The sequence below is a fragment of the Streptococcus phocae genome (assembly GCF_001302265.1).
GTDB lineage: Bacteria > Bacillota > Bacilli > Lactobacillales > Streptococcaceae > Streptococcus > Streptococcus phocae.
This window is the reverse complement of record NZ_LHQM01000010.1, coordinates 171956-229626: the sequence shown is the minus strand read 5'-3', so window position 1 is coordinate 229626 and position 57671 is coordinate 171956. Positions and strand designations below refer to the sequence as shown.

Here is a 57671-nt window from a genome sequence, read left to right as displayed (position 1 = left end):
GCATTTTAGTTCCGTTCACGTCACCTGGTGCATAGATGCCTGGAATTGAGGTCTCTTGATAGTCATTAACTTTGATGCGGTTACGCTCCATCTCAAGGTTAAGGTTTTCAAGTCCATTCATTTGTGGCACACGACCAATTGAAAGCAGAGCTTTTTCGGCAACAATTTCTTCGCCGTTGTTCAACTTCAATGTTAATTGATTGTTAGCCTCAACAATTTCAGAAACACCAACTGATGTTTTGATTTTCATGCCTTTCTTAGAAAGGATTTTTTGAAGCTCTAGAGACACTTCTTTGTCCATCGCTGGGATGATACGGTCTGCCATCTCAATCACGGTCACATCAACACCATAAGATGCCCAAACAAGACCAAGCTCAATACCAACAACACCACCACCCATAACAGCTAGTGATTTTGGCATTTCTTTCAAATCTAGGATGTCGTCTGATGTCAAGACAAGTTTAGACTCAATTCCTGGGATATTAATGCGAGAAACTTTCGAACCTGTCGCCAAAATGACGTTACGTCCTTTAATGGTTTGTGAGCCGATGGTAACCGTTTTGTCTGGATTTACTTGACCAAGACCGTTAAAGATGGTTACTTTATTAGCTTTCAATAGGCCTTGAACACCACCTGTCAAGGTTTTGACAACAGTATTTTTAAAGGCAACGGTTTTATCCATATCAATAGTGTAATTGGTTGATGCTAGATTGATTCCTCGCCCTGCTGCAATCTTAAGGCCATCTAAGATTTCAGCATTTTTGAGGTAGGTTTTTGTAGGAATACATCCAACGTTCAAGCAAGTACCACCAAATTCAGATTTTTCAACAATGGCGATTTTTCCACCAAGTTGAGCACCGCGAATCGCTGCGTAATAGCCCGCTGGGCCTCCACCAACAACGACCATGTCATACTCGTCGTCAGCTAATGCCGCTTTAGGAGCTTTTGCTGCTTCTGTTGCAGGTGCTTTTGGCACTTCTAGTCCGGCAGCTTCTAGGTCTTCTGTTGTTCTAGCAACATCAACGTCCGAAGCGGCTTTTGAGCCTTCTTGGACAACTTCGCCTTCGGCACCAATATAGCCGATTACTTCTGTGACAGGTACGGTTTCGCCTGCTTGACGCGTGATTTTTATCAAGACACCTGAGTCTTCTGCTTCTAATTCCATATTGGTTTTATCTGACATGATTTCAAGAAGAATATCACCTTCATTGACGGTGTCACCTTCTTGTTTTTTCCACTCGATGATTTCGCCTTCTTGCATATCAACACCGAGTTTAGGCATAATAATTTCGACAGCCATTTTTGATTCCTTTCATTGCTTCATGCATTTTTAACCTGTTTGCATTGACTAACTCTAGTCAACTGGTCATCAAATCAATAATTCAAATGGGTTTTCCATTAATTTCTTGAGGTCAACCATGAACTTAGCACCATTCATGCCATCAACAAGACGGTGATCAATGGTTAAGCACAAGGACATAATTGGACGGACTTTGATTTCTCCATCAACAACCGTTGGGGTTTGAATCGTTGCACCAACACCTAGGATAGCTGAGTTAGGCTGGTTGATAATTGGGTTAAAGGTTTTAGTGCCAAACATTCCAAGGTTGGTAATTGAGAAAGTTGACCCTGACATTTCTGCTGACTTCAATTTACCTGCTTGTGCTTTTTTAATAACGTCTTTTGAGGCTAGTACAAAGTCTGAGAGGCTCATTTCGTCTGCTCCATGAACCACTGGTACAATCAAGCCATCGTCTAGACCAACAGCAATTCCTAGGTTAACAAAATGGTGCAACTCAATGTCGTTAGCGTCATTGATAAGCGAAGCATTCATGTAACGGTGCTCTGGTTTCATCAATGTTTTGACAACAGCCATACCAATCAAATCAGTAAAACTGACTTTCAATCCGGTTTTTGCCATGATTGGGTCGATTAACTTCTTGCGTAGGGCAATCATTTCAGTCATGTCAATATCGTAATTCAAGGTAAAGGTTGGCGCTGTTAGGTATGAATGCGTCATGCCTTTAGAGATCGCCTTACGCATCGCAGACATTTTAATGATTTCAACACCTTCTGGCAATGCTTTTTCTGGTGCTTCTTGCACTGGGCTTGCTTGCGCTGCAGGTTCTTGGGCACCAAGGCTAGCAAGGATGTCTTCTTTCATGACTTTGCCCTTGTATCCTGTGCCTGTAATGCTTGCTAAATCAATTCCTTTATCAGCTGCTATTTTACGAGCTAATGGCGAAGCCTTCGGCTGAACACCCTTGAAGTTTTCAACATCATCACGGTGCACACGACCTTTAGGACCTGTACCTGGGACTTGTCCCAAATCAATCCCCATTTCTGCGGCTAACTTACGAGCGGCAGGAGTCGCACGAACCTTGCCTCCTGTTCCTTGAGGAATAGCAGTTTCAGCAACTTTAGGGTCTGTGGTTTCAACGTCTTCTTTTGGCGCAACTGCTGGGCCTGCATCGGCAGACGAAGGAACTGGAATCTCTGTTGTTTTTTCACTTGAAGCAAGGGTGTCAACAGACTCTCCTTCAGCTCCAAGATACCCAATCACTTCTGTGACAGGAACTGTGTCACCAGCTTGGCGCACAATTTTTAATAGTATTCCTGAATCTTCTGCTTCTAGTTCCATATTGGTTTTATCCGACATGATTTCAAGAAGAATATCACCTTCATTGACGGTGTCACCTTCTTGTTTTTTCCACTCGATAATTTCGCCTTCTTGCATATCAACACCGAGCTTTGGCATAATAATTTCGACAGCCATAATCTTCCTTTCGTTTCATTTCACACCATACTTAGACAAAGATTTGCTTCAGCTGGCGTCGTTAAAAAACTGCTCAAGGGACACTCAAGGTAATGAATGAAGCTCCTGTCTGGAGCTTCGCTCATCTTGTTGGTGTTAGTTCCCTTTTCTTGCCATCTTAACAATAGCCGCTTTGATTTTTTCGACGTCTGGTAAGATTCCTTGTTCAAGGACACGCGCATAAGGAACAGGGACATCTTCGCTAGCGAGACGCACGATTGGATGATCTAGATAGTCAAAGGCTTCGCTTTCAGTGATCATTGTTGCGATTTCACCAATAAAGCCACCTGTCTTGTAAGCATCGTTAACAAGCATGAGCTTACCAGTTTTCTTAACCGAATCAATAATCATTTCTTTGTCAAGAGGAATCAATGTTCTTGGGTCGACAACCTCAACGCTAATGCCGTCAGCAGCAACTTCTTCTGCTGCTTGCAAGACGCGCTCTAGCATACGACCGTAAGATACAATCGTTAAATCTGTTCCTTCACGTTTGATGTCACCTTTTCCAAGAGGAATGTAAAAGTCTGGATCTTGGTTAACTTCTTCTTTTTTACCGTAAAGTGCTTTAGGTTCCATAAAGAGAACAATGTTGTTGTCGCGAATAGCTGATTTCAAAAGCCCTTTCGCATCGTTAGCATTTCCTGGTGCAACAACCTTGATTCCTGGAATATGGGTTAGCCAAGCTTCTAGCGATTGTGAATGCTGCGCTGCTGAACCAATTCCTGAACCAGATGCGGCACGGAAGGTAACAGGGGTAATCAAGCCACCACCAAACATGTAGTTATTTTTAGCACCATTATTCACAATAGCATCCATCATGATGGTCAAGAAATCCATAAAGGTTACGTCAACAATTGGACGAAGCCCTGTGATGGCTGACCCGATAGCTGCTCCTGAAATCGCTGCTTCTGAAATTGGGGTGTCTTTTACGCGTTTAGGACCAAATTCTTCAAGCATCCCAACAGATGTCCCGAAGTCTCCTCCGTATACTCCAACGTCTTCACCCATTAGGTAAATGTTCTCATCCTTGCGCATTTCTTCAGTCATGGCAAGATTGATAGCTTCACGCAAAGCCATTAATTTTGTTTCTGTCATTATTTTCTCCTAGTTTTTACAAAATAGAAAGGTCATTCTCTCAAAAGCTACTATAAACTTCAAACTTTCTAGCTCTGAGGTGTCACGATTGCCTAGCCTTAGTCTACCCAAACGTCTTCGAACGCGACTGATAAGTCTGGATCTGGACTATTTTGAGCAAATTCATAGGCATCATCAACTTCTTTTTTGACTTGTTCTTGAATGCTATCAAGCTCTTCATGCGTTGCAATGCCTTCGGCAGTCAAGTAGTCACGGTATTTGATCATTGGATCTTTTTCTTTCCATGAATTGACTTCTTCTTTTGTGCGGTATTTACCAGCATCAGCTGTCGAGTGACCAAACCAACGGTATGACTCAACCTCAACAATTGCTGGGCCGTTGCCACCACGCACATGCTTAACAGCCTTGTCCATTGTTTCATAAACAGCCATCAAGTCATTCCCATCTTCACAGTAGTATCCTGGAATACCGTACGCTTCTGCACGTGTGTATAAGTGTGGGGTATTCGTTGCATTTTTAATGCTCATTGAGATACCGTAACGGTTATTGATGATAAAGAAAATAACTGGTAATTTCCAGGTCGCTGCCATATTGACAGACTCATGGAAAGAGCCTTCATTTGTTGCCCCATCACCTGAGAAAGCCACAACGATGTTGTTGGTTCCCTTGTATTGTTGAGTCAACGCAGCTCCTACCGCTAAGGCATAACCACCACCAACGATTCCGTTAGTTCCGTAGTTACCTTTTTCAAAGTCGGCCAAATGCATTGAGCCACCGCGTCCTTTTGAGACACCAGTTGCTTTTCCAGCTAATTCAGCCATCATTTTGTTTAAATCCATGTCTTTGGCGATGGATTGACCGTGACCGCGGTGATTTGAAAAGATAATGTCATCATAAGTCAGATGAGCAACTGCACCAACGTTAGCTGCTTCTTCACCAACTGAGAAGTGGGTCATCCCTTGTACAAATCCACGACGGACAAGTTTGTTAATACGTGAATCAAATTCACGAATACGCTCCATTTTAAGGAACATATCTAAATGTTGTTCTCTAGAAACTGTTACCATTTTTGCCTCCATATTATCATATTACACCCTAATGATAAAACTTTTTTTCACAATTTGCAAGAATTTAAATCGCTTTCTTTCCTAATCTAGCGCTTTTCTTAAAAAGTTAAAGTTTGTGAAATCACTAACTTTAACTGTACTATTATTTTTATTTATGATATATAACAGATAAGAGCGAGAGGAATTCCTCTCGCTCTTATCTGTTATAGGGTTACTGTTCCAATTGCTCTGCAATTTCTTCCCACTGCGTTAGCAAGGTTTCTTGTTCTTGATCAAGCTCTTCTAATTGATGTTGCCAGTTAATCAATTTTTCTGTATCATTGGACGTCACCATTTGCTCCTGAATATCGGCTATCAGTTCCGTGATATCTTCTAGTCTTACTTCAATTTCTTCAAAGCGTCTGGTTAAGCGACGCAATTCTTTTTGATTGGCTTTTTGCTGCTGGTAGTCGTTGGTATCCTTAGCAAACTCCGTCTCCTGCTGAGATTCTGCTGCTTCTATCCGCGCAAGTTCTTCGAGCTCTGCTTTTTTAGCGATGTAATAATCGTAATCACCCAAATAAAGGGTTGCCCCTTTTTCAGTAATCTCAACGACCTTGGTAGCCACTCGATTAATGAAGTAGCGGTCATGACTGACAAATAAAAGGGTCCCGTCAAAATCAATCAAAGCATTTTCTAGCACTTCTTTGCTATCAATGTCCAGATGGTTGGTCGGCTCGTCCAAAATCAGAAAATTATTATTTTCTAACGATAGCTTTGCGAGCAACAAGCGGGCTTTTTCCCCACCTGATAACATCGAGACAGCTTTTTTGACATCGTCTCCTGAGAACAAAAAGGCGCCCAAGCGATTTCTAATTTCTAGTTCAGCTGTTGTTGAAAAGTCATTCCAAATTTCTTCTAAGACGGTGTTGGTTGGCGTGAGAGCAGACTGTGTCTGGTCATAATAACCCAGCTCAACATTAGCGCCATGCTTAATGCTGCCACTAAGAACTGGAAGTTGTCCGATAATGGATTTCATGAGTGTGGTTTTACCAATGCCGTTAGGACCGACCACTGCAATGGCATCAAGCTTGTTAATCTCTAAACTGATGTCTTGTGACAGGACGTTGGTACCGTATCCAATAGCCAGGTCATCTAGTTTCATCACCACATTGCCTGATGGCTTTCCAGCATGAAATGTCATGTTGGCTGATTTTTTATGAGCAGTTGGTTTATCCAGCCTTTGGATTTTTTCAAGCTGTTTGCGCCTAGCTTGAGCACGCTTGGTGGTCGAAGCACGCACGATATTTTTTTGAACAAAATCTTCCAGCTTTGCAATTTCTTTTTGTTGCTTTTCAAATTGCTTTTCCTCTGATGCTAATTTTTCAGCTTTGAGGTCAATAAAACGAGAATAATTCCCCACATAACGGTCTAAACCATTAGTCGTTAAATCAAGGGTGACGGTTGCTACCTTGTCCAAAAAATAGCGGTCATGGCTGACGATAATCAAGGCTCCCTGATAATTGGCCAAGTAATTTTCCAACCAAGCGATGGTATCTATGTCTAAATGGTTAGTCGGCTCGTCTAACACCAATAATTCGGGACGTTCCAACAGCATTTTTGCTAGGGCTAAATGAGTGTTTTGACCCCCAGATAGCTCTGAGATAGCCATATCCCACATGCTTTCATCAAATTTAAAGCCGTTTAAAATCGCTTTGATATCTGATTCATAGGTAAAACCATTTTGCAATCGGAAGCGCTCTGACAATTTGTCATACTCTGCCATTAATTGTTCCAAATCTGACCCTGAGAGATTTGCCATGTCCATTTCCATTTGACGCAAACGCTGCTCATCAGCTCGCAAATCATCGAATACTTTGAGCATTTCTTGGTAGATGGTTTTGTCAGACTCAAATCGGCTATCCTGCGCCAGGTAAGATAAGGTTAACTCCTTTTTCTTATTAATCTCACCGTTAGTTGGGGTTTCTTCACCCACTAAAATTTTTAATAACGTGGATTTGCCTGCACCATTTGGACCGACTAAAGCAATACGGTCTCGTTCATCAACTTGTATCGATATGTTTTGAAAAAGAACATCTCCTGAAAAAGAGCGTTCGATTTTATTTCCTTGTAATATAATCATGTTTCCATTGTAGCAAAAAATACCCTTTTCGGGTACTCTTTAAATGCATCTTCTGACCAAAAATCGCTTTAGCCCAAAGCTCTAGGAGGCTAAGACGGCAACCTATTAACAAGGGCATTGGTAACGTTAGAAATCTGATTCGCCAGTGGCGAGTCACTGTGGTTGGCATAATAAATTAAACCAAACAACACAATCGCAAGAACCAGAATCGTCTGCACAACTCCCCAAATGGAGCGCCAAACAATCCTTATTAACAGTCTGGGTAACCATAATATAAGGTTAAGTACTATTTTCATCTTGTCTCTCCTTTGAAAGGGTCTAATTTTTATGACAATCTTTCTTCTTTGTGGTAATTAATCGGTAGCCAGTCTAGTAATCTATCAAGCTGTTGATTCCAGTAATACCATTCGTGTTTTCCGTGGTCCTTCTCGTAATCAATCTCTAAGCCCAGGGCTCGCAATTCGGCAACAGCTGTCTCGTTAGCCTCAAATAAAAAGTCCTCATAACCGCACCACGCATAAAACCGAGTCTTTCCATCGCATTCAGGTACCATGCTGGTGAGGTAGTGTTGAGACAGGTTTTTTGACTGCAAATCTCCAAAAATCCCCTGCCAGTAGGCTAATTGATTGGGATCTTCAAACAAAGTAGCATCTGGCGATAGCTTTAAGGCCCCTGAAAAAGAAGCTGCACGAGAAAAACGATTACTCTTTAAAGCCCATTTGAAGGCGCCGTAGCCCCCCATAGACAAGCCAGCCACAAAGGTTTTGTCACGCTTGGTTGTCATATTAGGGAAGAAAGAGGCTAAAACCTGTGGAAGTTCTTCTGCTAGCGCCGTGTAATAATCTAGCCCGTAAGTGGTATTGGTATACCAGCCTAAATCAGTCGACGGCATGACTACGATAAGATTGGTATGACGAAGTAGTCTTTCAATGTTGGTCCGTTTTTGCCAGGAATTTTCATTACCACCCATGCCATGTAGCAAGTACAAGACAGGGATATCTTGGTCTCCTTGATCTTCTGTGTTTAATTCGGACTGATCTGGGTAAATCACATTGACTTGTCGTTCCATAGACAAGACTTGTGAATGGTATTCAATCGTAATTGTTGCCATAGGTACTCCTTTTCACATTGGACTTAAATTAGGGCATAATGCCAAAAAGAGGCTTGTTCCCAAGCCTCCTAACTGTTTTGGTTTAACGAACTTCCATAACAACTGGAAGAATTGCTGGACGACGTTTGGTTTGATCAAATAGGAATTTTGACAATTCGTCTCTGACTGAGCCTTTTAATTCGCCCCAGTCAAAATTATCTTTTTGGAGGTAATTCTCAACTGTGGTATTGACAATTTCTGCGCTATCTCGTAGGATATCTCTGCTTTTTTTCACATAGACAAAGCCACGGGTATTTACTTTAGCTTTTGAGATGACTCTTTTTTCTTTTTTAGAAACGGTAATCACGACAATGAAAATGCCGTCTTCAGATAGTACCTTACGGTCTCGCAAAACGATATTTCCAACATCGCCAATGGCATTACCATCAATCATGATATCACTTGCTGGCACGCCACCTTCATGCAGAAAACCATTTTCATTGAGTACCATAACATCTCCACGTTTCATGAGGTAGATATGATCTGCTTCAATTCCAATTTCTTGTGCTAACTTAGCATGAGCTGCAAGGTCTCGGTACTCCCCTTGAACTGGGAAAAGATTTTTAGGTTTCATAAGATTGATTAGCAACTGCAAATCGCGCCCATTAGCATGCCCAGAGACTTTTAAATTTTGAGTAATGACATTCACGGTGCCACCTGCTTTGTAAATCAGGTTTTCAACTCGAGCCACCATGGCCTCTTTGGCTGTACTTGGTGTTGTTACGATATAAACCAAGTCACCTTTTTTAATTTGAACATAACGATGACGTCCTGCGGCCATTTTTTGTAGGCTGTTGATTGGCTCACCCATGCGGCCGGCTTCCAAAATAATCAACTCATGGTCTTCAAACTTAGCCATGTCTTTAGGTTTTATCAACAAGTTCTCATCTGATATGGTCAGTTTTTTCAAACGCAGAGCTGTTCTGACAATGTTTTCGACATCAGTGCCAGTCAATACCACACGACGCCCATTAGCTGCTGCAGAGTCAAACACTTGTTGGATACGAACCAAATTAGAAGCAACGGCCGCAACGATAATGCGTCCTTCAGCGTCTGAGATAACGCTATCCATCTCTTCGCCGACTTCAGATTCGCTCGCAATTTGATCATTACTTGTCGCATTTGCTGAGTCTGCTAGCAAGGCTAGGACACCTTCTTTTCCAATCTCAGCCAAGCGCAACAAGTCAGTCTGATAAAATTCACGCGCAGTCTGATCAAATTTAAAGTCTCCTGTGTAGACAATGTTTCCTTGGTCAGTTCCAATAACAACGCCCAAGCTCTCAGGAATAGAATGCGTGGTTTTAAAGAAGGACACTAAGCCATCTTTAAACTCAATTTCGGTATCGCTGTCAACCACATGGAAATTATCAAAGTTTTTTGTATTATTGTTCGTCTTCACAAACAATTTTGCCAGTTCAATCGTCAGCTCTGATCCAAATACCGGAGCCGGCACTTCTGCCAAGAGCTGAGGCAGGGCACCAATAGAATCCGCATGCCCATGGCTGACAAAAATCCCCTGAACCTTATCCTTGTTTTCAATCACATAATCTAAATTAGGAATGACAAAGTCAACTCCTAATTGTTCATTTTCTGGGTATTTTAGCCCAGCGTCTAAAATAAAAATAGACTCATTGATTTCTATCAGATAGAAATTTTTACCATATTCACGAACGCCTCCTAGGGCGATAATTTTTATATCACTCATGATACTCCTCTTAGTTTTTTTATTACAAACGGTCCTTACTAAGTAAGTCGAATTACTGCACTGTAGCTTTGCTACACTCCATTATAGTATACCATATTTTGCCTGGTATTTCTCCAAAATGTCCCTAGCTTTTGTCGTTTAGGAACTCGACAAGCAAACAAAAACACCGATTCTATAAGGAATCCGCGCTTTTGTTTTAATTAGTCAAATAATTGATAATAATCTGTGATGGTCAATTTAGCTTTATCGGATTTGTTGAGGTCTTTGATGATTTTCCCATTTTTCATCACTAACAACCGATTTCCATAACGAAGGGCATCCTCCATGTGATGCGTGATCATCAAGGCTGTTAAGCGATCTTTGGTCACAAAGTCATCTGTCAAAGCCATCAGCGAAGAACTAGTTTTTGGATCCAAAGCAGCCGTATGCTCATCTAGCAACAGAAGCTCAGGACGTTTTAAGGTTGCCATTAACAAACTAAGTGCCTGTCTTTGCCCTCCAGACAAAAGCCCTGTCGGGGTATCGATATGGTGTTCGAGTCCGTTGCCTGTTAGTTCAAGAAGCTTGGCAAAATGTGACTTGTGACTCATCAAACGGCGAGAGGTAAACCCTCTTTTTTGACCTCTTTGCTGGGCAATCAAAAGATTCTCAGCTACCGTCATGCGTGGAGCGGTGCCCATTTTAGGATCTTGAAACACACGAGACAGGTAAACAGCTCTTTTTTCGGCAGATAACATGGTCACATCATGCCCCAAAATCGTGAGCTTCCCGCTGGTTAGTGGTATGGTTCCAGCAATAACGTTGAAAAGAGTTGATTTTCCTGCACCATTACCACCTAAAATCGTTAGAAAATCATGTTCATAGATGTCTAGTGACACGTCATCTAAGATGGTTTTAACAGTGTTCATGCCATTGTTAACTGTTACCGTAGCATGTTTTAATTCTATAATTTTAGTCATCGTGATAAAGTCACCCCCTTTAGAAATTTCTGTTTCAAGACGGGAACCATCAAACAAATAGCTAATACCATAGCACTAAAGAGCTTGAGATAGTTCGTGTCAAAGCCAAGGGCAATCACTCCAGCAATCAAGAATTGATACAAGATCGATCCTACCACAATCGCAATCAAACGCTCAAATAAGGTTAACCCTGTTGAAAACAAGACCTCACCCACGATGATACTGGCTAAGCCGATTACAATCACACCAATCCCCTTGGAAACATCCGCATAGCCATCTTGCTGGCTAACCAAGGCTCCCGATAAGGCAATCAAGGCATTTGAAACCACCAAGCCCATAACCTCCATACGGTCTGTGTTAATGCCAAAACTTTTGGCCATGTCCCGATTATCTCCTGTTGCAATGTAGGCTTGACCGATATCAGTATATAGGAAATAAATCAGTGCAAAAATCACTACCACAACAGCCATTAAGCCCGTTAATAAAAGATTCACATCTCCTGAAAAAGGCAAGTAATCTTGAAGACGATTAATATTGTGTAGGCCTAGATTGGCTCTGCCCATTACCATAAGCATAATGGAATTGGAAGAGGTCATCACTAAAATACCTGCTAAAAGGGTGGGGATTTTCCCTTTGGTATACAATAGCCCTGTCAACAAACCCGCTAGAGCCCCTGACAACATCCCGATTAAGGTAGCTAAAACAGGGTTTAACCCAGCATTCATGACGGTGACCGCTACCGCACCTCCAAGGGGAAATGAGCCTTCTGTGGTCATATCTGGAAAGTTTAATATCCTAAAGGTCAAATAAATGCCTAAGCCGAGAATTCCCCATAAAAGTCCTTGTGAGACTGATGATATAATCATAGTATCCGTCCTCTCTATTATTTAGTTGTTGTGTTTGAACGTTGTAAGAGCGCTTCTGAGAGGTTCAGTCCCAAATTGTTTGCCACTTGAACATTGATAAAAGGTTTGCCCTTGTCAATGATTTTGACAGGCACTTCAGAAACAGACTTGCCACCAATCAAGGCTAACACTTGTTTGGCAGTCTCCACACCCAACTGGTACTGGCTTTGAGAGATAGAGGCAAGGCTGCCTTGCTCAACCATGGTGTCAACACTTGAGTAAACAGGAATCCCTGCTGCATCTGACGCCGAAATCACTGATGAAAAAGCGCTAGCGATTGTGTTATCCTGTGGGATAAACACTGCATCAACCTTACCTAACATGACTGACATGGTGGTTGGCACTTCATTGGTAGACGGCACAGCATAATTAAGTACCTGAAATCCCTTTTCTTCAGCATGCTTTTTAAAAGCTTTGACTTGGGAAATGGAATTATCCTCACTGCTGGCATATAAGACTCCGATAGTTTTGACCTTAGGAGTCATTTCAGTGATCAAATCGACGCTTTGTTTGACGGGCACTTTATTTGATAAACCAGTCACATTTCCCTCAGGAGTTTTCAGATTGGTGACCAATTTGGCACCTACTGGATCAGAAATCGCAGACATCACAACAGGGATACTTGTTGTTGCTGCTGCCAAGCCTTGCGCTGCTGGTGTTGCAATACCAACCACGATATCGCTCCCAGAGCGAATCAACTGTTTGCTCATGGTCTGAATTTTGCTCTGATCGCCTTCGGCATTCATCAAGCTGATTGATAGTTTTTGCTCACTAGTGCTATGTCGGTTAAGCTCATCTTCGATGCCTTGCTCAATTTGGTCCAAAGCTTGGTGAGTGACCAGTTGCAAAATTCCAATTTTAATCTCTTTTTGTCCGCCTAGCGCTTGTGGCTCCTTGTCAGGTTTGGTAAAGAGCGATGCGACCACCAGTACCGTTAATACCAATAATGTTGCTATTAAACTTTTATTTTTCATTATTTTCCTTTCACATCTGGACACTGCTTGTCTGTTTAGAATATGGTAAACAAAAAAGCGCTTAGTATGACAATACTAGGCGCTTTTGAAATCCGTTGTCAGCGCATAGATCGTTTTTAGAAGTACTCTAAAAGTCGTATCTATGCCAATCCATAAACACAACTTATCTATGCCAATTTTGCCACTCTCTTAGTTGTGTTGGTGTCATTACGAACTTCCTTTCTCATCTGTGATATCCTATAATGATGCTATTATAGCAAGTTCGCTATTGAAAAGCAAGAGTCGGTGTGAGATTCACTACTAACTGACTAGTTTTTGGGTCAGTTACCGCTTTGTTGCGATTGCTCCTTAGCCCACTCATATGTTGCTATCGCCCGCAAGCGTTGGCTAGCATGGTCTACGATGGGACTTGGATAATCTCGTCCAATAAGGCAAGCGCTACTTTCTTGAATGGCTTTAGGCATTTTCCAGGGCTCATGGATAAAGGTTGTTGGCACATGACTGAGTTGAGGCAGATAGGTCTTGATAAACAGACCTTCTGGGTCAAAGCGCTTGCTTTGGGTACTGGGATTGAAAATCCTAAAGTAAGGCACCGCATCTGTTCCAGTCGAAGCTGCCCACTGCCAACCACCAATGTTACTGGCTGCGTCGTAGTCAATCAACATTTCTTGGAAATACGTCTCACCAAGGCGCCAATCAATTAACAAATCTTTGGTTAGAAATGAAGCCACAATCATGCGCAGACGGTTATGCATCCAGCCTGTTTCTTGCAATTGTTTCATGGCGGCATCAACGATGGGATACCCCGTCTCTCCTTTTTTCCAAGCCTCAAAATGACTGCTCTGATTGTCCCATTCAATCTGTGAAAAGGCTTCTTGAATGGCTTGTGTTTTTTGATTAGGGTGTTGAACATAAATCATATTGTAAAAATCACGCCAAGCCAATTCTTTGATAAAAGTAGCCTGACCTTGGCTGACAGGTGCTTCTGCAACAGCTTGGTAAACCGTTCTGATATTGATAATTCCTGAACGTAAATAAAGCGACAAGCCACTTGTGCCATCTTCTGATGGCAAATCACGTCGCTCATGATAATCCGATAGACCGTCTGCAATAAAGGCATCTAAGCGCTTTTGAGCTGCTTTTGCAGTCAATGTTAACGATTGATTCTTTTCATAATAGATAGACAGTTGGTCTAAGACCTCCATTGGCGTCTCAAGCTCTATCCAACTGCCTTGGGAGAGTTGGATAGGGATAGGTGTTTCTTTTGACAACTGTTGCCAGGCTTTAAAATAAGGAGTAAACACTTTGTAGGGCTTTCCTGCTTGGTTGGTGATTTCCTGGCTGCCATGCAAATAATGGTCTTGGAAAGCATGGACAGTAATGTGATGTTCCTTAAAAAAGCGAGCCGCCCTTTGGTCCCGTTGCCTGCCAAAACCTGACTCATCATAGTTGAAATAAATATCCGTCCAATCAGGCAATTGCTTTGCTAATGCACCAAAACAGTCCTCTAGACTGCCGTGCATGAGATGGAGCTCAATACCCTGATGGCTCAATTCTTCTTTAAATGTGAGCACGCTTTGAATAAATGCTGATTGATTTGGGGTCTGTTTTTGAACTAATTGCTCTGGATTAAAATGAAAGACGCACAAGGTTGGGGTCTGACTAGCAATGACGCGCGCCAATGCTTTTTGGTCTATCACACGTAAATCACGCCTAAACCACATTACTGATACCATCTGTTTTCCTCCGCTTAAAGAACACTAACTCTAAAGAGCAATGCCCTTGCTAATTTACTTGTTACTATTGTAACAAAAAAAGCTATCAGAGACGGGCAAAACGCTTGATTGATCTGAACACGCCAATCGCGATTCTGTCTTTTTATCTCTAAACATGTTAAACTGAGGGTGAGGTGTAAGGACTGATTCACTAAAAAAGCTGTTTAGAAAGTTAATCAATGACATTAACGATTCAAAAGAAAAAAACAGTTTTGTTTTTAACACTAGTATGGTCACTCCTTAGCCTGACATCTCTGGTAGATGCCTCTAAGACACGCACATACGAGTCCACTACTCACACCATCACGCAACACGAAAGCGAGCAATCGCCAAAGATTTTGCCACTAACTGATCAACGTCAGCTAGTGCTTGGTGAACTAGATGCCCTAGAACGAGCAACCTTCGCTCATATCCAACTTAAAGATGCACAAGAGCCTACCATTAAGCGCAAATTATTGCACCATTCACCAGCCGGCTGGCACAATTACCATGTCACAAATGCCAGAGGCACGAAAAGCTGGTTGATGAATCGTGGACATCTCATTGGGTATCAATTCAGTGGCTTAAATAATGAGGCTAAAAACTTAGCTACCATGACAGCCTACCTGAACACTGGTTTTAGCGACAGCAATCCTGAAGGAATGTTGTATTATGAAAACCGACTAGACTCATGGCTAGCACTTCACCCAAACTTTATCCTAGATTACAAAGTAACCGCCAACTATGACTCAGATAACCTCGTTCCAACCAGCGTTGACCTTCAATACGTTGGTATTGATCATAACGGGCAACTCCTAGACATTCGCTTAGGAGGCGGTCTGGAAGTCACTGATAACTACGGTGTCACTACAGTCACCTTAAACAATCAATCGCCATTAGCTGTGATCGACTACAAAACAGGACTCTTACTTGAGGAATTACTCAAACAAGAGACCCCTCCAGTTGCTGCGCCAGCCACTGACCCAGCTGTTGATACTGATACAGCACCTCAAATTGACACTAGCCGAGAGGTTCATGTCACACGAAACGGTCGCTCAAAGGTTTATTGGTACCATAAAATCAACATGCCAGCCAGCACCACTTTTGCAAACGTGGTCACTATCAGTGAAGATGAAGCTATCGCTTCAGGAAAACACCATTCTAAAAGAGAATCTCAAGACTAACAAGAACCACTACTAGCTCTTCTTAAAAAGGAGAGCTTTTTTATGACCCGTTTTGTCTACCGTGTTCGTAGGTTTCACCTCCCAATTATGGTATAATGAAAGAATTAGAAATCAGAAAGGAGAAACCATGTCTTTTGACGGCTTTTTCTTACATCACTTAACTCAGGAACTTCAAACAGCGCTTCTTAATGGACGGATTCAAAAAGTAAATCAACCCTTTGAGCGTGAATTGGTTCTCACAATTCGCAATAACAGACAAAATTACAAATTGCTTATTTCCGCACACCCTGTTTTTGGACGCCTCCAACTCACCCAAGCGGAGTTTCAAAATCCCCAAACCCCAAATACCTTCACTATGATTATGCGAAAATACCTGCAAGGCGCTATTATAGAGGCTTTTGAGCAGGTAGACAACGATCGCATTATCGAAATGACCGTGTCTAATAAAAATGAAATCGGCGATGCCATCAAGACGACGTTGATTATTGAAATCATGGGCAAGCACAGCAACATTATCCTTGTGGATCGCCATGAAAATAAAATCATCGAATCTATTAAGCATGTGGGCTTTTCTCAAAACTCCTACCGCACCATTCTTCCTGGTTCTAACTATATCGAACCTCCTAAGACCGATGCCGTTAATCCTTTTACGATATCAGATATCCAATTATTTGAGATTTTACAGACCCAAGAATTATCTGTCAAAAATTTACAAAACCAGTTTCAAGGTTTGGGCAGAGATACCGCACAAGAATTAGTACAGCTGTTGACAACGGATAAATTAAAACGGTTTAGAAACTTCTTTGCCGCACCAACCGCTCCAAACTTAACCCAAAAATCCTTTGCTCCAACGATTTTTACTGATAGTCAGAAAGACTTTGAAAACCTGTCACAGTTGCTAGACCACTTTTACCAAGACAAGGCTGAAAGAGACCGTATCAACCAGCAGGCTAGTGATTTGATTCATCGCATTCAAAATGAATTAGATAAAAACAGAAATAAATTAGCCAAGCAAGAAGCCGAACTCGAAGCAACCGATAAGGCAGAAGACTTTCGCCAAAAAGGAGAATTGTTGACAACTTATCTCAATCGTGTTCCAAACAATAAGGAAGCTGTTGAGCTTGATAATTACTATACCGGTGAGATCATTACCATCGCCTTAGATAAGGCATTAACCCCAAACCAAAATGCTCAACGCTATTTCAAAAAATACCACAAATTAAAAGAAGCTGTTAAGCATTTAAGCAAGTTAATGGAAGATACCAAGCAAGCCATTGCTTATTTTGAAAGCGTAGAATACAACCTATCACGCGCTAGCATTGACGAGATTGAAGACATCCGTGAAGAATTGATCCAATCAGGATTTATTAAAGGGCGTACCCGTGATAAACGTCATAAGCGCAAAAAACCTGAGCAATACCTTGCTTCAGACGGTAAAACCATTATTATGGTTGGGCGCAATAACCTGCAAAATGATGAACTTACCTTTAAAATGGCTAAAAGAGGAGAACTTTGGTTTCATGCCAAAGACATCCCTGGTAGCCATGTCATCATCAAAGATAACCTTAACCCTAGCGATGAGGTCAAAACAGATGCTGCTGAACTAGCTGCTTATTTTTCAAAGGCTAAGCTCTCCAATTTGGTTCAAGTCGACATGATTGAAGCCAAAAAATTACACAAACCAAGTGGTGCCAAACCTGGTTTTGTTACCTACACGGGACAAAAAACGCTTCGCGTCACTCCTACTGAGGAAAAAATCAAAGCCATGAGGCAACTTTAACACATAAAAAAAGACCAGATTGGTCTTTTTTTATGTGTCTTAGTTCTGCATTCTAGCAGCCCAAGCGTTGTCTACTTCTAATGTGTAAGCGTCTGTGTAACTTAGGCGATGTGGATTCCAAACAGTAGCTTGTGAAGTTGCACCTGCTGGTTGAGCTGCCGGACTCACCATATCGTAAGCAGTCAAACCATAAGTTTCGATAATGCTGTTTAACTTAAGGTTATAACTTGTGTCTGTGGCGTATAGTCCTGTCAAAGCTGCCGTAGCATCTTGATAAGACAAGGTGTTGGACCTTCTAGCGCCAGCATAGATGTCCGCATTTAGCAAGTTAGCGTAGTCATTTAAAGAGTCTGAAATTGTTGGGTAAGCGCGAAAGGCTTGATCAATCACATAAGGATTCCCAGCACCATCATCTTCCCAAGTTGTCATCACTACTGAAGCGCCGTTGTAGGCGCCCTTGATACCAAAAAAGTTATAGTAAGGCGCCTGGCTCAAGCCAGATTGCCCATTGCTAGATTCCAAGATGGCTTGAGCAATCATCACTGACGCATACAAGTCACGTTCATTAGCAATCATTCTAGCAGTTTCTCCGATTTGGCTAATAAAAGCTTGTCTAGGAGATTGTGAAACGGTTTCTGCTGAAACGTTTTGTTTCCGAGGAGATTGTTTAGCGGAACTATATATGCCTAAACACGCTGCTAGCGCAAAAAGACTGATAAGCATCCACTTACCTTTTTTTATCATCATTATTATATTATCCTTTATTTTTCATTGTTATAACTTTATTATAGCACAAGCTTTTCATTATTTGAGTTATCCACAGATAATTTAATCATATTGATATCTTTGTCTTTAAATCGACATATTTCTCCGCTATAACTGCTAAAAACTGTGGATAACTATTTCATAGGGCCATCAAAGTAAGTCAACTGATAGATTTCAATAAGGTCATTTAACTTATTGCCATAAGACGTATCAGTTGCATAGGTGCCTGTTAGTGCTGCAGTGGCCTGCTGATATGATGACATTGGCTGCTTGTGGGTCTGCTGATACAGAGGATCTTGTAACACATCGGCATAATCTTTAAAGCCCGCTACCATATCACCATAGGATCGAAAAGCGGCATCAATCTGATACAAATTTCCGTGTCCATCGTCTTCAAGCGTTGGTAAAATGACCGAACGTCCTTGGTGATTGCCCTTGATGCCAAAAAAATTATAGTAGGGCTTTTGACTAAGCTGAGATTGGCCATTATTAGACTCCAAAATAGCCTGTGCCAGCATGACAGAACTATAGAGCCGATGTTTTTGAGCTACAGCTTGGGCAGAATGGCTCACCTGACTGATAAAGGCCGTGGTATTACTAGTTGCATAGGGGGTTAGAGCTTTTCTCCCCATCTGCAAACTCCATAAGGTCAAGAGAGCATTTCCCACCAATAACCAAACGACCAGGTTGTTGGAAGGTGATTGAGTGTTTCGTGTCCTTTTTTTCTTCTTCAAAAGATGGCTTCCTTTACGATTGTTATTCATTTTAGTATATCAAAAAAACTAAAACCTTACAGATTTTAGTTTTTTAACGATATTATGTTAATGATTTTTTACGTAAAGCACCAAAAAGGATTCCTGACACAAGTGCTCCTATGGCCACAAAAACAAGATAAAAGAGCGGGTTGCTTGTCAAGGCAATGACGAAAATCCCGCCGTGAGGAGCCATTAATTTGATTCCTGAAAATCCAACCAAAGCACCTGTTAGTGCCGAACCAGCGATAAAGCTTGGCAAAGCACGTGCTGGATCTGCTGCACCAAAAGGAATCGCGCCTTCTGTGATAAAGGATAAGCCCATTACAATGTTACTCAATCCTGATTCACGCTCTTCTTGAGTGAATTTTTCTTTGAATAATAATGTCGCTACAAAAACGGCTAAAGGTGGTACCATTCCACCTGCCATAACAGCTGCCATAACGACAGACCCGCCATTAGCTACGGTCGCTGCAAGTGTTCCTGTTCCAAAAACATAGGCAGCTTTGTTGACAGGCCCTCCCATATCAACTGCCATCATTCCGCCAACAAGTAGGCCCATTAAAACGGCTGAACTACCTGATAAGCCTTGGAGAAACTGATTGAGTCCTGTATTGATTGCTGCCATTGGAATATTGACCAGAAGCATCATAAAGCCTGTAATCAATACCCCCAAGAGAGGATAGAGCAGAATTGACTTAACTCCCTCTAATGAGCGAGGTAATCCTGCTAATAGTCGACGAAGTGCAAGGATGACGCCACCGGCTAAGAAGCCACCGACCAAGGCACCTAAAAATCCTGATGGGACACCTTCTAAGGACAGGCTTGCTGTGCCTCCTGAGGCAAAAGGCACCTTTCCAAAGGCAAGTCCACTAGACGCAATCGCTCCTGCCACAAAACCTGCCACCAATCCCGGTTTTTCAGCAATAGAATAAGCAATGTAACCTGCTAAAACTGGTAGCATAAAGGAGAAAGCTGCGCCTCCAATTTTCATAAAAATAGCAGCTATTTCATGATAAGAACCTAAATTTCCAAGTTGGTCTTTGGGCACGCCAAGCATGTTATCTAGCAAGAAAGCTAGAGCAATCATGATACCACCACCAATAACAAATGGCAACATTTGTGAAACGCCACTCATCAGGTGTTTGTAAAAGGCGCTGCCGACACCTGCTTTGTCAGTCTTGCTATCTGCTGGAGGGATCTTTGAGTTAGCTTGATGGGTATGTCCTTTATTGCCTAGGATAAGAGCAATCAATTCCTCGCTTTTTTTAATCCCATCTGCCACAGGGCGAATCACCACTTGCTTGCCATCAAAGCGGTCCATGTCAACGGCCTTGTCAGCTGCAATAATAACACCTTTAGCAGCTTTGATATCTGTAGCCGTCAGGCGGTTGCCTACACCTGAAGCACCATTGGTTTCCACTTTAATACCAATACCCATTTGCGATGCTTGTTTTTTCAAAGCTTCTTCTGCCATGTAAGTATGGGCAATGCCTGTTGTGCATGCTGTTACTGCAACGATAAAATCTGTCTGATTTGCTGTTGGTTCGGTGCTTGCCTTGTCATTTGAAACCGCATCAAAAACAGCAAGGACTTGTTCAGGAGTGCTTGCCGCACGTAACTGATCTGCAAAGCCATCTTTTAACAAGTATTTGGACAACTCTGCAAGGGCAGCAAGGTGCGTTTCGTTGGCGCCATCTGGCGCAGCAATCATGAAAAATAGGTCTGTCGGTTGCCCATCCAATGCTTCATAATCAACACCTGATTGGGACTTTGCAAATAAAACACTGGCTTTTTGCACTGCTTTATTTTTACTATGCGGCATGGCAATCCCATCACCAAGACCTGTAGACGTCTGAGCCTCGCGAGCCATAATCCCTGCTTTGAAGCCCTCAAAGTCTGAGACAACATGTTCAGCTACCAATTGAGAAATCATCTCATCAATGGCATCTTCTTTTGTCGTTGCTTTTAAATCAAGCAACATCAATTTTTTTTGTAATAATTCTTGAATCGTCATCGTTTTTCTACCTCAACTTTAGCATATAGTTTTGTGATGTCATCAATCGTCGCTAAATCATCTGAAAAAGCTGTTGCTGTTCCACAAACCACTCCCCATTTTAAAGCCTCAATAGGGTCTTTATGCAGGGCAAATTCTCCTGTAAAACCAGCAACCATAGAGTCCCCTGCCCCAACAGAGTTTTTGACCTTTCCTGTGATTGGTTTTGCAAAATAAGTCGCCTCTTTTGTCACCAGAAGGGCCCCGTCTCCTGCCATAGATATGAGTGCCTGTTTGGCTCCCATCTCTAAAAGTTGCCTTGCACAAGCTTCTATGGCATCAAGGTCCTGTAAGGTGACCTTGAAAATAGCTTCTAACTCTGTTTTGTTAGGCTTAACCAGTAAAGGCTGATAAGCCAGAGCATCTAATAAGGTTTGGCCTTCGAAATCACACACGATTTCAGCCCCCTGTTGCCTAACCAGTTCAATCAATTCCTTGTAAATACCATTGCCTAAGCTAGCAGGTGCTGAGCCCGCAAACACGACAATATCACCTGTCTCAACTGCTGCCAGCTGATTTTTCAAGGCTGTTAATTGCTGCTTTGAAATGACTGGTCCTTGGCCATTGATTTCTGTTTCATCTGACGCTTTGATCTTCACATTGATGCGTGTGTCTTGATCAACAGCTACAAATTGCGTGCGAATCATTTCTTGCTCCAAGTAGTCTTGGATAAAACGTCCTGTAAAACCGCCTAAAAAACCGGTGGCTGTACTGGTGATACCTAATCGTTGGAGCATGCGACTCACATTGATGCCCTTACCTCCAGCATATTTGTCATCACTTTCCATTCGATTAACCGAGCCCAATGTCAATTGGTCCAGTCTTACAATAAAATCAATAGAAGGATTTAAGGTTACGGTATAAATCATAAGTCAATCACCTTTGTCTGTTCCTTTATCTTTGCTAACATGTCTGATGAAGTAGCCTCTGTAACAATCACAACCTTGTCAATAGGAGCTACTTTTACAAACGATTTTTTGCCAATCTTTGTGGCATCTGCCAAAACATAAGAGACTGTTGCATGCGCAATAACAGTTTGTTTGATAATGGCTTCTTCCATGTCGGGTGTTGTTAAATAAGTGTCATCAATGGCATTCATCCCAAGAAAAGCCTTATCAAAGTTGAGCTGTTGGATTTGCTCAACGGCAACATGTCCAATACTGGCATCTGTGGTTTGTTTGACGTGTCCACCGATGATAATAGTGCTAATCCCCATATCAACTAGACGAGCCGCATGATGGATAGAGTTGGTCACAACAGTCACCTCTTTGTGTTCCAAAAAAGGAAGCAAAAATTCTGTTGTTGTTCCAGCATCAATAAACAACACGTCATCATCAAAAATCAGGTCTGAGGCTTTTTGCGCGATGGCTTGCTTAGACTGACTGTTTTTGATTGATTTTTCACGATTAGACAGCTCCTCCTGAAGTGGAGATACCAGTTCTGCGCCTCCATGCACACGACGCAGCTTTGCTTCACTTTCAAGCTCGTCTAAGTCCCTTCTAATCGTTGATTCTGAAGAGACCAGCTCTGAGACCAAGTCCTCAACTGTCACATACTGTTCTTTTTTTATCTTGTCTAAAATAAATTGTTTTCGCTTTGATTTTAAGATAAAACCACCCCCTTTATGCAATCGTTTACAGGAATATTATACTACATTATTCCTCATTGTCAATCATATTCTTTCAAAAACAATCAAATTAGTTCCTTTCAATTTTTTACAAAAAAACCTATTGTTTGACCAACAGTTAGTTAGTAACACAATAGGTTTTGCTGCTATTATTTGACGATTTGTTGCGTTTTCGCATAGTTGGCTTCAACGGCTGCTTTTTCAGCTTTCCACCAGTCTTGATGCTGGGTGTACCAAGCTATGGTTTCTTCTAAGCCTTTGGCAAAATCAGTAAACTGAGGTTCCCAACCAAGTTCCTCACGAAGCTTGGTTGAGTCAATGGCATAGCGAAGGTCATGACCAGCACGATCCGTAACGTGATCATAAGCATCTGTTGGTTGCCCCATTTTCTCAAGAATCAGTTCGAGGACTTCTTTATTATTTTTCTCGCCATCAGCACCAATTAGGTAGGTTTCACCAATACGACCTTTGGTTAAAATGGCCCAAACGCCTGTTGAGTGATCATTCGTGTGAATCCAGTCGCGAACATTTTTCCCTTCGCCATATAGTTTTGGTTTAATGCCTGCCAAAATATTAGTAATTTGACGTGGAATAAATTTTTCAATATGCTGATACGGACCATAGTTATTAGAACAGTTTGATATGGTTGCTTTTACCCCAAACGAACGCACCCAGGCTTTAACAATCAAATCAGATGCTGCCTTTGTTGATGAGTAAGGCGAGCTTGGGTTGTAATTGGTCTCAGCAGTAAACTTTTCACCAGGACCTTCGCCGTGACCAGGTAGGTCTTCACGCAAAGGTAAGTCTCCATAAACCTCATCTGTAGACACGTGATGGAAACGGATATCATATTTGCGTGCTGCTTCCAAAAGGGTATAGGTTCCGATGAAGTTCGTATGAATGAATGGAGATGGGTCATTTAGAGAATTGTCGTTATGACTTTCTGCTGCATAATGGACGATAGCATCTGCTTGTTTTGCCAAACGGTCAACCAATTCTGCATCAGCGATATCTCCTACCACCAACTCCACACGATCTCCTAGGATTTCAGCAATATTTGCCTTATTGCCAGCATAGGTGAGTTTGTCAAGAACAGTCACGTGAATCTCAGGGTGATTGTTGTAAACATAATGTACGAAATTCGAACCGATGAAACCTGCACCACCAGTTACAATAATGTGTTTATAATCAGACATGAATAATTTTCTCCAAAAGTAATTTATCAATAGATTCAGATAGATAAGGCATCTTCTGAATCAAAAGATAGCAGTAATAAAAGGCCAAATGACAAAGAAAGTAGCCACAATTGACTACTTGTTGCTTTGTTACAAGTCTTCTTTGCTTAGTGGTTTAACATCCTTAAGCATAGGATGATTTTTGTCTGCTTCGGAAACTTCCGCTGCTTCTAAGTTTTCCCATTTGATTGGGAGAGCTGGGTCAGCGTAGTTAACAAATGCGTATTTTGGTTTTAAGTCTGCAGCCCAGTAATCATTAACCAAATAGCTATAAGAAACCTGGTCAGATAACACCTGAAAACCATTGGCAACCCCTCTTGGGACAAAAATACCTTTAGATGCGTCAATAATGGTTTGATATACCTGCCCAAAGCTATCTCCTTCTCTCAAGTCTACCCACGTGCCAAGCACTTTTCCTTGATCGGCTACAGAGATGTATTTATCCCAAGGCTCTGCGTGTAGTCCTCTGAGAGCATGTTTATAGGAGACAGAGATGTTGTTTTGCAGCTTGCCTTCAGCAAAAAAACTTTCAGGAAACCCTAAAGGAACCATTTTTTCTTTTTGAAAGTTTTCCTTAAACCAGCCACGATTATCACCGTAGACAGGAATGTCAAATTCTAGCAAACCTGGAATTGCTTCAATACGAGTCACTGACAATGTTTTTCCAAAAAAGTTTTCAGCCATTAGTCTTCTCCAATTAATCTAAGCAAGTACTGTCCGTACTCGTTTTTCTTCAAGGACTGTGCTAAATGGAAAACATCATCTTTACTGATGTAACCCATACGGTAAGCAATTTCTTCTAAATTAGCCACTTGAGCATTTTGCAAACGTTGAACCGTTTCGATGTATTGAGCTGCTTCTAACAAGCTTTCGTGAGTTCCTGTGTCCAGCCAAGCAAAGCCTCGTCCCATGAGCTCCACAGACAAATCTCCACGCTCTAGGTAAGCTTTGTTAACATCTGTGATTTCAAGTTCTCCACGCGAGCTTGGTTTGATGTTTTTCGCAATATCAACCACATCGTTGTCATAGAAATAAAGCCCTGTGACCGCAAAATGGGATTTGGGAACTTCTGGTTTTTCCTCGATAGAGATAGCATTCATTTGATCGTCAAATTCAACCACACCAAAACGTTCTGGATCTTTTACTTGATACCCAAAAACAGTTGCACCTTTTTCTTTTGCTGCTGCTTTTTGAAGCATTTTGGTTAGTCCATTACCATGATAAATGTTGTCTCCTAAAATAAGGGCAACAGAATCGTCTCCGATAAACTCTTCACCGATAATGAAAGCTTGGGCTAGCCCATCTGGACTTGGTTGTTCCTTGTAAGACAACTCAATGCCAAACTCTGAACCATCTCCCAACAACTCCCTAAAGCGTGGAAGATCATGCGGGGTAGAAATGATTAAGATTTCTTTGATACCTGCCAACATCAATGTAGACAGTGGGTAGTATATCATTGGTTTATCATAAATTGGCATCAATTGTTTTGATGCTGCACGAGTCAAGGGATACAAACGTGTTCCAGATCCTCCTGCTAAAATAATACCTTTCATAATAGGTCTCCTGTTCTAATATCTGCTCCATTATTTTACCATTTTTTAAAACTAGTGTCACTTCTTACCAGTAACCTTTATGACATGTTCTGCTATAGGATACAGCTGAGCATCTAATAGGGTTGTTTGCTGAAGCAGTAGACAAACCAGCTCTCTACCAATCAAAGGTCCAACCGTCAAGCCAGATGATCCAAGTCCACTAGCAGCAAAAAGACCTGAAAGCCCTGTGACCTCACCATAAAATGGTGAAAAATCACTCGAATAAGCTCTAATTCCTACCCGATAAGTTTTATGAGTTGCTGTTTTAATCATCGGAAAATAGGCTGATGCTCGGTTCTCCAATTGGTTCAAAACCGTAAGATCTGGTGTCAGGTCGTACCCTTTATCATTTTCATGACTGGCACCAACAGATATGGTTCCGCCGTCAAAAGGAATGATATCAATTTCTCCCTCAGGCATGAGAACAGGATACGCATCGGTATTCAACTGCTCAAAAACATAATCAACCAGCTGACCTTTTTGCGGTCTCACATCAACCTCGTAGCCTAAAGGCTCCAATAAACTCGGCAACCAAGCTCCAGAAGCTAGAATTACCTGGTCAAAATGATTGCCATCAATGGTATAGCCGAATGGAACAGGCTCTACTACTACTTTTTTACGCACCAAGGGATAGCCGCTAGCTGCCAATAATGTTTGGCACAGCTTGCCACCATCCACACGTGCCGCCCCTGTCGCCACCAAGGCTTGGTCAAACCCTTTCAGACCTGGAAAATCATTTAAAAGAGCTTGACGTGTTTTGATGTTCAATTGCCCCATCAACGGAGATTCTGCTTGGCGCTTTTGGGCTAAATCATAAAGATCACCTAGCCTGCTTTCGTTTTTCTTGAGAAGAACAACTCCAGTTTGCTTATAAAAACTCGTATCAATACCAAAGGCTTTGAGCTCTGTGACGAGTTCTTGATAATTATCAGCGCCTAGCCTAGCCATCTTATACCAGGCTTTGTTTCTGCGCTTAGAAAACCAAGGGCAGATAATACCTGCAGCAGCCTTGGTAGCCTGACCATGACCGTCATCAAAAATAGTGACATCCTCTTGCCCATATTGTTTTAAATAATAAGCCGCGCTTGCACCAACGATTCCTGCTCCAATAATTGCTATTTTTGCCATGTTTTTCCTATTCTAACTGCTAAAGGTTATTGGTCAACCATATGTCTCATCACAAATGACTAAATGGATTGGTAGATGACTGACTAGCTATGACCTTGATGTCCCATTGTTCTGCTTCTTTCCATTCTTGGAATTTATCGACTAGACTGCTGATAAATAACGACTCAATATAATGACCTGGATCAATTCCAAAAAGACCTTCTGTCAACATTTCTTGAGCGGTGTGGAAGTTAACATCACCTGTAATATAGACATCAGCTCCTTGTTTGAGCGCTTCTTTGTAAAATTTCTCACCGCTACCGCCACAAATGGCTACCGTTGAAATCAAAGGATCTTCTTGATTGTAGCGAATCACTCGAACAGCATCTAAATCAAAAGTTTCTTTGACCTTTGAGGCAAATTCACTGAGAGATTGCTCTGCTATTTTTCCGATACGTCCAAGGCCATAACCTGGTTGTGTTTCCGCTAAAAAACAAGTGTCGGTAATGCCTAGCAGGTCACAAAACCAATCATTGAGACCATCTGGAACAATATCAATATTGGTGTGACTAACATAAACGGCAATGTCATGCTTAACCAAGTCTAAGAGTATGTCTCGTTGGGGCGACGCAACCAAATCTCGAATCCCTCGGTAAATGGGAGCGTGCTTGGTAATAATCAAATCAACCCCTGATTGAATGGCCTCTGCAACAGTCCCTTCTCTGACATCTAGCGTGACCATAACAGTTTTAATGTCCTTGTCCAAAGAACCAATTTGAAGACCTCGAACATCTCCTTCTTCAGAGAGTTCTTGCGGGCAATACTGTTCGTATCTGTCAATGAACGTTCTAGCTTTCATGAGTAATGGCCTCCTTGATTTGATTTAGTTTTTCTAATAAGACAGAGCGGTCCTGCAGGTTATCCTTGGGAATGCAGGACAAAGCATAGGTTAATTTGTCCATTTCTCGTTGCCACTTTGCTTTGTAGATAGCCGATTTTTCCTGAAATAAATAAGGGCCAAAGCGCAGTTCCATCGCAGATAGCTCCTGGTTTCCAGGTTCTGCAACGATAATCTCATAATATTTGTCGTTTTCAGTCATGATTTTTTCAGCTACAATCCTAAAACCATTAGCTGAAAGCCACTTGCGCAAATCATCTTCGCGATTATTCGGTTGTAAAATAAGGCGCTCAACGCCTGATAGCTGTTCCTTGCCTGCTTGTAAAATCTCGGCGATGAGACGTCCCCCCATGCCGCAAATGCTAATGGCGGTGACCTTATCTGAAGGGCTAAAAGCAGCTAGTCCATCAGCTAGACGAACCTCGATAGCATCTGAAAACCCTGATAGAGAAACGTTTTTCACAGCAGATTTGTAAGGGCCTGTAACGACTTCACCAGCAATGGCACCAATAATCTTGTGCTGTTCCATTAAAAATATAGGAAGGTAAGCGTGGTCGCTTCCGACATCAAGAAGCTTCGCCCCTTTAGGAACGTAAGCGGCAACATCACGCAACCGATGTGATAAATAACTTTCCATGTGTTTACCTTTCTAAACTTGTCATGATAATAGTATACCAAAATGATTGTGGTAAAAAAAGAAAGCCCGTTAGGCTTTCTGTCTACCATAGGTGTCTTTGTAATACTTGCAGTAAGCTTGTACAGGACAATTAGGACACTTGGGATTTTTAGCCAAACAGTGATAGCGTCCAAAGAAAATCAAGCGATGATGGGTAATGCTCCAATCTTTTTTAGGAATTTTAGCCATCAAATCTTGCTCAATATCAGCCACATCAGCGTCTTGAGCTGAAATATTGAGACGCTTTGCCACGCGCGACACATGCGTGTCTACTGCGATCGCAGGAATGCCATACACTTCTGCCAGGACCACATTAGCTGTTTTTCGACCAACACCAGGCAAGGTCTGCAACTCCTTGTGGGTTTTGGGGACCTGGCCTTGAAACTCTGCTAACAACACCTGGGCTGTTTTGACAATGTTTTTTGACTTATTCTTGTATAAGCCTATCGTGCGTAGGCAATTTTCGACATCGCTGATATCTGCCTCTGCCAGATCAATGATTCCGGGGTACTTTTGCCAAAGACCAGGCGTAACCTTATTGACAGCTTTATCTGTTGTTTGAGCAGATAAAATAACCGCAATCAAGAGCTGAAAAGGGGTTCCCCAATCCAGTTCGCCCTTGGCATCTGGAAACATGTCTGCTATTATGGCTAAAACTTTTTTTAAGCGCTCTCGTCCAATTCTCATTAGTCACTCCAAAGATCCATTGAGGTCAAAAAGTCATCTGATACTGCTACGTTTGCTAGATTGGCATCTTGTCTCGCGCGTTTTCGCTCCTCGACTTGTCTCACATTCGTGATGCCTTCTTGACGCCAATTCCTCAAAATAGCTTGAATATATTTCCAATTTGTCTTGCCATTGAAAACAGCCTCTCTGAGCGCTTCTCTAACTAAGTCAACATCTATTTTATCCTCACGCAAGGTTTTTTCCAGATCTTCTAACTCGAAGGGACTCAAAAAGCGCCCTAATTCTCGCTCAAATTCCTCGACCAACTGTTTGAATTGGTTAGGATTTTTTTTCGAGTTGTCTGCTATCTGGTTATTGTCAGCAATGAGCTGGTCTAACTTGGATAAGACGGGGCTAGCATCAAAAATGATTTCGATCTCGCCAGCTAACTCAATCGTTTTCATGTCTAACAATCCCTGGCTGGTCAAAGAAGAAATTGCCTTGTTAATGTCACCTACCGTTTTGCCTATGGCATTAGCAATCTGGCTTGGAGCCAAATCTTCTAAGTTCGTTGTGTTTTGGAGATAGAAAAATTGCCAAACCAAAAAATCAGCTGAGCTATTGAAAATATCCTTATAATGAAAAAGTAAGGCACTTGGAATGACCAAGTTACCCGACTTATAATGTTCTAAAAAACTCATAATCCCTCTATCAAACTAAATGCAGGCCAACTGTTTTATCAGCAAGTAGTTGCAACAAAGCATTAACCTGGAAATTGCATTAACACTTTGTAATCGTAATCACCAATAGCCTCACGACCATTCAAGCCATCCAACTCAATCAAAAAGGCACAGCCTGCAACAACACCACCAAGCTTTTCAATCATTTCGATTGTAGCTTTGACAGTGCCACCTGTTGCTAGTAAATCATCAACAATAAGAACACGCTGACCTGGTTTAACAGCATCAGAGTGCATTGTTAACGTGTCTAATCCATATTCTTTTTCGTAGTCGGCTGAAATGACTTCTCTTGGCAATTTTCCTGGCTTACGCACAGGAGCAAAACCAACTCCTAACTCGACTGCCACAGGACAACCAATAATAAAGCCACGTGCTTCTGGTCCGACAATCATGTCAATATCTCTGTCACAGGCATACTGTGCAATCTCACGAATAGCGTAGCTGTAAGCTTTGCCATCAGCCATTAAAGGCGAGATGTCGCGGAAAGTAATCCCCTCTTTAGGGTAGTTTTCAATTGATGCAATATAATTTGTTAAGTCCATAATACATTCTTTCTAGTAGCCTTAGGCTAAAAATAAAATACTCTTCATTATATCATGAAATGGGTCTTTCGTAAAACGTGACCTATCTCCTGATAAAAACCTTCTTCTCATGCTATTGTAGGTGTCAGCAAAAACCTATGGATTATCACTGTTCACCAAATAATCATACATGTCTTTTGGCGTTGCTAGTGCCATGATTTCTTGAAAGGCAACCAATTCTTTTAACTCTTGGTAAATCACACTCTCAGCAATATCACGTTTTTTAGCATCCGAAACCACTGTCATGATGCCATCTGTGATGGTGACAAACCCCAACTCCTCAAAAATTTGAATCATTTTTACAAGTAACAAGCGATCAATTTTTAAATATTGGCTCAGCTCCGTCAACTTATGGCGCAAGTCAAACTCTGGAAATTGATAAATGGTTTTATAAAGCTTTGCAAACTGGTCACGACTGCCAAAACCAGTCAGATAGTAAGGATTTTTGAGATGATTTTTAAAGTAAATCGCTTCAAATGACTTATTGGCAAATAAAGCCTTCCAGGTTTTAAAATCCTCTGGGATATCATCGATTAAAATCACAGGTGAGTCTGGATCCTGTGTGATAGTTGGTACCTTTTTTGGGAGTTTGGCGTTGCGTGCTCGCAAATCAAATAATTGCACCCCGTTCACCTTGGCATCTACCAACATCAGCTGAAGCGTTGTATTGCCATTCCAATTGTTAATAGACAGATGAACCGCTAGCTCCAAGTCTTTTAGCTGTTGGTATTCTTGTGCTAGATGCCCCTGTCCAAAGGCCAATAAATCAACCTCAACCGTCGCTTTTTTAAGCTTACACTTTAGGTGACTTTGGTCTTGTCCCATGGTTCTGGTTTGACTAATGGTAGCGCCTTTCACATGAAAAATTGGCTTTTTATGACACATTCCAAACGGAGCCAACTGGCTAAGGTTTTTAAGGGTATCTAGACTCAGGTTTTCCAAGGATAATTCTCCATCAAGAACCAGAGTGTTTTTTTGCTGATCATCAAGCCCACGGTCAATCACAAACTGGCACAAACGTTCAGATAAGGCATCAAGATTTTCAGCAGGAAGGGTCATACCTGCTGCACCCGAGTGTCCACCAAAAGCCGTCAAAAGCTCCTTGTTAGCCCTTAAAGCATCCACGATATTCACTGCCTCAATACTTCTAGCAGATCCTTTGGCGATGCCATCTTCACTGTTGAGCACAATGACAGGTTGCCCGATTTCTTCCATAATGCGGCCGGCAACAATCCCAAGCACCCCTGGGTGCCATCCTGATTTGGCTAAAACCTGGACAGGTTTTTCAAGATCAACCATTTGGATGGCCTGCTTAAAGATATCTTGGACCAAGTCTTTTCGTTCTTCGTTTTTACCCTTAATCATGAGGGCCAGTTCATGCAGCTCTTCCTCATCAAACCCAGTCAATAAGTCTATGGCAGGATTTGGATCATCTAGCCTGCCCAAAGCATTTAACTGCGGAGCAATTTTAAACCCTACTGCATCTTCGTCAAAATGCTCTAAGTCAACACCAGAAACAGCCATAAGCTCCTGAAGACCGGCACGCTCTGTGTGTTGCAACATTTTTAGACCATTTTTGACCAACACACGGTTTTCACCTTGTAAACTCACCATGTCAGCAATGGTGCCAATAGCAACCAAGTCTAAAAATTCTACAGGAACATTTTCCAAAAGCGCTGAAGCTAGCTTAAAGGCAACACCACAGCCAGCTAAATAAGGAAAAGGATAGTTTGTTGCTGGGTGTTCTGGGTGCACTATTGCAAAAGCATCGGGTAGTTCTGTAGGCAAGCTATGATGGTCTGTCACAATAACGTCAACCCCTTGATCTTGCGCATAGGAGATGGCTTCATGCCCTGCAACACCGTTGTCCACAGTCACAATAAGCGATACCTGTTCTTGTTCGATAAAATATTTGTAAACACTTTGATTAGGCCCATAGCCATCGGTGAAGCGATTCGGCAGATAAACCTTCACTTCTGCTCCCATCATGTCAAGGGTTTCTTTGACGATGGCAGCTGAGGTCATGCCGTCAGCATCGTAATCTCCATAAACAAGGATGGTTTCCATGTTTTCAATGGCCTGACGAATTCTCGCAACGGCTTTTGCCATGTCGTTTAGCAAATAAGGGTCATGCAAAAGAGATAAATCTGCACTCAAAAAGTCAGCCAAAGCTTTTGGGGTAACAATTCCTCGCGCATGGATAATTTTTGCTGCTGTCTCAGTTAGCCCTTTTTCTTTGGCTAGCTTAAAGAAGCCATCATCTGGCTTCTCTTCGTTTATTTGCCATTGGTATTTGCTTTTAATCATTTATAATTAAATACCTTTCTTGCAAGATAATCAGATAATTTAGGGAATAAAGCATAACATTTATGAGCTATTGCTAAACTGATAGGCATGTTAAGCTCGCGCTTGTTTTTCCCGATGATAGCCAAGACGGCATGTGCTACCTGTGATGGCTGTAAGGTAAACTTGGCCACACTAGCCAAATAATCTCCCGAAGGATCAGCCACGTCAAAAAAGGCAGTGTTGATTGGGCCTGGATTAACTGTGGTGACGTAGACATTTTTGTCAGCCAACTCTAAGCGCAGAGCATTTGAAAAGCCAATGACTGCAAACTTTGTCGCTGAGTAAATGCTTGATTTGCTAGAAGCAATCAAGCCTGCCATTGACACAATATTGATGATGTGTCCTGATTGTTGCTCTGCCATTTTTGCGCCTATCAGACGAGCAAAGTGAATACTTGCTAGACTATTTACCGAAAACATTTCTTGGATTTCATCTGCTGAAAATTCTTCGAATGGTTTAAAGGCACCAAAGCCAGCATTATTAATGAGGACATCAACTTTGCCATAACGAGCAAAGAGTTGTAAGACCATTTCTTGAATGGCTTTAGGGTCTTTAATATCTAACTCAAAACACACCTTGTTGTCAATGTGTTTGTAGCATTCTTCTAACTTTGCTTTGTCACGTCCTAGCAAGATAAGCAAATCGTTGCTCGAAAACCTATCAATCATAGCTTGGGCAAGCCCTCCAGAGGCTCCCGTGATAACAATAATTCTTTGCGTCATGGTATGATCACTTCCTCTAAATCGCGAACCATTTTTACATTTTCAAAAATCGTTGCGGCATCTTTTTCCATTTGACGGCAGTCACGTCCTAAAAAGCGAGCCGAAACATGGTTGAGTAATAGTTGTTTTACCCCTGCTTCAAGAGCAACCTGAGCAGCTTGCATATTGGTAGAATGCCCGTGTTTGCGAGCTATTCTTTCATCACCCTTGCCATAGGTTGACTCATGTACTAAGACGTCGGCATTTTCTGCCAATGCGACGCTAGCTGGAGTTTTTCGAGTGTCTCCAATAATAGTAATAATTTTCCCTTTTTTAGGAGCAGAGATAAAATCGGTTGCCCTAATCTGACGCCCATCGTCAAGCACAATGTCTTGACCATTTTTGATTTTCCCAAAAAGCGGACCAAAAGGGACACCAGCCTCACGAAGGGCTTCTGCATCAAGGGTTCCTTCTAAATCCTTTTGCACAACACGGTAGCCCATGCAAAAAATCGTGTGAGCAACCCGACCTGCATAGACCGTAAATTTATCGGTTTCCATAATTTTGCCCATGCTGTTTTCGTCAAACTCATGAAAATGAATCTGATAAGGCAGTCTTGAGCCAGATACTTTTAAACTGTTAGTGACATATTCTTTGATGCCAATAGGTCCATAAATGTCAAGATCCGTTTGTTCTTCACTAGCTTGAAAGGATCGGCTGGCTAAAAATCCAGGTAGACCAAAAATATGATCACCGTGCAAATGGGTAATAAAAATTTTTCTAATTTTACGTGGTTTAATGGTTGTTTCTAATATTTGCCTTTGGGTTCCTTCGCCACAGTCAAACATCCAAACTTCATTGATTTCGTCTAGTAATTTTAAGACTAAACTCGATACGTTTCGTTGCTTGGCTGGCTGACCAGCTCCAGTTCCTAAAAATTGTATTTCCATGCAATTGGTTCTTTCTAATGCGTGATGTAAATCTTAAATTCTCTCTGAGCAAAGCTATAGTAACATTGCCCAGAAAAATCTTGGCGCAAAGCCAATAGTTCTTCAGTGTTGAAGCCTTTTAAAAGGGTAACATCATCGCTCAAACGATATACCTTGCTTAGTAAAACGCCCTCTGGTGTGATGTCTGTTAAAGACGCATCATCAAATTGAGGTTTAGCCATTTTGATAACCTTATTGTCTAGGTAGACAACATAGTGTGGAAAAATGCGGGCCAATTCAAACAATAGCTCGGAACTGACAGCCTCTGGCTTTTCTGAAAAAACAATCGCAACCTCGTCGTCTTTGTCATAGACAAAGCCATACGAAGCTCCAAGTAAATTGAGGCGCACAAAGGGCTTTTCCTCGTCAAACGAAGGCACCTCTGGGGTTAGCTGCAAAGCGCGTGACAAATCATAGTAGTAATCTGTCGCTGCTGCAGGTGATTGTTTTTGATAAATCTCCGCAAAATAAGCGTTTATCACGCTAGGTGGTGGCGTGATAAAAGCTAATTTTTGTGCTTCTGTCAGCTCTTTTAGCCTATTGGTTAGGTAAACCTTGTCTAAACTGGTAAAACCGCCATAGGTCATGGCTAATTGAATATAATCAGTCATAAAATTCGTCAAGTCTCCATTTGTTTTCAGGGGAAATGTATCCCGAAATGTCTTCGGTCTCATCGTCAAAGCGATAATTGTCCAAGAGAGCTATTTTATTCAAGGCATAAAGCTTATAGGCTTTGTCCTGATGCACCTTGATTGAAAAAGGTTCAAAAATATCTCGAATTTGGTCGATAATCAAGCGCCTCAAGACATCTTTGCTCTGCTTATCGCTTGCAGATATCCTTACATTGGGAAAAGCTGTCGCTGTAAGCCCATCAGCAAGGTCCATCTTGTTATAAATGGCTAATCGAGGAATATCTAGCATGTCTAAGTCTGACAAAATGTCCAATACGACTTTTTCATGCTCTGAGTGATTTGGATCACTCGCGTCAATAACATGTAGCAACAAATCCACATGCCGACTTTCTTCTAGTGTTGATTTAAAGGCTGCTACCAGTTCTGTCGGTAGGTCTTGGATAAAGCCCACCGTATCTGTTAAGGTTGCTTGATATTGATTTTGCAAATACAATTGCTTGGTTGTTGCATCAAGCGTAGCAAATAATTCATTGGCTTCGTATTGCTTATTGTCTGTCAGGACATTCATGATGGTCGATTTTCCTGCATTGGTATAGCCAATCAAGCCGACCTTAAACGTGTCCGATGACACGCGGCGATCACGAACAGTCTGACGATTTTTCGCCACCACTGCCAATTGGCGCTCAATCTCTATGATTTGTTGACGAATTGAACGACGGTTTAACTCTAACTGGCTCTCACCAGGACCTCGACTCCCAATACCTCCTGCCTGACGGCTAAGCATCACACCTTGCCCCACGAGTCGTGGTAACAGGTAGTTTAATTGAGCCAAGTGCACTTGCAGTTTTCCTTCGTGGCTTCTTGCTCGCATGGCAAAAATGTCCAAAATTAACTGCATACGGTCAATGACTTTAACCTCTAAAGCAGCTTCTAAATTTGCATTTTGACGAGCAGTCAGCCGATTGTTGACAATAACCGTATCAATCTCATTAGCCTCGACAACTGCTTTGATATCGTCTAGCTTTCCTGAGCCGATAAAGGTTTTGCTGTCATAACGGTCGCGTTTTTGAGTAAAAGTATCAACAACATCTGCTCCAGCTGTCTTGGCAAGATTTGCTAGCTCAGCCATCGACATGTCAAAATTATCAGTGGTTTGCAGGGCAACACCAACTAAAATAGCTCTTTCTCGATTCACCTGTGTCTCTATCATCACTAGACCAATCCTCCAAATTCCGTAATTTCTATTATAGCATATTTTCAAGTCATCACTAAACCTTTAGCATCAGTCCTTAGGGGATTCCTCAAGAAAGGCTGCCACTTTTTTGAGGATATTTTCAGGATAATCCGCGTCTGTAATGTGATCAAATGAAACAGCCATTCGATTTCGAAACCAAGTCAATTGACGCTTGGCAAATCGTCGGGTGTTTTGCTTGAGTTGTTCTCCAGCCTCTTCTAGACTGACCTCTCCTCTAAAGTAAGGAAAAAGCTCTTTGTAGCCGATGCCTCGACTGGCTTGTACCTCTGGATAAGCATCAAAAAGCCAGCGTGCCTCCTCAAGCAATCCTGAAGCAAGCATATGGTCTACGCGTTTATTGATGCGGTCATAAATGACTTGGCGCTCATCGTTCAAACCAATAATTAGGGACTGATACGGAGGTTCTGTGTTTTCTAAAGCACCTGCAAACTTTGCCAACTCAAGTGTCCGTATGGCTCGTCTACGCGTCATCTGCTGCGGAGGCTTCTGACATTGTCTTGCCAAGTCATAGAGTGTTTCATCATCCAATTGTTCTAGCTCTTTGCGGTAGGCTAAGAGAGCCTGCTGGTCTACGTCACCACCTAGATGGTAACCCTCTAATAGGCTTTGAAGATATAGGCCCGTCCCTCCAACAATAATCGGCAACTTGCCTCGGTTAATCACATCTGCTATCGCTAACTTAGCATCCTTAACAAATTCAAATGCTGAATAAGGCTCCGTGACCTCCTTGATGTCAATCAAATGATGTCTAGCAGCGTCTTGTTCTTCAGGCGTAGCCTTAGCGGTCCCAATATCCAATTGTTTGTAGACCTGCTGGCTGTCTCCTGAAATAATTTCGCCATTAAAAGCCTTCGCCAAGGTAATGCCCAAAGCAGTCTTGCCCACAGCAGTTGGCCCCACAATGACCACAATCTTATCTTTTATCATTAGCAATATCTCTTCTTTCCTCAGTAAAAAGAAGTTCCTAGAACATCTTTCGCTTGAATTTTATACGTTTTTTCGTTACCATATATTATAACATAAGATTTACAGACAACTCATGTCTTCTTATAGAAATGGAGAACTACTATGGCTAAAAAATATCAATTTGCAAAAGGTCTTGCGACTGGTGTCCTCGCAACTGCTGCTACTGTTGCGGGTGCTGTCTTTGCTGTTAAAAAAACCATCATTGACCCAGAAGAAGAAAAAGCTGCTTTTGTTGAAGAAAACCGCAAAAAAGCTGCGCGTCGTCGCGTTGCCCGCTAAGCAGTCCTCTACCCAAGTTGCAACTAGTTGTAACTTAAAAAGTCCTCGTGCTGTCCTGATTCTAAACAATTAGATGATTTATCTAGTTGTCAGAATCGTTCGACACGAGGACTTTTTTTGCGGCATGATTTGCTAAGCATCACTCATCAAAAAACGAATGTAGTGACTATAGACATAAGTCACCAAAAGGCTTGCAACTAAAACTTCAAAAAAAAGCAGGTATTGCCACCATGGTGCCAACCCTAAATAAGCTAGATTCATTTTCAAGGATGTCGCACTAATCACAAAAGGAAAGGTGAAGGCTGCAAAGCCAGGATTAAAAGGTCTTTTTAGCAATATAGGCAACTGGATAAGCACAAAAAAGTAAAGCAGCTGCGATGCAATCATTAAAAAGATAACCATTGACCTACTTGGTAGGGGAAAACTAGCGAGATAGGCTGCTGATAAGAGCGACATTGGGGCACAAAAAGTCGAGATATTAGGCTTAACAGCCTCATCGAGACCTATTAGGTAGGCTTTTTTTGCCATAAATGGCAAAATCAAACCGGTCATCACCAGGCAAATCCAAAAAATAAACTGCCCTAAGATGAACTGGCGACTAGCTGGTGCTGTCAAAGCTCCCACAGCTATTCCAATAAACAAGACTGACCAAGAAGGAAAGACATTTTCCCAAGAAAAGCGCCAAACAAATCGGAAAACATAATAAATAATCAAACAGAAGTTTCCCAAAAGAAAGAACCACCAAAACAGTCTTCCAAAAGCGCTCCATCGTGTTGCCATCACCCAAGATGATAATAACATACCTGTCATGAAAAAGGTAGGAAATACAGATGCTATCAAGGGATGGGCTAGTTGTGTTTTTGCCCGTGGTGGCGCTCTAATAATAGAGACAATCAATAAAGCATACAAAGCCACTGCTGCTATTGTTAAGAGGTATTTGAGAGGGAGCACGTAATGCCCTAATAAATTTCCTAAAGACAGAGTTCCTAATACTAACCCTGAGATAACCAAAGGAGGATGTTTAACCTGTTTCATTGGATGTCCTTTTCTATTTAGTCATAAATTAATCCCAAAGGGGAAAGGAAGGCAAAAATTGAGTTACATAATGGCTTGCTAGCCCTTTCATTATATCATATGTCCCTACGCAAAAAAAGACTAGAAGAACCAGCTCCTAGCCTTTTTAAACATGATTTTAGTGCTTATTAAGCGCCAGCTTGGGGAAGGCTTTCGCCAATCGCCGCTAACCGATCTGCCCACTCTTTTTGTGTCAAACCATTCTCAGCGACATAACGGTTTTTAGCATGAGAACGGCATTCTGGTGAACAGCCTCGAAGATAAATCGCCTCATTTTCCTCAGAAACAAAGATTTGCTTGTTACAAAAAGGATTGCCACAGTTGACATAGCGCTCACAAGGCTCGTTGTCAAAATGATCACGCGCAATGACAGTTGGATCAACGTGGTTGATAGGAACAGCGATACGCTCGTCAAAAACATACATCGCGCCATCCCAAAGTTCACCTTTGACTTCTTCGTCTTTGCTATAGGTAGTGATTCCACCGTGTAGTTGCCCCACATCTTTGAAACCTTCTCGAACCATCCAGCCAGAAAATTTCTCACAGCGAACCCCGCCTGTACAGTAAACAACCACACGTTTGTCCATGAACTTTTCTTTGTTGTCGCGAACCCATTGTGGTAACTCGCGGAAATTGCGAATATCTGGCTTCACAGCTCCTCTAAAGTGTCCCAAATCGTACTCGTAATCGTTACGAGTGTCCAGTACGATGGTGTTTTCGTCCAATAAGGCTTCTTTAAACTGTTTTGGTGAGAGGTAATCACCCGTCAGCTCTAGAGGGTTAACGTCCTCATCATCGACATTTTCCAAACCAAGGTGCACAATTTCTTTCTTGTGACGAACAAACATTTTTTTGAACGGTTCTTGATTATCTTCGTCAACTTTAAACCATAGGTCAGCAAAACGTTCATCGCTATGCACCCAGTCCATATACTTTTGAGTCGTTTCGTAGTCGCCAGAAACCGTTCCGTTAATGCCTTCTTTGGCAATTAGGATACGTCCTTTTAGACCAATCGATTGGCAAAAGGCTAGGTGCTCAGCGGCATAGGCTTCTGCATTTTCAATGGGCACGTATTTATAATAGAGCAGGACTCTAACTTTTTTTGACATAATATCTCCTAATGGTAACATAATAATGTTCTATTATACCCTTAATAGTATTTAAGAAGCAAACTATCCGCTTGAATAAAATATCACAAACTTATCGCTTTTTTAACACTTATTTTCTCTGCATTATTTCTTAAATATGATAAAATGGAGAAAAGGAGATGACTATGACTTACGAATTATGCCTAGAATATGGAACCTACCCTTTAACGGTATCAAACGCACTCTTAGGTCAAGACAATGAGGTGCCTGAATTTATTCAACATGACCAACCCTTATTAGATCAGTTGGAGTTGATGAACAGTCTCTTTCATGACTTGTTTTTAACCATTGAATGCCAGTTTCATTATGTTGGTTTTGAGTTTCCAGAAAAACGTCATCGCATCAAGTCCCTGTATGAGGAAGTCTCTCAATACTTAATCGACACCTATCCTGAACAAGATATCACCATCGAGCCCTTTTTATTAGCATAACGATTATTGGCTGGCTCAAGAATAACCGCTTCGCTTTACCGTGTGTCTTATTAATGACACGCCTTTGGGGCAGTGAACCTCTCAAGATTAGAGTGGCTCAGCCCTATCAACGTTGGGTTTTAATCAATGCTCTGACTTTTTAGCAGAGATAGACCATTCACACCCCAACACTCCTCTGACATGCCTATTATCACAGCATTGAAACTAGAAAGGTCTTCGACATGAAGAAACGAACACAAACACAATTAATGAATTACATCAGAGATATCTATAATAATGATGATTTGGACAATAGCAAAGACCTCAAAGAAAAATTATTGTTAGCATCTAAGTGTATTAACGATGGTCATAAATTGGGTTATGTTGCCCACAAGCTCTATCCCTATGTTTTGACAGAGTGTCTCAACAATAGCCGGTCGCAAGAACTGCAACCATTATTGAAATGCTTAGAGAAACTAAAGCGAAAACACGAATTAAGCAATATCCTTAGCACAACATTTAATCACTTTCACTAATCCATCATTTAAACGCCACTCCCATAACTGGGAGTGGCGTTTTGTATACTGTCATGCTCAGTTTATTCGTGAGAATGCCAAATGTCTTGATTATATTGTTCAATCGTACGGTCTGATGAGAAGAAGCCTGCCTTAGCAATGTTATGCACGACTTTGGTCATCCAAAGTTCTTGGTCTTCATAGTCGGCTAACATTTTTTCCTTGATAGCAATATACTCTGCCAGGTCAATCAAGGTCATAAACCAGTCTTTGCTGATTAGTTCATGATGCAAGCGAGCAAGGCGGTCACCATTACCAAATGACATGAGGTCTTCGCTGATAATAAAGTCAACAGCTTCTTTGATGGCGGCGTCAGCTTCGTAGTAATCTTTAGAAACATAAGCACTCTTAGCATAAAGATCAATAATCGTATCTGAATCTTTACCAAATGTGTAAATGTTTTCCATACCAGCAAGCTCCGCAATCTCAACGTTAGCACCGTCCATAGTACCAAGGGTCAAAGCACCATTTAGCATAAATTTCATGTTGCCAGTCCCTGAAGCTTCTTTAGATGCTAGAGAGATTTGCTCTGAAATATCTGTTGCAGGAATCAAATGCTCTGCCACTGTCACGTTATAGTTTTCAACTAGGTGGACATTAAGGTATGGGCTTACTTCTGGGTCATTATTGATTAGCTCAGACAGGCATAAAATCAAGTGAATGATATCTTGAGCAATAATATAGGCAGGGGCAGCCTTTCCGCCAAAGATAACTGTAATCTTACGTTTTGGCAAGTTTCCTTTTTTAATGTCGAGGTATTTGTGAATAACATAGAGCGCATTCATTTGTTGGCGTTTGTACTCGTGGAAACGTTTGATTTGAGTATCGATGATTGATTCTTCGTCTAATTCAATGCCTTTGTTCTCTTTAAGGTAACGCTTAAGTGCCACTTTATTGCTGTGCTTAATCTCAGCAAGTTTGGCATGGACCTCCTTATCCTCAGCGAACGCCATCAATTTTTCGAGCTTGGTCGCATCTGTTAGATAATCATCACCGATAAGCTCTTTGATGTAAGCCGCCAAATCTTGGTTAGCAAATTCTAACCAGCGACGGAAAGTGATTCCATTTGTTTTATTGTTGAATTTTTCTGGATAAAGGTCGTAGAAAGCCTTGAGCTCACTAGTTTTCAAAATTTCTGTGTGAAGCGCAGCAACCCCGTTTACACTTGTGGCAAAATGAATATCCATGTGAGCCATGTGCACACGACCTGTTTCATCAATAATCTGCACCGCTGGATTAGACACTTCTGCACGCACAAGAGCATCCAATTTTTCGATGATGTTCACCAAGTGTGGTACTACTTCATTCAGGTAATCGATTGGCCATTTTTCCAATGCTTCTGCCAAAATAGTGTGGTTCGTGTAGCCGACCATGCGTTTGACTACAGATACTGCTTCTTCAAATTCAAATCCGTGTGCCTCGGTTAGTAGGCGGATAAGTTCTGGAATTACCAATGATGGGTGTGTGTCATTAATTTGCACGTAAGCATAATCAGGCAAGTCATGAAGGTTTGACCCACGTTCGATAGCCTCATCAATAAGCAACTGTGCAGCATTTGATACCATGAAATATTGTTGGTAAATGCGGAGCAATTCACCATTTTTGTCAGAATCATCTGGGTACAAGAATAAGGTCAGATTTTTCTTGATATCTGTCTTGTCAAATGAAATGCCATCTTTTATCAAACCATAGTCAACAGCCTCAATGTCAAAAAGGTTAAGCGCATTTTTAGTGTCGCGCTTGTAGCCTAACACGTCAATACGGTCTAAGCGAGACGTCAATGTGAAGTGTTTGAAAGGCACTTCGTAGCTAACGTCTGTTGGAACCAACCATGATTCATCCTCAATCCAGAAATTAGGCTCTGCTTCTTGTTCATTGTGTTTGAAAACTTGTTTGAAAAGTCCACAATGGTAATTCAGACCCACACCTTCGCCATTAATGCCCAGGCTAGATATAGAGTCAATGAAGCATGACGCCAAGCGTCCCAAACCACCATTACCAAGTGAAGGCTCTAATTCAACATCTTCTACTTCAGCGATTGATTTGCCAGCAGCAGCTAGCTCGTCTTTGATGTCACCGTAAATACCTAAGTTAATCAAGTTATTTGAGAGCAACTTCCCAATCAAAAACTCAGCTGAAATATAGTAAACCTTGCGCTTAGCAGTATTTTTAGATTTGTCGTTCGCTTGGTCTTTGACGAAGTGAAGCAAGGCCAAATAAATCTCTTCGTTGCTAGCTTGTGCCAAAGGTTTGCCTAGTTTAGTTTCTGCGAAATCTGTAAAACGTTTCATAGTATCCTCTTTCTTTTCGTTCCTCTAAAGATGAGCATTTGCTCGGCCATATAGTTCTGTTAACTCTTTTAAGTAGGACTTATGCTCAACAGTAATGTCATCTGCAAGCATCCGCCATTGCCAGTTGCCACCAACAGTATTTGGGAGATTCATACGGCTGTCAGCGTCTTTATCTAATAAATCTTGCATGCATAAGATAGCAGTGTCACTAACACTTGCGAAAATGGTTCTTAGCATCGCTTTTGTGATAGGCTCATCTGCCGTGCGGTGGAGGTAAGCATCCACAAAGCTAGCCTGTTCTGCCGTCAAGTTGTCATACCAACCATTAACCACTTCGTTGTCATGAGTTCCCGTATACACAATACTCTTTGAGTCATAGTTATGAGGCAGGTCAAGACTTTGACTGGTCACATCATACAAGCCAAATTCTAAAATCTTCATCCCTGGAAAAGCAGTCGAGGCTAATAACTGCTCTGCTTTTGCATCAATATAACCAAGATTTTCTGCGATAATCGGAAGATCTCCCAAGGCATTTCGGACGGCTTCGAAAAGTTCTATACCAGGAGCTGATTCCCAGTGACCATTTTTAGCAGTAGTATCTCCACCAGGAATTTCCCAAAAATCTGAGAAACCTTTAAAATGGTCGATGCGCAGGTGATCATACAACTTGAAGCTTTCCTGAATGCGGTAAATCCACCAAGCGAAATCAGTCTTGCTATGATTTGTCCAATTGTAGATTGGATTGCCCCACAATTGACCGTCCTCACTAAAGCCATCAGCAGGCACACCTGCAATATAAAGTGGATTTTTATCAGCATCAACCTTAAACAAGTCTGGCATGGTCCAAACCTCAACACTATCTGCTGAGACATAAATTGGCATGTCACCAATGATTTCTATCCCATTTTTATTGGCATAAGCCTTAACCGCTAACCACTGCTGGTAAAAGAAATACTGGCACACCTTGTGGTAGTTAATGGCTTTAGCAAGTTTCTGACGATAGTTGGCTAAAGCTACTTCTTCTCGTTTGATGATTGCTGCATCATCCCACTCTTGAAGCGCTTTGTTATTGAAATGCTCTTTAATAGCCATGAATTCAGCAAAGTCATTTACCCAGGTCGCTTCTGCTTCAAAGGTCGCTAATTCTTTTTGACCTTGTGGCGTCGATAGAAATGCCGAAACTGCTTTTTCCAGTATGGGACGTCTCGCCTTGAAAAGCTGTGCGTAATCAACCGATTCAGAGGTCGCACCAAATGAGACGCCTTCATAGTCTGAGACCTCTAGATACCCTGCTTTAGCCAAGGCTTTAAAATCAATAAAATGTGTATTTCCTGCTATTGCCGAAAACGATTGGTAAGGGGAGTCGCCAAAGCTAGTGGTTGTCAGAGGTAAGATCTGCCAGTAAGTTTGCTTGGTTTCTTTCAAAAAATCAATAAACTCAAAGGCTTCTTTTCCAAAGGTTCCAATTCCAAATTGTCCTGGAAGAGAACTAATATGCATCAAGATACCGCTTGCACGTTTCGTCATCTTTTTTCTCCTTGTCGCCGTTTTAAAACTTTCGTATGATGAAATTATAACGCAACCGTTTGCATAAGTCAATTGTTTCTCGAAAAAAAGCAACCTTTTTCCAAAAGGTCGCTCTATTTTGTCTTATGGTTTGGTCCTATCCAAGACGCTTTCGCGCTTTTTAAGGCTAAAAGGCACTAAAATCTTCTGACTAAGAGGCTGGTCTTTAGCCTTAATCAGTTCTAATAGTTTATTGACGGAGGTTTCTCCTAAATGGGCAACGTTAATGTCAAACGTCGTTAGATAGGGGTGAATTAATTTGGCATAACTTGAATTGTTAAATGTTATAAGGGAAATGTCATCTGGAACTTTCATGCCATAAAAAGATAGCAACTGAATCAGTCTAACCGATAAAACGTCCCCAATCACAATTAACGCGCTAGCCTTACAAGAGCGAATGGTTTTGATGACGTTCTCAACGGTCAGAGGATCTTTGCGGTCAAATAATAACATCGGGTGATTGTCCAAAGATAATTTCAAACAGCCTTTTAAATAGCCGATATAACGCTCTGACGTGACCTCTGATTCTAGATCATCGGTGATAAATAATAGTTGGCTGTGCCCCATGTCATGCAAATAATCCACCGCAGTTTTTCCCATAAGTTGATTGTCGTTATCAATATAGGTGATTTTATTTGCGTCTCCTTCTGGAGCTCCTACAATCACAAACGGAATCTTTTTGGCAATCAAGTAATTCCGAACAGGATCATTTTGTTCCGAATACAAAATGATAAACCCATCAACTCGCTTTTGAAGGTACATCAAAGTGACTTGTTCTAACAAGTCTTCTACTGAACGGCCTGTCGCAATAGAAACGGTAAAATGATGTTTTTTTGCCTCGTTAGTAATGGTTGATAAAATTTGCATGAAAAAAGGCTCGCTTAAACGATCATTACTGTTGATTGGAGGAAAAACCAAACCGACATTATGGGTCAGACCGCTAGCAAGCATTTGCGCTGCGACATTGGGCACATAGCCTAAATCAGTCATGGCTTTTCGGACTTTTTCCTTGGTTTTTTGCGAAATAGAGCGATTGTCCTTAAGTACCCTACTCACTGTAGAGGGGTTCACTCCTGCCTTTAGGGCGACATCTTTTATTGTTACCATATAAACCTCTTTTTATCTTGTTTTATCTGAAAGAACACGTTTGCATGTATTTTGTTTCCATTATACAATTATCTTTCAAAAAATCAACAGTCACTCCATTTTCCTGAATTGCTTAATAATCTGTCTTTTTTCTAAAAAATAACATTTTTTTTAAAAAAGACTTGACTTTTACTGCAAGCGGTTGCATAATAATAAGTGTAAGAAATATATTTTAGGAGGAAACAGCTATGAAATCATGGCAAAAAGTTATCGTCGGAGGAGCAAGTGTCACACTTGCCAGTGCTCTATTAGTTGGATGTGGATCACAATCTAAAGATAAAACTGAAACTGCTAGTTCTGATGCCAAAACCATTAAACTTTGGGTGCCAACAGGGGCTAAAAAATCATACAGTGATATCGTTGCAAAATTTGAAAAAGACTCTGGCTACAAGGTTAAAGTTGTGGAATCAGAAGATCCTAAAGCACAAGAAAAAATCAAAAAAGACGCTTCAACTGCCGCTGATGTTTTCTCGCTTCCTCATGACCAACTTGGACAATTAGTTGAATCAGGCACCATCCAAGAAGTTCCTGAAGAATATGTTAAAACAATTACCGAAACTGCTACAGAACAAGCTATCCGTGGTGCTAACTACAAAGGAAAAACCTATGCTTTCCCATTTGGTATTGAGTCACAAGTTCTTTTCTACAACAAAACAAAATTAGCTGCAGAAGATGTAACTTCTTATGACACTATCACCTCAAAAGCAACCTTTGGTGGTACCTTTAAACAAGCTAACGCTTATGCTACTGGCCCATTATTTATGTCAGTTGGCAACACCTTATTTGGTGAAGACGGCGAAGACGTCAAAGGCACTAACTGGGGTAACGACAAAGGTGTCGCTGTTCTTAAATGGATTTCTGACCAAGCATCAAACAAAGGCTTCGTTAACTTAGACCCTAACAATGTTATGTCTCAATTTGGTGACGGATCTGTTGCTTCATTTGAATCAGGCCCATGGGACTTTGAGGCTGCTCAAAAAGCAATCGGCAAAGAAAATCTTGGTGTTGCGGCTTATCCAAAAGTAACCATCGGTGGTGAAACTGTTCAGCAAAAAGCATTCTTGGGTGTAAAACTCTACGCTGTTAACCAAGCGCCTGCTAAAGGCGACACCAAACGTATCGCTGCAAGCTATAAACTTGCGTCATACCTAACAAATGCTGAGAGCCAAGAAAACCAATTTAAAACACGCCATATTGTTCCAGCTAACAAAAAAGTTCAAGATTCAGATGCTGTTCAATCAGATGAACTTGCTAAAACTGTAATCACTATGGGATCATCATCAGATTACACTGTTGTTATGCCAAAACTTAGTCAAATGGGTACCTTCTGGACTGAAAGTGCTGCAATCCTTAGCGATGCCTTTAACGGTAAACTCAAAGAAGGCAAGTTCCTTTCTAAATTACAACAATTTGACAAAGATATCGCTGGAACAAAATAAGCAAGCTATCATTTACTAAATACCACAATAAACAAGTACAGGGGTGAGTAACTTCTAACATAAACCTGTTTACTCATCTGCAAAAGGGAGTGGAACTGAGCTCCATTATGATACGTTCTTTTGGGGGTTAGTCCCACTCCTACTTGTTTTTATTTGAAGTCAGTAGCTTGGTGCTACGTAAATTTTTAACCGCTTAAAGGTTTACGTAACACCTAGCTATTGTAAAACTGAGCAGGAGAGACTCAGTTGGTCACTCTTGTATCTTCATCAAAAGGAGAGAATATATGACTCACTCAAGCTTGACAAATCAAGTAACCGTGATGGAAGCCTTGAAAAAAGGTGGTTTTGACATTAAACTATCTGCTCTAATCATGGGGTTTGCTAACTTTGCTAATAAACAATTCATCAAAGGCAGCCTCTTTTTAGTCAGTCAGGTGATTTTCCTTATTGCCTTTTTTTCTCAGATTACTTCAGCCATCTCAGGATTAGTTACACTTGGGACACAGACACAAGGAATGACCACAAAAACCATTGATGGCATTAGCATTCAAGTGGCTGTTGATGGCGACAATTCCATGTTAATCTTAATTTTTGGTCTCGCATCAATTATCTTTTGTTTGGTATTTGCCTATATTTATTGGTGCAATCTCAAAAGTGCTCGCAATATCTACCTTCTCAAACAAGACGGTAAAAAAGTGCCAACGTTCAAAGAAGACGTTTTAACCCTTGCTAATGGTCGGTTCCATATGACCTTAATGGCGGTTCCGCTTATCGGAGTCTTGCTATTTACCATCTTGCCTTTGGTTTACATGATTTGCTTGGCATTTACAAACTTTGACCATAATCATCTGCCACCAAAATCACTATTTGACTGGGTTGGTTTAGCTAATTTTAGCAACATTTTTAGCGGGCGTTTGGCGGGAACCTTCTTCCCAGTGTTCTCTTGGACATTGATTTGGGCTGTTTTTGCCACTGTAACCAACTTTTTCTTTGGCATTATCTTGGCCTTGTTGATTAATACCAAAGGACTAAAATTGAAAAAAATGTGGCGAACTATCTTTGTTATCACCATTGCTGTGCCACAGTTTATTTCATTATTAATCATGAGAAACTTGCTCAATGACCAAGGACCTCTAAATGCCCTTCTCAATAAATTAGGCATCATCAATGGGTCACTACCATTTTTATCTGATCCGATTTGGGCGAAATTTTCTATTATCTTTGTCAATATGTGGATCGGTATTCCTTTTACCATGTTGATTGCTACTGGGATTATTATGAACTTACCTAGTGAACAGATTGAAGCTGCTGAAATTGATGGAGCAAGTAAGTTCCAAGTCTTTAAATCCATTACTTTCCCGCAAATTCTTATCATCATGACACCTAACTTGATCCAACAGTTCATTGGAAATATTAATAACTTCAATGTTATTTACCTCCTGACTGGTGGTGGACCAACAAACTCTCACTACTACCAAGCGGGTACGACTGATCTATTGGTAACTTGGCTCTACAAACTAACACTGACAGCAGCTGACTACAACCTAGCTTCTGTTATCGGTATCTTAATCTTCGTGGTTTCTGCCGTCTTTAGTTTACTAGCATACACTAGAACAGCATCATACAAGGAAGGGGCAGCTAAATAATGAAAAATAAACGTCGCTTACAGCTTAGTCTAGTTTATCTTATCTTAACCATTCTCTCCATCGTCTGGCTTTTGCCGATTGCTTGGGTAGTACTGACAAGTTTTCGTGCTGAAGGAACAGCCTATGTTGATTATTTTATTCCAAAACATTTTACCTTAGATCACTACATCAAACTATTTACCAATGACACGTTTCCATTTGGCAGATGGTTTATGAATACGTTGATTGTTGCGACCTTTACTTGCATTATTTCAACCTTTATCACTGTTGCTATGGCTTATTCTCTCAGCCGTATCAAGTTTAAATTCCGCAACCGTTTCTTAAAACTTGCTCTTGTCTTAAACATGTTTCCTGGATTCATGAGCATGATTGCGGTTTATTACATCCTAAAAGCTCTAGGTCTTACCCAAACCTTGACAGCGCTTGTTTTGGTTTACTCAGCTGGTGCAGCACTTGGCTTTTACATTGCTAAAGGATTTTTCGATACCATTCCTTACTCTCTTGACGAATCAGCAATGATTGATGGGGCTACACGAATGGATATCTTCTTCAAAATCACCTTGCCATTGTCAAAACCTATCATCGTCTACACCGCTTTAATTGCCTTTATGGGACCTTGGATTGATTTCATCTTTGCCCAAGTCATCCTAGGCGATGCAACTAGCAAGTACACCGTAGCCATTGGACTCTTTTCAATGCTACAAGCTGATACTATCAACAACTGGTTTATGGCCTTCACCGCAGGTTCTGTTCTGATTGCCATTCCAATCACCCTTCTTTTCATGGTCATGCAAAAATACTATGTCGAAGGTGTTACTGGTGGATCTGTTAAATAAACAATTATTAAAAGCCTTTCCGAAATTTCGGAAAGGCTTTTAATCTGTTATTAGATTTTTTAAGATTCAGTCCCTTTTAACACAAAGGCTGCTATTTGTCTAAGCGCTTTGCGAGCTTCTCTTATCGGGAAAATCACATAGGCATGAATCATGTTGTCTTCTATAATGAGTTGGTTGGGAACTTCTTGTTGTGTCAATGTTTCGTGGAACCTTTTGATGTCTGGTAGAAATATTTCACGTGTCCCAGCAAAACTAATAATTTTGGGAAGGCCTCGGTAATCTCCATATAATGGACTGACATAAGGATGGGTCATGCTTTCTTTTCCACCTGCCCAAAGCTCGCCAATATCTTTGAGACGACGCGCATCCAGATAGGCTTCGACCGGCTCAAGCTCCTGGTAATCACTATTTGCTAAGCTAACATCTAACCAGGGCGATAAGGTGATAATCTGGCTAGGCTGCGGAGCTTCCTTATGATCTCGTAGGTACTGGGCTAAGGCTAAGGCCATCCCGCCACCAGAAGAATCACCGATAAAGCTAGTCTGGTTTCCTTTTTTGGCTAGAGCATACCGCTTGTAAGCTTTTGCCAATTTGGGGTAAACTTCTTGATAAGTCACATAAGGGGCCTTTTGAAAATTAGGAAATACTAATTTCGCATTGGTTAAGGTGATTAATTGCTTGATGGTTTTAAAGTGAAACTTTTCCGGGCGACGCAGGTAAACACTGCCATAAAGATAAAAAATAATTGGCTGGTCTTGTGTCTTTTGGTCATTAATGACAAAGACTTGCATCCCATCAACGTCATATTCCTGTGTCGGAAAACCAACCAAGGTTTCTGGATTATCTAAATGATAAGGAATCTGACGCTGTCTTTGAGTTTCGATACCTTGATAGTTGTCTGGTTTCTTGGAAAGTTTATACCGGCGTAAGTCAAATAATTTTTCAATCAACCAACTTGATACTGACCGTTTTTGATAGCATTCAATAAATACCACCCCCCCCATGACAAGGGTTAAAAATAGTATCACACTAATGAACACGTTTTGTCCTCAATTCTAACAGTTGTTATTAAAATCCTCTTGTTCTTTTTGTCCAATCTTCTGACAAAAAATAAGGATTTAAGCGATAATTAAGCTGTGCTTGCTCTTCTTCTATGAAGGGCAAAACCGCCTTATCAAAAGCTAACCAACCATTCCATCCCATATGAATCGTGTCTTGCATAAAATAGGTTTTACCACCCGCTCGTGAAAAGTCTGCAATTTTTTTGAACCCTTGAGAATTTAGTTGGTATTTAATTTTATGAACAGCTTCTTGATACTTGTATTGATTAAGACCTGTGTATTTTGCCCAAGCCTTATTGACCGGTGGAATCACAAAAAGCACATCGGTATCATTTTTGGCAAAGGCCGAAAGCACTAGCTGAAAATCATTGTATTCTGGTGAAGCGATGTAACTATTACTATGCTGAAAGTTCTTGTACAGATGAACTTGGGGCGCAATACGCTTACTGTAAAAAGTATTTTTAATCCCAAAACGGTTGTTTGATGTTCCTTCAGCAGCACGCCTTGTTGCAATTTGGCCTAGACGCTCATACGAAAACGACTTAGGCAAGCCCTTGACACGAGGAACAATTCGCGTGTCATAATTAGCTGACTGCGCAAAATGGCTAAACAGCGACTCTTCACGCAAACTCAATTGATGTTGAAACTCTAATAGTTTCTTTTCCCAGGAACTCAGTGGTTTGCCTTTGCTAATTTTTTGCAGTAATTCTGATTTCGCAACCCCTGGATTGACTTGCAGCATACGCTTGGCCGCAAACCGTGATTCTTGGCCTGTGTCAGCATTCAAAAGAAACTCAATCACTTGGCTATTGGACAAATACAGTTGCACTGCTCCTGGATTAATCCCTTGAGGGGTAAACCACTGTGGTGAAATCACAAAGACTGCTTTTTTCCCTTTAAGTTCTTGGGCAATCTGTTGCATGCCGTAATATTGTGACAGAGAGGCTGACCCTCTTTTTCCTATAAGAAATGGACGATAAGACCGCTGGTACTTTTCTGCTAAGACAGATGGGTGCATGCCATCCATTCGACTCCATTCGCTTGACCCAAAAAATGGCACAAAATAGTGATTTGGATCTGATAACGCCTGTCGTTTTATCAGACCGTTCTTAAAAGAACTGTCTGTAATGGCAACAGCGTTCGCTTTTTCTTGTATGAGAGAATGCTTCAACCTTGTGGGAAAGCTAAATATCGTCATAACAACTAAAGCAAAAGCAATCACTAAGGGACCTAGGATTAACCAAAGGCGTTTAAGCATGTTTTAATTCCTCGACACCTTGAATAATTTTATTGGCAGTATTCCAGTCTTCGCGGCCAAACTCAGAAATTGGAACCTTGATATTAAATAATGATTCCAACTCAACAATTAACTCAACAGTTCCTAAACTATCAAGTACCCCAGCATCAAACAAGTCTTCATCCAACATATCAGACACATCTTCCATAAACAAACGATCAAACAATTCAATTACAGTTTCTTTAGTAGACATTACTCATACTCCCTTTTTTATGATAGTGGTTTGCCAAACCAGAGTTCGTTCAAGAAACCTGAGAATAGCAAGAGTGAAAACATCACAACGTGGAAAGTGACCACGATTGATATTAGGTGGAAAGCCCTGCTCTGGAACAAAGGGAGTTTCCCTTGTTTTTTCCGATTTCGATTGATTTCTTTTTTCTTTCGAATCCAAGCATCGTTAACAATCAAACCGATTCCATGAAACAGACCATAAGCGATATAATACCAGGTTAGACCATGCCAACATCCCATGACAAGCATGTTGATGAGATAGGCAAAACCTGAGGTCACGTTTCGATTTTTAAACACTTTATGCTTGATTAAACTATGCACCAACCGCATAAAGACAAAATCTCTAAACCAGAAGGATAAACTCATGTGCCATCTATTCCAAAACTCTTTTAAGTTTGGAGATAAGAAAGGCTTGTTGAAATTTTCAGGGGTTTTAATTCCCAATAAATAAGATATCCCTATGGCAAACATTGAGTACCCTGCAAAATCAAAGAACAAATTAATGCCATAAACATACATGACCGCAATGGTCTCTTTGTTGAAATACCCTCCTGCAGCTAGTGCTTTACTTTGAAGAACAGGTAACAATAACCCGCCTAAGCAGTAGGAAATGATATGTTTATATAAGAAACCAAGCATAATATACATGACAGCCTTGTTTAACATGGACAAGTAATCATCTTGATCTGGTAAGTTTTTATAGTCTTCTTGGAACCGTCTAAAACGATCGATAGGCCCACTAGAAAAGGTAGGCAGAAAAATCATAAATCGGATAAAGTCTTTTAACTCAAAATCCTTTAATATCCCATCACGCATTTCAATAATCATGCCCACACTCTTAAAGGTTAGGTATGATATTCCTAAAAAACTAAAGAGAGAGTGCCCTGGACTAGCCATCAAAGGCGATACCTTAACACAGATGAGTGGAAAAAGACTAATCAAAATGCTTAAGTAGAAAACCCCTGTATGATTAGCTCTTTGTCGGTAGGTCTTATAGGCCAAAACACTAACGATTTGCCAAAAGAGGTAGAACAAAAACGCAAATAATTGATGGTAATGCTCGCCTCCAAACATAAATAATATAAAGGCTAAACTGACCAAGCTTTCATAGACTTCAAACCGTTTCTTATTGAAAAGACCAATAATAACAGGAAGAAAGGCTAAAATAAGATAAACAAAATAGATGGGGTTGCCATACGGATCTAAATAAGGGATATGATCAAAGAAAGTCATCATCGGTTGTTGACCTCATTTATCAGTGATTTGATATCGATCTTTCCGTTAGGCGTTAATGGCAACTGATCTCTATAAATAAATTTCGAAGGCATCATATAACTCATCATGTGATCTTTTACAGATGCTTTAATGGCCTTTGTCAAATCTAGTTCTTTAGCGTAGTTGTCTTTGACACCGTCTTTCAAAACAACATAGGCTAAAAGATTTTGCACCTTATGTTCTTTGTTATACCTTGGAACAGCGACCGAAGAGGCCACTAAAGGCGACTGATTTAATTGCTGAGACACATCTTCTAATTCGATGCGGTAGCCAGCGTATTTAATTTGAAAATCCAAGCGTCCACCGTAAAGTAACATATTGTCTGGTGTTAACGAACCCACATCACCAGTATGGTAAGCAGGTTGGCCGTTGAACGTGAAGAAGGCTTCAGCTGTTTTTTCTGGATTGTTGAGGTAACCTTTTGACACAGCTGGTCCTGTCACAATAATCTCACCTTGCTGCCCTGGTGGTAGGGCGTTGCCGTCTTCATCAATGATGTAAGTTGGTGAATCCGGTTTTGGATACCCAATAGGCAAACGAGTATAACGGTCAAGCATGTCTTTTGTAATAGAAATGGCTGATAAGGCTACCGTTGCCTCTGTAGGGCCGTATGCATTGACAATTCTGGCATTAGGAAAGCGGTCAAATAATTTTCGAGCCGTAGAGACCGTCAGCTCCTCACCATCAAAATAAAAATGGGTTAAGTGAGGCATCTTTTCTTGGCAAAAATCATCACTCAGCATAGCCATGTCAGCAAAAGATGGGGTCGACGTCCAAATCCCAACTGGTAATTGAGCAATCGTGCCAAACAATTTTTTAAAATCAGTCACCAGTTCTTTTGGCAAGGCAAATAAGGTACCCCCAAGAGCTAGGGTCGGAGCCCAATACATGACTGACAAATCAAAAGAGTATGGCGGTTGCGCAAGCATTTGAGGCTGATTAGGAATCGCAAAAGCGTCATCCGAAATCATCCAATTCGTAAAGCTTAACAAGTTGTCATGTGAAATTTGCACACCTTTAGGTTGTCCAGTGGTTCCAGAGGTGAAAATAATATAATAATTATCATCTCCTTTGACAGGGCTTGTCAGCTCGAAACAAGACTTAGACTGCTTAGCTGTTTCAATCTCTGACAAGGAAATGACTCTGACCCCATCAATTGTTACAGGCAATGCTTCAATAGCGATAACCAAACTTGGTTTTGCAATCTCAATGATTGACAATATCCGCTCGGTCGCAGAATGCACATCAACTGGGATATAGGCATGTCCCGTTTTCGTCAAGGCAACAAAAGTTGCCAACATGTCATAACTTTGAGCACCAAAGACTAATACAGGGCTTTTTTCTGCCAGTTCTAAGGTATCAATAAAACATGCTATACTGTCAGAATCTTCCTTTAATTGCCCATAACTGCGACGTTCCCCTAAACAATCATAGACTGGGAAGTTTGGCTGGGTTTTGGCAAAATACTCGATTCTTTCAATCATATCATTAATCATTAGTCAATCTCCTAAAATTCATTATAGATAAAGTTACTCTGACCATGTCCCAAATAACCAAAGAAATAGACTAGCAACATCAAAATCACGTAGAACAAGGCTATCTTACCAATAAAGACAACAATCGTTTTTGCTGTTGATTTATTTTTTAACATTTTACCTTTTTACCTTCTTGTATTAGTGACATAATATAATAAAAATTTTACTTCAAAATCGCTCGCTTGACAAGCTAAAAGTTAATTTCTAAAAAAGAAAAATAATTTAATGGAACGCTCCAGTAAACCATGTTATATTATAGCAAAATATCCTTACCAATAGCAATCCCAGTTGCAAAAGAATAGCCGTTTTCATAGCACTGGGCTAGCAAACGGCTGGTTAGGGTATTGTACTGTTTAAGAAAATCATTAATCCATTGCTTTTAGCTCTAAAATCAAATCGCGAATCTGAGCCGCCATTTCAAAATCAAGCAGTTCAGCAGCTTCGTGCATTTGCTTGTCTAGGGTTTTAAGAGCTGCTTGGCGTTCTGAGCGAGACATGGTTTCATAGCTAGCTTCGATGCCTATGTCTTCGCTTTCAGCTGGCTTTGATAGACCAATCAAATCGCGAATATCTTTTTTGATGGTTATTGGTGTAATGCCATGTTTTTTGTTGTAAGCAATCTGCGTTTCACGACGACGTGCCGTTTCATCCATGGCTCGCTGCATCGAGTCTGTAATTTTATCGGCATACATGATCACGTGGCCATCTGAGTTTCGAGCGGCTCTTCCGATTGTTTGGATAAGCCCTCGCTCGTTTCTCAAAAATCCTTCTTTGTCTGCATCCAAAATCGCAACCAAGCTAACCTCGGGCACATCAATCCCTTCACGAAGCAGGTTGATTCCTATTAAAACATCAAACACGCCCAAGCGAAGGTCTCGGATAATTTCTGTTCGTTGCAAGGTTTTGATGTCGCTGTGCATGTATTTGACCTTGACGCCCATCTCTTTCAGATAATCTGTCAGGTCTTCTGCCATCTTTTTAGTCAAGGTAGTGATGAAGGCTCTCTCTCCACGTTGTGCCCGGAGGTTAATCTCTCCTAGCAAGTCATCCATTTGCCCCATGGTTGGTCTCACCTCAACTTCTGGGTCTAATAGCCCTGTTGGACGAATAATTTGCTCAACAATAGTATCTGTTTGTTCACGCTCGTAATCTCCTGGTGTCGCTGAGACGTAGACAATTTGATGAATGTGACTCTCAAACTCTTCACGGCGAAGTGGCCTATTGTCAAGTGCTGACGGCAAACGAAAACCGTAGTCTACCAACATTTGCTTCCTAGCTTGGTCACCGTTGTACATGCCCTTGATTTGCCCCATAGTCATGTGACTCTCATCAATCATGATTAAAAAATCCTCTGGAAAGAAATCTAACAAGGTATAAGGCGGCTCTCCTGCACGGCGACCATCCATGTGCCTTGAATAGTTTTCCACACCGTTGGTATATCCCATTTCACGTAGCATTTCAATATCATATTCTGTGCGTTGCTTTAAGCGTTGCGCTTCTAGCAATTTGCCCTCTGATTCAAAAAGTTTGAGCTGTTCTTTGAGTTCGGCTTGAATCTTTCTAATAGACTGCTCCATGTGCTCATCATTGGTCACAAAGTGAGTTGCGGGAAACAAGACCAAGTGCTCAACATCTCCTAGATTCTTGCCTGTTAGGCTCTCAATTTCTCGGATACGATCAATCTCGTCTCCAAAAAATTCAATGCGAAAAGCATGCTCATCTCGTGAAGCAGGAAAAACCTCAACCACATCACCTCTGACGCGAAAACGCCCCCGCTGAAAATCAATATCATTACGCTCAAATTGAATATCAACCAAATCATTTAGCAATTGGTCTCTGGATATTTCTTGACCCGGACGCAAACTAACTGCAGAGTCAGCATACTCCTTTGGAGAACCCAAACCATAAATACAAGAAACAGAAGCCACAACAATAACATCATTTCGTTCTAATAAAGACGAGGTCGCAGAATGACGTAATTTGTCGATCTCATCATTTACTGAACTATCTTTTTCGATATAGGTATCGCTAGATGGCACATAAGCCTCGGGTTGATAGTAATCATAATAGGACACAAAATATTCAACGGCATTCTCTGGGAAAAATTCCTTAAATTCCCCATAAAGCTGCCCTGCTAGCGTTTTATTATGTGCAATGACCAAGGTTGGTTTGTTGACCCTACTAATAACCTGACTCATGGTGTAGGTTTTTCCTGTTCCTGTTGCCCCTAGTAATATCTGAGCTTTCTCGCCACCTTCAATATTATCAACTAGGGCTTCGATAGCCTTGGGTTGATCCCCTGATGGCTCGTATTTTGACACCAATTTAAACGCTTTAAAATCTCGTTTATCAATCATATATTCCCCTTTACACGTCTGTACTTAATACCTATTTTAACATAGCAAGACAAGAATTTCTTTTGTGGACTACTAGAGCATAATTTTATCACATGTTACATTTTATGACATGAGAAACAAAATTATTTGCTTATCAGAAAGATATTTGCTATAATTAAGAATATTTTTTAATTCTATAAGGAGACTAGCATGACACACAAATTAAAAGCATTAATGCTTGCGATATTGTCCTTCATTATGATGACGGGCGGTATGGCAAGCGCAGAAACAATTGATATTGTTTCTGATACAGCCTATGCACCGTTTGAATTCAAAGATTCAGACCAAGTATATAAAGGAATTGACGTTGATATTATTAATGAAGTAGCCAAACGTCAAGGTTGGGACATCAGTATGACCTTCCCAGGTTTT

52 protein-coding genes (2 of these 52 running past the window's edge) are annotated in these 57671 nt (G+C 41.2%); 9 read left to right on the top strand and 43 right to left on the bottom strand.

What is annotated here, in order from left to right; all coding sequences use genetic code 11:
• The 11 genes from lpdA to AKK44_RS03700 form a co-directional block, all read right to left on the bottom strand.
• On the bottom strand, nucleotides 1–1300 hold the 5' portion of the coding sequence (gene lpdA / locus AKK44_RS03755; RefSeq protein WP_054278574.1) for a dihydrolipoyl dehydrogenase. Its footprint begins 461 nt before the window's first position; the window shows 1300 of its 1761 coding nt (coding positions 1–1300); it begins with the start codon at nucleotides 1298–1300; its stop codon lies beyond the left edge, outside the window.
• A gap of 69 nt (nucleotides 1301–1369) precedes the next feature.
• Nucleotides 1370–2776 carry a dihydrolipoamide acetyltransferase gene (locus AKK44_RS03750; protein WP_054278573.1) on the bottom strand — a complete coding sequence of 469 codons (1407 nt, stop codon included), beginning with the start codon at nucleotides 2774–2776 and terminating at the stop codon, nucleotides 1370–1372.
• Between the two features lie 135 nt (nucleotides 2777–2911).
• Nucleotides 2912–3910, bottom strand: a complete 999-nt coding sequence (locus AKK44_RS03745) for an alpha-ketoacid dehydrogenase subunit beta (RefSeq protein WP_037596200.1) — start codon at nucleotides 3908–3910, stop codon at nucleotides 2912–2914.
• A 98-nt stretch (nucleotides 3911–4008) separates the two neighbouring features.
• Nucleotides 4009–4977, bottom strand: a complete 969-nt coding sequence (locus AKK44_RS03740) for a thiamine pyrophosphate-dependent dehydrogenase E1 component subunit alpha (RefSeq protein WP_037596199.1) — start codon at nucleotides 4975–4977, stop codon at nucleotides 4009–4011.
• 211 nt (nucleotides 4978–5188) lie between these two features.
• Nucleotides 5189–7099 (bottom strand): ABC-F family ATP-binding cassette domain-containing protein, encoded by a 1911-nt coding sequence (locus AKK44_RS03735; protein WP_054278572.1) that lies wholly within the window; start codon nucleotides 7097–7099, stop codon nucleotides 5189–5191.
• Nucleotides 7100–7424: 325 nt separating this feature from the next.
• The gene (locus AKK44_RS03725) at nucleotides 7425–8210 is read right to left on the bottom strand and encodes an alpha/beta hydrolase (RefSeq protein ID WP_054278570.1); all 786 of its coding nucleotides are present in this window, start codon (nucleotides 8208–8210) and stop codon (nucleotides 7425–7427) included.
• An 82-nt stretch (nucleotides 8211–8292) separates the two neighbouring features.
• Complete coding sequence (locus AKK44_RS03720; RefSeq protein WP_054278569.1) at nucleotides 8293–9954, bottom strand: ribonuclease J; 1662 nt, start codon at nucleotides 9952–9954, stop codon at nucleotides 8293–8295.
• Between the two features lie 200 nt (nucleotides 9955–10154).
• Nucleotides 10155–10913, bottom strand: coding sequence for an ABC transporter ATP-binding protein (locus AKK44_RS03715; protein WP_054278568.1), 759 nt, complete (start codon nucleotides 10911–10913; stop codon nucleotides 10155–10157).
• A complete protein-coding gene (locus AKK44_RS03710) occupies nucleotides 10910–11779 on the bottom strand; it encodes an ABC transporter permease (RefSeq protein WP_054278567.1) in 870 nt (289 codons plus the stop codon). The genes AKK44_RS03715 and AKK44_RS03710 overlap by 4 nt, the downstream gene beginning before the upstream one ends.
• A gap of 17 nt (nucleotides 11780–11796) precedes the next feature.
• Complete coding sequence (trpX, locus tag AKK44_RS03705; RefSeq protein ID WP_054278566.1) at nucleotides 11797–12792, bottom strand: tryptophan ABC transporter substrate-binding protein; 996 nt, start codon at nucleotides 12790–12792, stop codon at nucleotides 11797–11799.
• A 320-nt stretch (nucleotides 12793–13112) separates the two neighbouring features.
• The gene (locus tag AKK44_RS03700; protein WP_054278565.1) at nucleotides 13113–14528 is read right to left on the bottom strand and encodes a cryptochrome/photolyase family protein; all 1416 of its coding nucleotides are present in this window, start codon (nucleotides 14526–14528) and stop codon (nucleotides 13113–13115) included.
• A 218-nt stretch (nucleotides 14529–14746) separates the two neighbouring features.
• Between AKK44_RS03700 and AKK44_RS03695 the strand changes: the two genes are divergently transcribed.
• Complete coding sequence (locus tag AKK44_RS03695; protein WP_054278564.1) at nucleotides 14747–15730, top strand: DNA/RNA non-specific endonuclease; 984 nt, start codon at nucleotides 14747–14749, stop codon at nucleotides 15728–15730.
• Nucleotides 15731–15857: 127 nt separating this feature from the next.
• Nucleotides 15858–17510 (top strand): Rqc2 family fibronectin-binding protein, encoded by a 1653-nt coding sequence (locus AKK44_RS03690; protein ID WP_054278563.1) that lies wholly within the window; start codon nucleotides 15858–15860, stop codon nucleotides 17508–17510.
• Nucleotides 17511–17549: 39 nt separating this feature from the next.
• Here the strand turns inward: AKK44_RS03690 and AKK44_RS03685 are convergent, their stop codons facing one another.
• The 20 genes from AKK44_RS03685 to miaA all read right to left on the bottom strand — a co-directional run bounded on the left by AKK44_RS03685 (nucleotide 17550) and on the right by miaA (nucleotide 37055).
• A complete protein-coding gene (locus AKK44_RS03685; RefSeq protein WP_054278562.1) occupies nucleotides 17550–18257 on the bottom strand; it encodes a glycoside hydrolase family 73 protein in 708 nt (235 codons plus the stop codon).
• A gap of 152 nt (nucleotides 18258–18409) precedes the next feature.
• The gene (locus tag AKK44_RS03680) at nucleotides 18410–19009 is read right to left on the bottom strand and encodes a glycoside hydrolase family 73 protein (RefSeq protein ID WP_054278561.1); all 600 of its coding nucleotides are present in this window, start codon (nucleotides 19007–19009) and stop codon (nucleotides 18410–18412) included.
• An 82-nt stretch (nucleotides 19010–19091) separates the two neighbouring features.
• Nucleotides 19092–21044, bottom strand: a complete 1953-nt coding sequence (locus AKK44_RS03675) for a PTS fructose transporter subunit IIABC (RefSeq protein ID WP_054278560.1) — start codon at nucleotides 21042–21044, stop codon at nucleotides 19092–19094.
• On the bottom strand, nucleotides 21041–21952 hold the full coding sequence (gene pfkB / locus AKK44_RS03670; protein WP_054278559.1) for a 1-phosphofructokinase: 912 nt from the start codon (nucleotides 21950–21952) through the stop codon (nucleotides 21041–21043). Before pfkB ends, AKK44_RS03675 begins: the two co-directional genes overlap by 4 nt.
• Nucleotides 21949–22665 (bottom strand): DeoR/GlpR family DNA-binding transcription regulator, encoded by a 717-nt coding sequence (locus AKK44_RS03665; protein ID WP_054278593.1) that lies wholly within the window; start codon nucleotides 22663–22665, stop codon nucleotides 21949–21951. Before AKK44_RS03665 ends, pfkB begins: the two co-directional genes overlap by 4 nt.
• A gap of 194 nt (nucleotides 22666–22859) precedes the next feature.
• A complete protein-coding gene (rfbB, locus tag AKK44_RS03660; RefSeq protein ID WP_054278558.1) occupies nucleotides 22860–23906 on the bottom strand; it encodes a dTDP-glucose 4,6-dehydratase in 1047 nt (348 codons plus the stop codon).
• Between the two features lie 129 nt (nucleotides 23907–24035).
• Nucleotides 24036–24629 (bottom strand): dTDP-4-dehydrorhamnose 3,5-epimerase family protein, encoded by a 594-nt coding sequence (locus AKK44_RS03655; RefSeq protein ID WP_054278557.1) that lies wholly within the window; start codon nucleotides 24627–24629, stop codon nucleotides 24036–24038.
• Entirely contained in the window at nucleotides 24629–25498 is an 870-nt protein-coding gene (gene rfbA / locus AKK44_RS03650) for a glucose-1-phosphate thymidylyltransferase RfbA (protein ID WP_037595476.1), read from the bottom strand. The genes AKK44_RS03655 and rfbA overlap by 1 nt, the downstream gene beginning before the upstream one ends.
• Nucleotides 25499–25555: 57 nt before the next feature.
• Complete coding sequence (locus tag AKK44_RS03645; RefSeq protein WP_054278556.1) at nucleotides 25556–26665, bottom strand: NAD(P)/FAD-dependent oxidoreductase; 1110 nt, start codon at nucleotides 26663–26665, stop codon at nucleotides 25556–25558.
• 49 nt (nucleotides 26666–26714) lie between these two features.
• Nucleotides 26715–27503, bottom strand: a complete 789-nt coding sequence (locus tag AKK44_RS03640) for a Nif3-like dinuclear metal center hexameric protein (protein WP_054278555.1) — start codon at nucleotides 27501–27503, stop codon at nucleotides 26715–26717.
• Nucleotides 27493–28179 (bottom strand): tRNA (adenine(22)-N(1))-methyltransferase, encoded by a 687-nt coding sequence (locus AKK44_RS03635; RefSeq protein WP_054278554.1) that lies wholly within the window; start codon nucleotides 28177–28179, stop codon nucleotides 27493–27495. The genes AKK44_RS03640 and AKK44_RS03635 overlap by 11 nt, the downstream gene beginning before the upstream one ends.
• Before the next feature lie 69 nt (nucleotides 28180–28248).
• Complete coding sequence (gene nth, locus AKK44_RS03630) at nucleotides 28249–28905, bottom strand: endonuclease III (protein WP_054278553.1); 657 nt, start codon at nucleotides 28903–28905, stop codon at nucleotides 28249–28251.
• Nucleotides 28905–29585 carry a DnaD domain-containing protein gene (locus AKK44_RS03625; RefSeq protein ID WP_054278552.1) on the bottom strand — a complete coding sequence of 227 codons (681 nt, stop codon included), beginning with the start codon at nucleotides 29583–29585 and terminating at the stop codon, nucleotides 28905–28907. Before AKK44_RS03625 ends, nth begins: the two co-directional genes overlap by 1 nt.
• A gap of 62 nt (nucleotides 29586–29647) precedes the next feature.
• Nucleotides 29648–30166, bottom strand: coding sequence for an adenine phosphoribosyltransferase (locus tag AKK44_RS03620; RefSeq protein WP_037595482.1), 519 nt, complete (start codon nucleotides 30164–30166; stop codon nucleotides 29648–29650).
• Between the two features lie 135 nt (nucleotides 30167–30301).
• Nucleotides 30302–32512, bottom strand: a complete 2211-nt coding sequence (recJ, locus tag AKK44_RS03615) for a single-stranded-DNA-specific exonuclease RecJ (RefSeq protein WP_054278551.1) — start codon at nucleotides 32510–32512, stop codon at nucleotides 30302–30304.
• On the bottom strand, nucleotides 32509–33273 hold the full coding sequence (locus tag AKK44_RS03610) for an SDR family NAD(P)-dependent oxidoreductase (RefSeq protein ID WP_054278550.1): 765 nt from the start codon (nucleotides 33271–33273) through the stop codon (nucleotides 32509–32511). The genes recJ and AKK44_RS03610 overlap by 4 nt, the downstream gene beginning before the upstream one ends.
• Nucleotides 33270–34202, bottom strand: a complete 933-nt coding sequence (gene rnz, locus AKK44_RS03605; RefSeq protein WP_054278549.1) for a ribonuclease Z — start codon at nucleotides 34200–34202, stop codon at nucleotides 33270–33272. The genes AKK44_RS03610 and rnz overlap by 4 nt, the downstream gene beginning before the upstream one ends.
• A 14-nt stretch (nucleotides 34203–34216) precedes the next feature.
• Nucleotides 34217–34852, bottom strand: coding sequence for a class I SAM-dependent methyltransferase (locus AKK44_RS03600; RefSeq protein WP_037595486.1), 636 nt, complete (start codon nucleotides 34850–34852; stop codon nucleotides 34217–34219).
• Nucleotides 34845–36083, bottom strand: a complete 1239-nt coding sequence (gene hflX, locus AKK44_RS03595) for a GTPase HflX (protein ID WP_054278548.1) — start codon at nucleotides 36081–36083, stop codon at nucleotides 34845–34847. Before hflX ends, AKK44_RS03600 begins: the two co-directional genes overlap by 8 nt.
• 72 nt (nucleotides 36084–36155) lie before the next feature.
• The gene (gene miaA, locus AKK44_RS03590; RefSeq protein WP_054278547.1) at nucleotides 36156–37055 is read right to left on the bottom strand and encodes a tRNA (adenosine(37)-N6)-dimethylallyltransferase MiaA; all 900 of its coding nucleotides are present in this window, start codon (nucleotides 37053–37055) and stop codon (nucleotides 36156–36158) included.
• Between the two features lie 141 nt (nucleotides 37056–37196).
• On the opposite strand from miaA, the gene AKK44_RS08645 reads away from it, so the two are divergent.
• On the top strand, nucleotides 37197–37373 hold the full coding sequence (locus AKK44_RS08645) for a DUF3042 family protein (protein ID WP_082385537.1): 177 nt from the start codon (nucleotides 37197–37199) through the stop codon (nucleotides 37371–37373).
• Between the two features lie 132 nt (nucleotides 37374–37505).
• Here the strand turns inward: AKK44_RS08645 and AKK44_RS03585 are convergent, their stop codons facing one another.
• A complete protein-coding gene (locus AKK44_RS03585) occupies nucleotides 37506–38408 on the bottom strand; it encodes a TDT family transporter (protein ID WP_054278546.1) in 903 nt (300 codons plus the stop codon).
• 167 nt (nucleotides 38409–38575) lie between these two features.
• A complete protein-coding gene (gene trhO / locus AKK44_RS03580) occupies nucleotides 38576–39556 on the bottom strand; it encodes an oxygen-dependent tRNA uridine(34) hydroxylase TrhO (protein WP_054278545.1) in 981 nt (326 codons plus the stop codon).
• A gap of 164 nt (nucleotides 39557–39720) precedes the next feature.
• Between trhO and AKK44_RS03575 the strand changes: the two genes are divergently transcribed.
• Complete coding sequence (locus AKK44_RS03575; RefSeq protein ID WP_037595490.1) at nucleotides 39721–40026, top strand: hypothetical protein; 306 nt, start codon at nucleotides 39721–39723, stop codon at nucleotides 40024–40026.
• 221 nt (nucleotides 40027–40247) lie between these two features.
• A complete protein-coding gene (locus tag AKK44_RS03570) occupies nucleotides 40248–40541 on the top strand; it encodes a hypothetical protein (protein WP_052123841.1) in 294 nt (97 codons plus the stop codon).
• Nucleotides 40542–40603: 62 nt separating this feature from the next.
• Here the strand turns inward: AKK44_RS03570 and glgP are convergent, their stop codons facing one another.
• From glgP to AKK44_RS03555, 3 genes are read right to left on the bottom strand one after another with little or no spacing between them, the layout of a single operon-like run.
• Nucleotides 40604–42871 (bottom strand): glycogen/starch/alpha-glucan family phosphorylase, encoded by a 2268-nt coding sequence (gene glgP, locus AKK44_RS03565; protein WP_054278544.1) that lies wholly within the window; start codon nucleotides 42869–42871, stop codon nucleotides 40604–40606.
• Between the two features lie 24 nt (nucleotides 42872–42895).
• Nucleotides 42896–44470 (bottom strand): 4-alpha-glucanotransferase, encoded by a 1575-nt coding sequence (gene malQ / locus AKK44_RS03560; RefSeq protein ID WP_082385545.1) that lies wholly within the window; start codon nucleotides 44468–44470, stop codon nucleotides 42896–42898.
• Between the two features lie 51 nt (nucleotides 44471–44521).
• Nucleotides 44522–45544 carry a LacI family DNA-binding transcriptional regulator gene (locus tag AKK44_RS03555; protein WP_037595494.1) on the bottom strand — a complete coding sequence of 341 codons (1023 nt, stop codon included), beginning with the start codon at nucleotides 45542–45544 and terminating at the stop codon, nucleotides 44522–44524.
• Nucleotides 45545–45771: 227 nt separating this feature from the next.
• On the opposite strand from AKK44_RS03555, the gene AKK44_RS03550 reads away from it, so the two are divergent.
• The 3 genes from AKK44_RS03550 to AKK44_RS03540 all read left to right on the top strand — a co-directional run bounded on the left by AKK44_RS03550 (nucleotide 45772) and on the right by AKK44_RS03540 (nucleotide 49504).
• Nucleotides 45772–47022, top strand: a complete 1251-nt coding sequence (locus AKK44_RS03550; RefSeq protein ID WP_054278542.1) for an extracellular solute-binding protein — start codon at nucleotides 45772–45774, stop codon at nucleotides 47020–47022.
• Nucleotides 47023–47306: 284 nt separating this feature from the next.
• A complete protein-coding gene (locus AKK44_RS03545) occupies nucleotides 47307–48668 on the top strand; it encodes a carbohydrate ABC transporter permease (protein ID WP_054278541.1) in 1362 nt (453 codons plus the stop codon).
• Nucleotides 48668–49504, top strand: a complete 837-nt coding sequence (locus tag AKK44_RS03540) for a sugar ABC transporter permease (protein ID WP_037595497.1) — start codon at nucleotides 48668–48670, stop codon at nucleotides 49502–49504. The genes AKK44_RS03545 and AKK44_RS03540 overlap by 1 nt, the downstream gene beginning before the upstream one ends.
• A 59-nt stretch (nucleotides 49505–49563) precedes the next feature.
• Here AKK44_RS03540 and AKK44_RS03535 read toward each other — a convergent pair whose 3' ends face one another.
• The 7 genes from AKK44_RS03535 to uvrB all read right to left on the bottom strand — a co-directional run bounded on the left by AKK44_RS03535 (nucleotide 49564) and on the right by uvrB (nucleotide 57260).
• Complete coding sequence (locus tag AKK44_RS03535) at nucleotides 49564–50508, bottom strand: alpha/beta hydrolase (protein WP_054278592.1); 945 nt, start codon at nucleotides 50506–50508, stop codon at nucleotides 49564–49566.
• 64 nt (nucleotides 50509–50572) lie between these two features.
• On the bottom strand, nucleotides 50573–51823 hold the full coding sequence (dltD, locus tag AKK44_RS03530) for a D-alanyl-lipoteichoic acid biosynthesis protein DltD (RefSeq protein ID WP_054278540.1): 1251 nt from the start codon (nucleotides 51821–51823) through the stop codon (nucleotides 50573–50575).
• Nucleotides 51816–52055: a D-alanine--poly(phosphoribitol) ligase subunit DltC gene (dltC, locus tag AKK44_RS03525; RefSeq protein ID WP_054278539.1), complete on the bottom strand. Its 240-nt coding sequence runs from the start codon at nucleotides 52053–52055 to the stop codon at nucleotides 51816–51818. Before dltC ends, dltD begins: the two co-directional genes overlap by 8 nt.
• Nucleotides 52056–52072: 17 nt before the next feature.
• Nucleotides 52073–53329 carry a D-alanyl-lipoteichoic acid biosynthesis protein DltB gene (gene dltB, locus AKK44_RS03520; protein ID WP_054278538.1) on the bottom strand — a complete coding sequence of 419 codons (1257 nt, stop codon included), beginning with the start codon at nucleotides 53327–53329 and terminating at the stop codon, nucleotides 52073–52075.
• Nucleotides 53326–54864, bottom strand: a complete 1539-nt coding sequence (gene dltA, locus AKK44_RS03515) for a D-alanine--poly(phosphoribitol) ligase subunit DltA (RefSeq protein ID WP_054278537.1) — start codon at nucleotides 54862–54864, stop codon at nucleotides 53326–53328. Before dltA ends, dltB begins: the two co-directional genes overlap by 4 nt.
• Before the next feature lie 11 nt (nucleotides 54865–54875).
• Nucleotides 54876–55019 carry a teichoic acid D-Ala incorporation-associated protein DltX gene (locus tag AKK44_RS03510; RefSeq protein ID WP_054278536.1) on the bottom strand — a complete coding sequence of 48 codons (144 nt, stop codon included), beginning with the start codon at nucleotides 55017–55019 and terminating at the stop codon, nucleotides 54876–54878.
• 249 nt (nucleotides 55020–55268) lie between these two features.
• Nucleotides 55269–57260 (bottom strand): excinuclease ABC subunit UvrB, encoded by a 1992-nt coding sequence (gene uvrB / locus AKK44_RS03505; RefSeq protein WP_054278535.1) that lies wholly within the window; start codon nucleotides 57258–57260, stop codon nucleotides 55269–55271.
• A gap of 189 nt (nucleotides 57261–57449) precedes the next feature.
• Between uvrB and AKK44_RS03500 the strand changes: the two genes are divergently transcribed.
• Nucleotides 57450–57671: the beginning of an ABC transporter substrate-binding protein/permease gene (locus AKK44_RS03500; protein ID WP_037595507.1), read on the top strand. The gene runs 1956 nt beyond the window's last position; 222 of the gene's 2178 nt are visible here — the first part of the coding sequence; it begins with the start codon at nucleotides 57450–57452; its stop codon lies beyond the right edge, outside the window.

Bases quoted from the DNA above. Each gene is read 5' to 3' on its own strand.
- AKK44_RS08645 (WP_082385537.1), top strand. From the start codon at position 37,197: ATGGCTAAAAAATATCAATTTGCAAAAGGTCTTGCGACTGGTGTCCTC.
- AKK44_RS03690 (WP_054278563.1), top strand. From the start codon at position 15,858: ATGTCTTTTGACGGCTTTTTCTTACATCACTTAACTCAGGAACTTCAA.
- AKK44_RS03725 (WP_054278570.1), bottom strand. From the start codon at position 8,210: ATGGCAACAATTACGATTGAATACCATTCACAAGTCTTGTCTATGGAA.
- AKK44_RS03740 (WP_037596199.1), bottom strand. From the start codon at position 4,977: ATGGTAACAGTTTCTAGAGAACAACATTTAGATATGTTCCTTAAAATG.
- AKK44_RS03555 (WP_037595494.1), bottom strand. From the start codon at position 45,544: ATGGTAACAATAAAAGATGTCGCCCTAAAGGCAGGAGTGAACCCCTCT.
- AKK44_RS03620 (WP_037595482.1), bottom strand. From the start codon at position 30,166: ATGGACTTAACAAATTATATTGCATCAATTGAAAACTACCCTAAAGAG.
- AKK44_RS03735 (WP_054278572.1), bottom strand. From the start codon at position 7,099: ATGATTATATTACAAGGAAATAAAATCGAACGCTCTTTTTCAGGAGAT.
- rnz (WP_054278549.1), bottom strand. From the start codon at position 34,202: ATGGAAATACAATTTTTAGGAACTGGAGCTGGTCAGCCAGCCAAGCAA.
- trpX (WP_054278566.1), bottom strand. From the start codon at position 12,792: ATGAAAAATAAAAGTTTAATAGCAACATTATTGGTATTAACGGTACTG.
- AKK44_RS03635 (WP_054278554.1), bottom strand. From the start codon at position 28,179: ATGGAAAGTTATTTATCACATCGGTTGCGTGATGTTGCCGCTTACGTT.
- rfbB (WP_054278558.1), bottom strand. From the start codon at position 23,906: ATGTCTGATTATAAACACATTATTGTAACTGGTGGTGCAGGTTTCATC.
- pfkB (WP_054278559.1), bottom strand. From the start codon at position 21,952: ATGATTTATACCGTAACCTTAAATCCTTCTATTGATTTTATTGTAAGA.
- miaA (WP_054278547.1), bottom strand. From the start codon at position 37,055: ATGATAAAAGATAAGATTGTGGTCATTGTGGGGCCAACTGCTGTGGGC.
- uvrB (WP_054278535.1), bottom strand. From the start codon at position 57,260: ATGATTGATAAACGAGATTTTAAAGCGTTTAAATTGGTGTCAAAATAC.
- AKK44_RS03745 (WP_037596200.1), bottom strand. From the start codon at position 3,910: ATGACAGAAACAAAATTAATGGCTTTGCGTGAAGCTATCAATCTTGCC.
- AKK44_RS03750 (WP_054278573.1), bottom strand. From the start codon at position 2,776: ATGGCTGTCGAAATTATTATGCCAAAGCTCGGTGTTGATATGCAAGAA.
- AKK44_RS03695 (WP_054278564.1), top strand. From the start codon at position 14,747: ATGACATTAACGATTCAAAAGAAAAAAACAGTTTTGTTTTTAACACTA.
- AKK44_RS03575 (WP_037595490.1), top strand. From the start codon at position 39,721: ATGACTTACGAATTATGCCTAGAATATGGAACCTACCCTTTAACGGTA.
- dltC (WP_054278539.1), bottom strand. From the start codon at position 52,055: ATGTCTACTAAAGAAACTGTAATTGAATTGTTTGATCGTTTGTTTATG.
- AKK44_RS03570 (WP_052123841.1), top strand. From the start codon at position 40,248: ATGAAGAAACGAACACAAACACAATTAATGAATTACATCAGAGATATC.
- AKK44_RS03625 (WP_054278552.1), bottom strand. From the start codon at position 29,585: ATGAGTTTTTTAGAACATTATAAGTCGGGTAACTTGGTCATTCCAAGT.
- AKK44_RS03655 (WP_054278557.1), bottom strand. From the start codon at position 24,629: ATGGCTGAAAACTTTTTTGGAAAAACATTGTCAGTGACTCGTATTGAA.
- AKK44_RS03510 (WP_054278536.1), bottom strand. From the start codon at position 55,019: ATGTTAAAAAATAAATCAACAGCAAAAACGATTGTTGTCTTTATTGGT.
- hflX (WP_054278548.1), bottom strand. From the start codon at position 36,083: ATGATAGAGACACAGGTGAATCGAGAAAGAGCTATTTTAGTTGGTGTT.
- AKK44_RS03700 (WP_054278565.1), bottom strand. From the start codon at position 14,528: ATGGTATCAGTAATGTGGTTTAGGCGTGATTTACGTGTGATAGACCAA.
- recJ (WP_054278551.1), bottom strand. From the start codon at position 32,512: ATGATTAAAAGCAAATACCAATGGCAAATAAACGAAGAGAAGCCAGAT.
- AKK44_RS03640 (WP_054278555.1), bottom strand. From the start codon at position 27,503: ATGAAAGCTAGAACGTTCATTGACAGATACGAACAGTATTGCCCGCAA.
- dltA (WP_054278537.1), bottom strand. From the start codon at position 54,864: ATGATTAATGATATGATTGAAAGAATCGAGTATTTTGCCAAAACCCAG.
- glgP (WP_054278544.1), bottom strand. From the start codon at position 42,871: ATGAAACGTTTTACAGATTTCGCAGAAACTAAACTAGGCAAACCTTTG.
- AKK44_RS03540 (WP_037595497.1), top strand. From the start codon at position 48,668: ATGAAAAATAAACGTCGCTTACAGCTTAGTCTAGTTTATCTTATCTTA.
- rfbA (WP_037595476.1), bottom strand. From the start codon at position 25,498: ATGAAAGGTATTATTTTAGCAGGAGGATCTGGAACACGTTTGTATCCC.
- AKK44_RS03710 (WP_054278567.1), bottom strand. From the start codon at position 11,779: ATGATTATATCATCAGTCTCACAAGGACTTTTATGGGGAATTCTCGGC.
- AKK44_RS03720 (WP_054278569.1), bottom strand. From the start codon at position 9,954: ATGAGTGATATAAAAATTATCGCCCTAGGAGGCGTTCGTGAATATGGT.
- AKK44_RS03545 (WP_054278541.1), top strand. From the start codon at position 47,307: ATGACTCACTCAAGCTTGACAAATCAAGTAACCGTGATGGAAGCCTTG.
- AKK44_RS03585 (WP_054278546.1), bottom strand. From the start codon at position 38,408: ATGAAACAGGTTAAACATCCTCCTTTGGTTATCTCAGGGTTAGTATTA.
- AKK44_RS03645 (WP_054278556.1), bottom strand. From the start codon at position 26,665: ATGGCAAAAATAGCAATTATTGGAGCAGGAATCGTTGGTGCAAGCGCG.
- nth (WP_054278553.1), bottom strand. From the start codon at position 28,905: ATGAGAATTGGACGAGAGCGCTTAAAAAAAGTTTTAGCCATAATAGCA.
- AKK44_RS03715 (WP_054278568.1), bottom strand. From the start codon at position 10,913: ATGACTAAAATTATAGAATTAAAACATGCTACGGTAACAGTTAACAAT.
- AKK44_RS03535 (WP_054278592.1), bottom strand. From the start codon at position 50,508: ATGGGGGGGGTGGTATTTATTGAATGCTATCAAAAACGGTCAGTATCA.
- AKK44_RS03685 (WP_054278562.1), bottom strand. From the start codon at position 18,257: ATGATGATAAAAAAAGGTAAGTGGATGCTTATCAGTCTTTTTGCGCTA.
- trhO (WP_054278545.1), bottom strand. From the start codon at position 39,556: ATGTCAAAAAAAGTTAGAGTCCTGCTCTATTATAAATACGTGCCCATT.
- AKK44_RS03675 (WP_054278560.1), bottom strand. From the start codon at position 21,044: ATGACGATTCAAGAATTATTACAAAAAAAATTGATGTTGCTTGATTTA.
- dltB (WP_054278538.1), bottom strand. From the start codon at position 53,329: ATGATGACTTTCTTTGATCATATCCCTTATTTAGATCCGTATGGCAAC.
- dltD (WP_054278540.1), bottom strand. From the start codon at position 51,823: ATGCTTAAACGCCTTTGGTTAATCCTAGGTCCCTTAGTGATTGCTTTT.
- AKK44_RS03550 (WP_054278542.1), top strand. From the start codon at position 45,772: ATGAAATCATGGCAAAAAGTTATCGTCGGAGGAGCAAGTGTCACACTT.
- AKK44_RS03600 (WP_037595486.1), bottom strand. From the start codon at position 34,852: ATGACTGATTATATTCAATTAGCCATGACCTATGGCGGTTTTACCAGT.
- AKK44_RS03610 (WP_054278550.1), bottom strand. From the start codon at position 33,273: ATGACGCAAAGAATTATTGTTATCACGGGAGCCTCTGGAGGGCTTGCC.